General features: G+C 71.6%; 49 protein-coding genes, 1 pseudogene and 1 riboswitch (2 of these 51 only partly in view). Of the genes and pseudogenes, 9 read left to right on the top strand and 41 right to left on the bottom strand.

Going from position 1 to position 57454, the window contains the following annotated elements:
* The 7 genes in view from hisG to ribD are tightly spaced (at most 55 nt apart) and all read right to left on the bottom strand, a layout consistent with a single transcriptional unit that may run on beyond the window.
* A protein-coding gene (gene hisG, locus IE272_RS16700; protein ID WP_007453185.1) for an ATP phosphoribosyltransferase crosses the window boundary here: on the bottom strand, nucleotides 1-786 show its 5' portion. The gene continues 63 nt to the left of window position 1, outside the view; 786 of the gene's 849 nt are visible here — the first part of the coding sequence; the start codon lies at nucleotides 784-786; its stop codon lies beyond the left edge, outside the window.
* A gap of 55 nt (nucleotides 787-841) precedes the next feature.
* Entirely contained in the window at nucleotides 842-1114 is a 273-nt protein-coding gene (locus tag IE272_RS16705) for a phosphoribosyl-ATP diphosphatase (RefSeq protein ID WP_015607321.1), read from the bottom strand.
* Nucleotides 1115-1149: 35 nt separating this feature from the next.
* Nucleotides 1150-1635, bottom strand: coding sequence for a 6,7-dimethyl-8-ribityllumazine synthase (gene ribH / locus IE272_RS16710; protein ID WP_007453188.1), 486 nt, complete (start codon nucleotides 1633-1635; stop codon nucleotides 1150-1152).
* Nucleotides 1636-1669: 34 nt separating this feature from the next.
* Nucleotides 1670-2968, bottom strand: coding sequence for a bifunctional 3,4-dihydroxy-2-butanone-4-phosphate synthase/GTP cyclohydrolase II (locus IE272_RS16715; protein WP_056703314.1), 1299 nt, complete (start codon nucleotides 2966-2968; stop codon nucleotides 1670-1672).
* Nucleotides 2965-3609 carry a nicotinamide mononucleotide transporter family protein gene (locus IE272_RS16720; protein ID WP_050359349.1) on the bottom strand — a complete coding sequence of 215 codons (645 nt, stop codon included), beginning with the start codon at nucleotides 3607-3609 and terminating at the stop codon, nucleotides 2965-2967. The genes IE272_RS16715 and IE272_RS16720 overlap by 4 nt, the downstream gene beginning before the upstream one ends.
* Complete coding sequence (locus IE272_RS16725; RefSeq protein WP_057661619.1) at nucleotides 3606-4214, bottom strand: riboflavin synthase; 609 nt, start codon at nucleotides 4212-4214, stop codon at nucleotides 3606-3608. The genes IE272_RS16720 and IE272_RS16725 overlap by 4 nt, the downstream gene beginning before the upstream one ends.
* A complete protein-coding gene (gene ribD / locus IE272_RS16730; RefSeq protein WP_057661621.1) occupies nucleotides 4215-5315 on the bottom strand; it encodes a bifunctional diaminohydroxyphosphoribosylaminopyrimidine deaminase/5-amino-6-(5-phosphoribosylamino)uracil reductase RibD in 1101 nt (366 codons plus the stop codon). It lies immediately after the preceding gene.
* A gap of 173 nt (nucleotides 5316-5488) precedes the next feature.
* Nucleotides 5489-5619: riboswitch (FMN riboswitch) on the bottom strand.
* A 312-nt stretch (nucleotides 5620-5931) separates the two neighbouring features.
* On the opposite strand from ribD, the gene IE272_RS16735 reads away from it, so the two are divergent.
* Together IE272_RS16735 and IE272_RS16740 are read left to right on the top strand one after the other, a co-directional pair.
* Nucleotides 5932-8292 (top strand): chitinase C-terminal domain-containing protein, encoded by a 2361-nt coding sequence (locus IE272_RS16735; RefSeq protein WP_050359351.1) that lies wholly within the window; start codon nucleotides 5932-5934, stop codon nucleotides 8290-8292.
* 178 nt (nucleotides 8293-8470) lie between these two features.
* Nucleotides 8471-9217: an SDR family oxidoreductase gene (locus tag IE272_RS16740; RefSeq protein WP_057661623.1), complete on the top strand. Its 747-nt coding sequence runs from the start codon at nucleotides 8471-8473 to the stop codon at nucleotides 9215-9217.
* 45 nt (nucleotides 9218-9262) lie between these two features.
* Here IE272_RS16740 and IE272_RS16745 read toward each other — a convergent pair whose 3' ends face one another.
* Nucleotides 9263-10453, bottom strand: a complete 1191-nt coding sequence (locus IE272_RS16745) for an ROK family transcriptional regulator (protein WP_050359352.1) — start codon at nucleotides 10451-10453, stop codon at nucleotides 9263-9265.
* A gap of 158 nt (nucleotides 10454-10611) precedes the next feature.
* Between IE272_RS16745 and IE272_RS16750 the strand changes: the two genes are divergently transcribed.
* The 3 genes from IE272_RS16750 to IE272_RS16760 all read left to right on the top strand — a co-directional run bounded on the left by IE272_RS16750 (nucleotide 10612) and on the right by IE272_RS16760 (nucleotide 14300).
* A complete protein-coding gene (locus IE272_RS16750) occupies nucleotides 10612-11841 on the top strand; it encodes an MFS transporter (protein ID WP_190007194.1) in 1230 nt (409 codons plus the stop codon).
* Nucleotides 11842-12029: 188 nt separating this feature from the next.
* Nucleotides 12030-13466: a uracil-xanthine permease family protein gene (locus IE272_RS16755; protein WP_190007195.1), complete on the top strand. Its 1437-nt coding sequence runs from the start codon at nucleotides 12030-12032 to the stop codon at nucleotides 13464-13466.
* A 126-nt stretch (nucleotides 13467-13592) separates the two neighbouring features.
* The gene (locus IE272_RS16760) at nucleotides 13593-14300 is read left to right on the top strand and encodes a DUF5995 family protein (RefSeq protein ID WP_190007196.1); all 708 of its coding nucleotides are present in this window, start codon (nucleotides 13593-13595) and stop codon (nucleotides 14298-14300) included.
* A gap of 25 nt (nucleotides 14301-14325) precedes the next feature.
* On the opposite strand, the gene IE272_RS16765 is transcribed toward IE272_RS16760, so the two are convergent.
* The 3 genes and pseudogenes from IE272_RS16765 to IE272_RS39320 all read right to left on the bottom strand — a co-directional run.
* Nucleotides 14326-16020, bottom strand: coding sequence for a flavin monoamine oxidase family protein (locus IE272_RS16765; protein WP_057661627.1), 1695 nt, complete (start codon nucleotides 16018-16020; stop codon nucleotides 14326-14328).
* A 55-nt stretch (nucleotides 16021-16075) separates the two neighbouring features.
* Nucleotides 16076-16873 (bottom strand): carbon-nitrogen hydrolase family protein, encoded by a 798-nt coding sequence (locus IE272_RS16770; protein ID WP_056703298.1) that lies wholly within the window; start codon nucleotides 16871-16873, stop codon nucleotides 16076-16078.
* Between the two features lie 371 nt (nucleotides 16874-17244).
* Nucleotides 17245-17358, bottom strand: a pseudogene (locus IE272_RS39320) (peptidoglycan-binding domain-containing protein); the annotation flags it as partial.
* A gap of 399 nt (nucleotides 17359-17757) precedes the next feature.
* On the opposite strand from IE272_RS39320, the gene IE272_RS16780 reads away from it, so the two are divergent.
* Entirely contained in the window at nucleotides 17758-20370 is a 2613-nt protein-coding gene (locus tag IE272_RS16780) for a tetratricopeptide repeat protein (RefSeq protein WP_190007197.1), read from the top strand.
* A 16-nt stretch (nucleotides 20371-20386) separates the two neighbouring features.
* Here IE272_RS16780 and IE272_RS16785 read toward each other — a convergent pair whose 3' ends face one another.
* The 3 genes from IE272_RS16785 to IE272_RS16795 form a co-directional block, all read right to left on the bottom strand.
* Nucleotides 20387-20845 (bottom strand): Lrp/AsnC family transcriptional regulator, encoded by a 459-nt coding sequence (locus tag IE272_RS16785; protein ID WP_030589514.1) that lies wholly within the window; start codon nucleotides 20843-20845, stop codon nucleotides 20387-20389.
* A 138-nt stretch (nucleotides 20846-20983) separates the two neighbouring features.
* Nucleotides 20984-22441, bottom strand: a complete 1458-nt coding sequence (locus IE272_RS16790; RefSeq protein WP_050359358.1) for an aldehyde dehydrogenase family protein — start codon at nucleotides 22439-22441, stop codon at nucleotides 20984-20986.
* Nucleotides 22442-22605: 164 nt separating this feature from the next.
* Nucleotides 22606-24072 carry a GuaB1 family IMP dehydrogenase-related protein gene (locus IE272_RS16795; RefSeq protein WP_050359359.1) on the bottom strand — a complete coding sequence of 489 codons (1467 nt, stop codon included), beginning with the start codon at nucleotides 24070-24072 and terminating at the stop codon, nucleotides 22606-22608.
* A 297-nt stretch (nucleotides 24073-24369) separates the two neighbouring features.
* Here IE272_RS16795 and IE272_RS16800 point away from each other — a divergent pair, with 297 nt between their 5' ends.
* Nucleotides 24370-25446, top strand: coding sequence for a terpene synthase family protein (locus tag IE272_RS16800; RefSeq protein WP_050359360.1), 1077 nt, complete (start codon nucleotides 24370-24372; stop codon nucleotides 25444-25446).
* A 70-nt stretch (nucleotides 25447-25516) separates the two neighbouring features.
* Here the strand turns inward: IE272_RS16800 and IE272_RS16805 are convergent, their stop codons facing one another.
* The 4 genes from IE272_RS16805 to fmt all read right to left on the bottom strand — a co-directional run bounded on the left by IE272_RS16805 (nucleotide 25517) and on the right by fmt (nucleotide 30006).
* A complete protein-coding gene (locus IE272_RS16805; protein WP_007453211.1) occupies nucleotides 25517-26512 on the bottom strand; it encodes a sugar-binding transcriptional regulator in 996 nt (331 codons plus the stop codon).
* Between the two features lie 133 nt (nucleotides 26513-26645).
* Nucleotides 26646-27329, bottom strand: a complete 684-nt coding sequence (gene rpe / locus IE272_RS16810) for a ribulose-phosphate 3-epimerase (RefSeq protein ID WP_050359361.1) — start codon at nucleotides 27327-27329, stop codon at nucleotides 26646-26648.
* Between the two features lie 174 nt (nucleotides 27330-27503).
* A complete protein-coding gene (locus IE272_RS16815; RefSeq protein WP_050359362.1) occupies nucleotides 27504-28937 on the bottom strand; it encodes an RsmB/NOP family class I SAM-dependent RNA methyltransferase in 1434 nt (477 codons plus the stop codon).
* Between the two features lie 136 nt (nucleotides 28938-29073).
* On the bottom strand, nucleotides 29074-30006 hold the full coding sequence (gene fmt / locus IE272_RS16820; RefSeq protein WP_050359363.1) for a methionyl-tRNA formyltransferase: 933 nt from the start codon (nucleotides 30004-30006) through the stop codon (nucleotides 29074-29076).
* Nucleotides 30007-30438: 432 nt separating this feature from the next.
* On the opposite strand from fmt, the gene IE272_RS16825 reads away from it, so the two are divergent.
* A complete protein-coding gene (locus IE272_RS16825) occupies nucleotides 30439-30999 on the top strand; it encodes a hypothetical protein (RefSeq protein ID WP_057661630.1) in 561 nt (186 codons plus the stop codon).
* Nucleotides 31000-31103: 104 nt separating this feature from the next.
* Here IE272_RS16825 and IE272_RS16830 read toward each other — a convergent pair whose 3' ends face one another.
* The 14 genes from IE272_RS16830 to pyrR form a co-directional block, all read right to left on the bottom strand.
* Complete coding sequence (locus IE272_RS16830) at nucleotides 31104-33248, bottom strand: primosomal protein N' (protein ID WP_190007198.1); 2145 nt, start codon at nucleotides 33246-33248, stop codon at nucleotides 31104-31106.
* Between the two features lie 132 nt (nucleotides 33249-33380).
* Nucleotides 33381-34589: a methionine adenosyltransferase gene (metK, locus tag IE272_RS16835; RefSeq protein WP_007453217.1), complete on the bottom strand. Its 1209-nt coding sequence runs from the start codon at nucleotides 34587-34589 to the stop codon at nucleotides 33381-33383.
* Nucleotides 34590-34821: 232 nt separating this feature from the next.
* On the bottom strand, nucleotides 34822-36033 hold the full coding sequence (gene coaBC / locus IE272_RS16840) for a bifunctional phosphopantothenoylcysteine decarboxylase/phosphopantothenate--cysteine ligase CoaBC (RefSeq protein WP_050359366.1): 1212 nt from the start codon (nucleotides 36031-36033) through the stop codon (nucleotides 34822-34824).
* A 163-nt stretch (nucleotides 36034-36196) separates the two neighbouring features.
* Nucleotides 36197-36469, bottom strand: coding sequence for a DNA-directed RNA polymerase subunit omega (gene rpoZ, locus IE272_RS16845; protein ID WP_003970369.1), 273 nt, complete (start codon nucleotides 36467-36469; stop codon nucleotides 36197-36199).
* Between the two features lie 61 nt (nucleotides 36470-36530).
* Nucleotides 36531-37124 (bottom strand): guanylate kinase, encoded by a 594-nt coding sequence (gene gmk / locus IE272_RS16850; protein ID WP_056703285.1) that lies wholly within the window; start codon nucleotides 37122-37124, stop codon nucleotides 36531-36533.
* 38 nt (nucleotides 37125-37162) lie between these two features.
* Nucleotides 37163-37486 carry an integration host factor gene (locus IE272_RS16855; RefSeq protein ID WP_003970367.1) on the bottom strand — a complete coding sequence of 108 codons (324 nt, stop codon included), beginning with the start codon at nucleotides 37484-37486 and terminating at the stop codon, nucleotides 37163-37165.
* 244 nt (nucleotides 37487-37730) lie between these two features.
* Nucleotides 37731-38570, bottom strand: coding sequence for an orotidine-5'-phosphate decarboxylase (gene pyrF / locus IE272_RS16860; protein WP_190007199.1), 840 nt, complete (start codon nucleotides 38568-38570; stop codon nucleotides 37731-37733).
* Nucleotides 38567-39679 carry a quinone-dependent dihydroorotate dehydrogenase gene (locus IE272_RS16865; RefSeq protein ID WP_190007200.1) on the bottom strand — a complete coding sequence of 371 codons (1113 nt, stop codon included), beginning with the start codon at nucleotides 39677-39679 and terminating at the stop codon, nucleotides 38567-38569. The genes pyrF and IE272_RS16865 overlap by 4 nt, the downstream gene beginning before the upstream one ends.
* A gap of 84 nt (nucleotides 39680-39763) precedes the next feature.
* Nucleotides 39764-43072 carry a carbamoyl-phosphate synthase large subunit gene (carB, locus tag IE272_RS16870; RefSeq protein WP_050359370.1) on the bottom strand — a complete coding sequence of 1103 codons (3309 nt, stop codon included), beginning with the start codon at nucleotides 43070-43072 and terminating at the stop codon, nucleotides 39764-39766.
* On the bottom strand, nucleotides 43065-44204 hold the full coding sequence (carA, locus tag IE272_RS16875) for a glutamine-hydrolyzing carbamoyl-phosphate synthase small subunit (protein WP_007453226.1): 1140 nt from the start codon (nucleotides 44202-44204) through the stop codon (nucleotides 43065-43067). Before carA ends, carB begins: the two co-directional genes overlap by 8 nt.
* Nucleotides 44201-44809, bottom strand: coding sequence for a PH-like domain-containing protein (locus tag IE272_RS16880; protein WP_050359371.1), 609 nt, complete (start codon nucleotides 44807-44809; stop codon nucleotides 44201-44203). The genes carA and IE272_RS16880 overlap by 4 nt, the downstream gene beginning before the upstream one ends.
* Nucleotides 44806-46092, bottom strand: coding sequence for a dihydroorotase (locus IE272_RS16885; RefSeq protein WP_050359372.1), 1287 nt, complete (start codon nucleotides 46090-46092; stop codon nucleotides 44806-44808). Before IE272_RS16885 ends, IE272_RS16880 begins: the two co-directional genes overlap by 4 nt.
* Nucleotides 46093-46094: 2 nt before the next feature.
* Nucleotides 46095-47081 carry an aspartate carbamoyltransferase catalytic subunit gene (locus IE272_RS16890; protein ID WP_190007201.1) on the bottom strand — a complete coding sequence of 329 codons (987 nt, stop codon included), beginning with the start codon at nucleotides 47079-47081 and terminating at the stop codon, nucleotides 46095-46097.
* A 94-nt stretch (nucleotides 47082-47175) separates the two neighbouring features.
* Nucleotides 47176-47760 carry a bifunctional pyr operon transcriptional regulator/uracil phosphoribosyltransferase PyrR gene (gene pyrR, locus IE272_RS16895; RefSeq protein WP_007453231.1) on the bottom strand — a complete coding sequence of 195 codons (585 nt, stop codon included), beginning with the start codon at nucleotides 47758-47760 and terminating at the stop codon, nucleotides 47176-47178.
* A 222-nt stretch (nucleotides 47761-47982) separates the two neighbouring features.
* On the opposite strand from pyrR, the gene bldD reads away from it, so the two are divergent.
* Nucleotides 47983-48483: a transcriptional regulator BldD gene (gene bldD, locus IE272_RS16900; protein WP_003970358.1), complete on the top strand. Its 501-nt coding sequence runs from the start codon at nucleotides 47983-47985 to the stop codon at nucleotides 48481-48483.
* A gap of 206 nt (nucleotides 48484-48689) precedes the next feature.
* Here the strand turns inward: bldD and nusB are convergent, their stop codons facing one another.
* The 9 genes from nusB to mltG all read right to left on the bottom strand — a co-directional run.
* A complete protein-coding gene (gene nusB, locus IE272_RS16905; protein ID WP_050359374.1) occupies nucleotides 48690-49121 on the bottom strand; it encodes a transcription antitermination factor NusB in 432 nt (143 codons plus the stop codon).
* 2 nt (nucleotides 49122-49123) lie between these two features.
* Nucleotides 49124-49690 (bottom strand): elongation factor P, encoded by a 567-nt coding sequence (gene efp / locus IE272_RS16910; protein ID WP_007453234.1) that lies wholly within the window; start codon nucleotides 49688-49690, stop codon nucleotides 49124-49126.
* A gap of 50 nt (nucleotides 49691-49740) precedes the next feature.
* A complete protein-coding gene (locus tag IE272_RS16915; RefSeq protein ID WP_050359375.1) occupies nucleotides 49741-50847 on the bottom strand; it encodes a M24 family metallopeptidase in 1107 nt (368 codons plus the stop codon).
* 133 nt (nucleotides 50848-50980) lie between these two features.
* Nucleotides 50981-51886: a Pro-rich N-terminal domain-containing protein gene (locus IE272_RS16920; protein WP_050359376.1), complete on the bottom strand. Its 906-nt coding sequence runs from the start codon at nucleotides 51884-51886 to the stop codon at nucleotides 50981-50983.
* A gap of 141 nt (nucleotides 51887-52027) precedes the next feature.
* A complete protein-coding gene (locus tag IE272_RS16925; RefSeq protein WP_047175698.1) occupies nucleotides 52028-52468 on the bottom strand; it encodes a type II 3-dehydroquinate dehydratase in 441 nt (146 codons plus the stop codon).
* Nucleotides 52465-54102 carry a 3-dehydroquinate synthase gene (gene aroB, locus IE272_RS16930; protein ID WP_078961275.1) on the bottom strand — a complete coding sequence of 546 codons (1638 nt, stop codon included), beginning with the start codon at nucleotides 54100-54102 and terminating at the stop codon, nucleotides 52465-52467. Before aroB ends, IE272_RS16925 begins: the two co-directional genes overlap by 4 nt.
* The gene (gene aroC / locus IE272_RS16935) at nucleotides 54099-55283 is read right to left on the bottom strand and encodes a chorismate synthase (RefSeq protein WP_050359377.1); all 1185 of its coding nucleotides are present in this window, start codon (nucleotides 55281-55283) and stop codon (nucleotides 54099-54101) included. The genes aroB and aroC overlap by 4 nt, the downstream gene beginning before the upstream one ends.
* A 145-nt stretch (nucleotides 55284-55428) precedes the next feature.
* Complete coding sequence (locus tag IE272_RS16940; RefSeq protein WP_190007202.1) at nucleotides 55429-56259, bottom strand: shikimate dehydrogenase; 831 nt, start codon at nucleotides 56257-56259, stop codon at nucleotides 55429-55431.
* Nucleotides 56252-57454: the 3' portion of an endolytic transglycosylase MltG gene (mltG, locus tag IE272_RS16945; protein ID WP_190007203.1), read on the bottom strand. 624 nt of this gene lie beyond the right edge of the window; 1203 of the gene's 1827 nt are visible here — the last part of the coding sequence; its start codon lies beyond the right edge, outside the window — the gene reads right to left on this strand; it ends in the stop codon at nucleotides 56252-56254. Before mltG ends, IE272_RS16940 begins: the two co-directional genes overlap by 8 nt.

Genomic DNA, 57454 nt, shown 5'->3' on the forward strand with positions numbered 1-57454 from the left:
GTCCATGATCCGCTGGGCCTCCTTGGCGGCGACCATGGAGCGGACGGCGACCCAGCCCTCGTGGTGCAGCGGGGAGATGGTCGGCGACTCCAGGCCCGGGGTGAGGGCGACGGCGCGCTCCAGGTGCTCGACGCGGCAGTCGTAGTCCATCATCACGTAGGACCGGGCGACCAGGACGCCCTGGAGGCGGCGGAGGAACTGCTGCACCTTGGGGTCGTCGGCGGGGGCGCCCGTGCGGCGGATCACCACGGCCTCCGACTTCATGATCGGCTCGCCGATGACTTCGAGGCCCGCGTTGCGCATGCTGGTGCCGGTCTCGACGACGTCGGCGATGATCTGCGCGACGCCGAGCTCGATGGCGGTCTCGACGGCGCCGTCGAGGTGCACGACGGAGGCGTTGACGCCCTCGTCGGCCAGGTGCTTCGCCACGATGCCCTCGTAGGAGGTGGCGATCGTCATGCCGTCGAAGTCCTGGGGGCCGGTGGCCGTGCCGGGCTTCGTGGCGTAGCGGAAGGTGGAACGCGCGAATCCGAGCTGGAGGATCTCCTCGGCATCGGCCCCGGAGTCCAGCAGCAGGTCGCGGCCGGTGATGCCGATGTCGAGCTTGCCGGAGCTGACGTAGATCGCGATGTCGCGCGGCCGCAGGTAGAAGAACTCGACCTCGTTCGTCGGGTCGACGAGGACCAGTTCCTTGGACTCCTTGCGCTGCCGGTAGCCCGCCTCATGGAGCATCGCCATCGCAGGCCCGGAGATTGCACCCTTGTTGGGGACGGCGATGCGCAGCATGAGGTCAGGTTTCCTTTGTGCGAAGGGGTTGCGGGACGGACGGGCGGGGGTGTGCTCAGAGATGGGCGTAGACGTCGTCGAGCGAGATCCCGCGCGCGACCATCATCACCTGGACGTGGTACAGCAGCTGGGAGATCTCCTCGGCGGCGGCTTCCTTGCCCTCGTACTCGGCCGCCATCCAGACCTCGGCGGCCTCCTCGACGACCTTCTTGCCGATGGCATGCACGCCCTTGCCCACCAGTTCGGCGGTGCGGGAGGTTGCGGGGTCGCCTTCGGCGGCCTTGAGCTGGAGCTCGGTGAAGAGCTCTTCGAAGGTTTTGTTCGCCATGATGGTCCTCAGAATACGGGGTCGCCGAAGGGCACTCAGCGCCAGGGTTCGCTGACGGTGCGCAGTGTGGCCGCGGTGGCCACGGCGGCGGTGACCGCTTCGTGCCCCTTGTCCTCGTTGGACCCTTCGAGGCCGGCCCGGTCGAGCGCCTGCTCCTCGGTGTCGCAGGTCAGTACGCCGAAGCCGACGGGAACACCGGTGTCGACGGTGACCTGGGTGAGGCCGAGGGTGACGCCCTGGGACACGTACTCGAAGTGGGGGGTGCCGCCCCGGATGACCACGCCGAGGGCGACGATCGCGTCGTAGCCGCGTCCGGCGAGCACCTTGGCGACGACGGGCAGTTCGAAGCTTCCCGGGACGCGGAGCAGGGTCGGCTCGTCGATGCCCAGCTCGCGCAGGGCGCGCAGGGCGCCGTCGACGAGTCCGTCCATGACCTTCTCGTGCCACTGGGCCGCGATCACGGCCACGCGCAGGTCGCCGCAGTTGCGTACGGACAGTTCGGGTGCACCCTTGCCGCTCATGTCTCTCCTGATACCGGTGATGTGGGGATGGTCGTTACTGGTTGGCGCAGGTCGACGCGGGGGCGCCGTCCAGCCAGGGCAGGTCGTGGCCCATGCGGTCGCGCTTGGTGCGCAGGTAGCGCAGGTTGTGCTCGCCGGCCTGGACGGGCATGGGTTCCCGGCCGGTGACGGCGAGTCCGTGGCGGACGACGGCCGCGGTCTTGTCGGGGTTGTTGGTCATCAGCCGCAGGCTGCGCACGCCGAGGTCCGCGAGGATCTGGGCGCCCGCCGCGTAGTCGCGGGCGTCGGCGGGCAGGCCGAGCTCCAGGTTGGCGTCGAGGGTGTCCACGCCGCGCTCCTGGAGTTCGTACGCGCGCAGCTTGGAGAGCAGGCCGATGCCGCGTCCCTCGTGGCCGCGCAGGTAGACGACGACGCCCCGGCCCTGCTCGGTGATGCGCCGCATGGAGGCGTGCAGCTGGGGACCGCAGTCGCAGCGCTGGGACTGGAAGATGTCGCCGGTCAGGCACTCGGAGTGGATCCGGACGAGGACGTCCTCGCCGTCGCCGATGTCGCCGTGGACCAGGGCGACGTGTTCGACGCCGTCGACGCTGGAGCGGTAGCCGTACGCGGTGAAGTCGCCGAACGCGGTGGGCAGCCGGGTCTCGGCCTCGCGGCGGACGGTCGGCTCGTTGCTGCGGCGGTAGGCGATCAGGTCCTCGATGGAGATGATCGTCAGGCCGTGCTTGCGGGCGAAGGGGATCAGCTCGGGCAGCCGGAGCATGACGCCGTCCTCGCCCGCGATCTCGACGATGGCCCCGGCGGGGCGGAGTCCGGCGAGCCGGGCGAGGTCGACGGCGGCCTCGGTGTGGCCGTTGCGGGCCAGGACGCCGCCGGAGCGGGCGCGCAGCGGGAAGATGTGGCCGGGCCGGACGAAGTCGCCGGGGCCGGCGACGCCGCCCGCGAGCATCCGCAGGGTGGTGGCGCGGTCGGCGGCGGAGATGCCGGTGGTGACGCCGTGCTCGGCGGAGGCGTCGACGGAGACGGTGAACGCGGTCCGCATCGATTCGGTGTTGTGCTCGACCATCTGCGGAAGGTCGAGGCGTTCCAGCTCGTCGCTCTCCATGGGAGCGCAGATGAGGCCCCGGCACTCGCTCATCATGAAGGCGACGATCTCCGGGGTGGCCTTCTCGGCGGCGATGACGAGGTCGCCCTCGTTCTCGCGGTCCTCGTCGTCCACGACGACGACGGGCCGGCCCGCGGCGATGTCGCGGACCGCCTGCTCGACCGGGTCCAGGGAGAGGTTCTCGGGGAGCGGTTCGTGGTCGGGGTGCAGCCAGGTGGGCTGGGCAGTCATGCCGTGGCTCCTTCCAGAGCGGGTGTCCGCGTACGCAGCCACCAGTCGCGCATCCCCCACAGGACGAGGGCGCCGTAAAGGACGTAGACGAAGCCGGAGAAGGCGAACCCGTTGGCGAAGTTCAGCGGGACGCCGACCAGGTCGACGAGCAGCCAGGCGAACCAGAACTCGACCATGCCGCGGGCCTGGGCGTACATCGCGACGACGGTGCCGACGAAGATGTACGCGTCCGGCCACGGGTCCCAGGACAGCGACGGGAAGGCGGTGAACAGGCCGCCGACGGCGAGGGTGCCGAGAGCGGCGGCGCCGATCAGCACGCCGCGCTCGCGCCAGGTGGCGAAGCGGACGGCTATGGAGCCGTCCTGGGCCTGCTGCTTGCCGCGGTTCCAGGACCACCAGCCCCACAGGGCGACGACGATCACGACCAGTTGCTTGCCCGCGCTGCCGGAGAGGTGCGCGGAGGCGAAGGCGACGAGCAGGATCACGCCGGAGAGGAGCTGGGCGGGCCAGGTCCAGATCGAGCGGCGCCAGCCGAGGGCCAGGGCGATCAGGCCGACGAGGTTGCCGATCATGTCCGACCACTTGATGTGCTGGCCGAACACGGTGAAGGCCTCGGAGTTGAGCCAGTTCGCCGCGTTCATCGCGGGTCCTGTCCGGCCCGGTCGCCGAGCAGCCGCTCGACGTACTTGGCGAGGACGTCCACCTCCAGGTTGACCGGGTCGCCGGGCTGCTTGCGGCCGAGCGTGGTCAGGGCGAGGGTGGTGGGGATGAGGCTGATGGTGAAGTGGTCGGCCGCCGCGTCCACGACGGTCAGGCTGACGCCGTCGACGGTGATGGAGCCCTTCTCCACGACGTACCGGGTGAGCTCGGGCGGCAGGGAGACCTTGACGATCTCCCAGTGCTCGGAGGGGGTGCGCTCCACGATGGTGCCGGTGCCGTCCACATGGCCCTGGACGATGTGTCCGCCGAGCCGGCCGCCGAGCGCCATCGGGCGCTCCAGGTTGACCCGGGAGCCGGTGGTGAGCGCGCCGAGGCTGGAGCGCTTCAGTGTCTCGGCCATCACGTCGGCGGTGAATTCGCCGTCCGCGGTGTCCACGACGGTGAGGCAGACGCCGTTCACCGCGATGGAGTCGCCGTGCTTGGCGCCCTCGGTGACGGCGGGGCCGCGCAGCCGGAAGCGGGAGGCGTCCGCCAGCTGCTCGACGGCGGTGACCTCACCCAGTTCTTCGACAATTCCGGTGAACACTCAGTTTCCCTTCCGAGCAGGGGCGGGGACGGCGGTGATGCGCAGATCGGGGCCGATTCGGACGGTCTCGGTCACATCGAGGCGCAACGCCCGGGAGATCGTGGAGATTCCGGCGTCGGCGAGGGCGGCGGGGCCCGCGCCGAGCAGTACCGGGGCGAGATAGCCGACGACCTTGTCGACCGTCCCGGCGGCGACGAACGCGCCGGCGAGGGTGGGCCCGCCTTCGAGGAGCACGGAGCGTACGCCCCGGGTGTGCAGGGCCCCGAGGAGGGCCGTGATGTCCAGGCCGGGGCCGGCCCCGGCGCGCGGCAGGCGCAGTACGGCGGCCTCGGGGAGGTGTCCGGCCGGGGCGTCGTCGGCGACGGCGACCAGGGTGGGCGCGGTGTCGTCCAGGACCCGGGCGCCGGGCTTCACGGCGGTGGCGTTCGTGTCGACGACGACCCGCAGCGGCTGGGTGACGCCGTCGATGCCGCGTACCGCCAGCTGGGGGTCGTCGGTGCGGGCGGTGCCGGAGCCGACGAGCACGGCGTCGGCCTCGGCGCGCAGCCGGTGGACGTCGGCGCGGGCCTCGGGCGAGGTGATCCAGCGGCTGGTGGCGTCGGCTGCGGCGATCCGGCCGTCGAGGGTGGCGGCGTACTTCCACAGGACGTACGGCCGCCCCCGGCGCACCGAGGCCAGCCAGGCGGCGTTGCCCGCCTCGGCCTCGTCCGCGAGGAGTCCCTGCTCGGCCCGGACCCCGGCGTGGCGCAGGGTGTCGCCACCGCCGGCGGCCCCCGGGGTCGGGTCGGCGACCGCGTACACGACGCGGCTGATCCCGGCGGCCAGGAGTGCCTGGGAGCAGGGGCCGGTGCGGCCGGTGTGGTCGCAGGGTTCGAGGGTGACGTAGGCGGTGGAGCCGCGGGCCCGCTCGCCGGCCGCGCGCAGGGCGTGGACCTCGGCGTGCGGCCCTCCGGCGCGCTGGTGGAAGCCTTCGCCGACGACGGCTCCGGCGGCGTCGGTGATCACACATCCGACGACCGGGTTGGGGCTGGTGGAGCCGAGACCGCGCGCCGCGAGCGTGATCGCTCGGCGCATGGCGGTGATGTCGGCTGCGGTGTCCACCGGGTCCTCCTGCCTCTTCGGGCACGGACTCCGGGGCCTGTCGATGACGACAGATAGAGCGGCTCACCAGCGGAAACGCCGAAATCCCGAGAACGGGAACGCCAGGAACGCACGGCGTCACGGGAGACTCCCGGCCATGCGTCCGCCGACGGCGGCGTACCGATGACGACCCGCCGCGCACTGCCTCCCATCCGGACTTTCACCGTCGGTCCAGGAATCTCACCTGGTCAACCGGCCGCTGGCTGCGGACGGGTCGCGGACTATAACCGCCGGTTCGGAATTGCACCGACCCCGGAGTGCGCTGCTACTGGTACGGAACCAGTCTGCCACGGACGCCTCACGGCCATGCGGGTGAGCGCTGTGGGCTGGGTCACAGGAAACCTGGCGCATTTCCGTCGGCGAGAACGCGACAACGTAGTCATCGGGACGTCACGGGGAAGCCGTCGGGAAAGTTGACGCTTAAAGGTCCAGACCTATTGACGCACTGGTCTAGTCCTCTTAATCTCTGCGTCACCTCCGAGGTTCGGTCCGGCGGTGTGCGCACACCAGGACCCCGACACGACCCACCCCCTTTTGCCAGTTGTGTTCTGCCGACCTCCCCAGGAGGAACGACCACATGCTGTCCCCCACCCGAGCGAGAGCCACCCTGCTCGCCGCCGGCGCCGCCGTCGCCGGACTGCTGATGAGCTCACTCGCCGCAGGTCCGTCGGCCGCCGCCGACCAGACCTCCTGTCGCCCCGACGGGCTCTACCAGACCCCCGGCGTCGACGTCCCCTACTGCTCCGTCTACGACGCCGACGGACGCGAGAAGATGGGCGCCGACCACAAACGGCGCGTCATCGGCTACTTCACCAACTGGCGTACCGGCAAGGACGGCAAGGACGCCTACCTGGTCCCCGACATCCCGTGGGACAAGGTCACGCACCTCAACTACGCCTTCGCGCACGTCGACGGCTCCAACAAGCTCTCGGTCGGACCCGACAGCGCCGACAACGCCTCCACCGGCATGACCTGGCCCGGTGTCGCAGGCGCGGAGATGGACCCGACGCTCCCCTACAAGGGGCACTTCAACCTGCTGACGAAGTACAAGAAGCAGCACCCGAACGTGAAGACGCTGGTCTCCGTGGGCGGTTGGGCCGAGACGGGCGGCTACTTCGGCCCCGACGGCAAGCGCGTCGACTCGGGCGGCTTCTACTCGATGGCGACCAACGCCGACGGGTCGGTCAACCAGGCGGGCATCAACACCTTCGCCGACTCGGCCGTCGACTTCATCAAGAAGTACGGCTTCAACGGCGTCGACATCGACTACGAGTACGCGACCACCATGAAGGACGCGGGCAACCCGCTGGACCACACGCTGTCCAACGGCCGCCGCGCCGGGCTGGTCAAGGGCTACGACGCCCTGATGAAGACGCTGCGCGAGAAGCTCGACCGCGCGGGCGCCGCCGACGGCAAGCACTACCTGCTGACCGTCGCCGCCCCCTCCTCCGGCTACCTGCTGCGGGGCATGGAGACGTACCAGATGCAGAAGTACCTGGACTACGTCAACATCATGTCCTACGACCTGCACGGCGCCTGGAACGAGTACGTCGGCCCGAACGCCTCCCTGTTCGACGACGGCAAGGACGCCGAACTGGCGCAGGCGAGCGTGTACTCCACCTCGCAGTACGGCGGCACCGGCTACCTCAACACCGACTGGGCCTACCACTACTTCCGCGGCTCGATGCCGGCCGGCCGGATCAACATCGGTCTGCCGTACTACACCCGCGGCTTCAAGAACGTGCAGGGCGGCACCGACGGACTGTGGGGCAAGGCGGCCACGACCGACTGCCCGGCGGGCGCGGGTCTGACCAAGTGCGGTGACGGCGCGGTCGGGATCGACAACCTCTGGCACGACAAGGACACCAACGGCAAGGAATCGCCTGCCGGTTCCAACCCGATGTGGCACGCGAAGAACCTGGAGAAGGGCATCGTCGGCGACTACGTCACCGACTACGGCTTCCCCGCGAACACCCAGCTGACCGGCACGTACGTCCGTAAGTACGACTCCACTCTGGTCGCCCCGTGGCTGTGGAACGCCCAGAAGAAGGTCTTCCTCTCCACCGAGGACGAGCAGTCGGTGAAGGCCAAGGCCGACTACGTCGTGGACAAGGGCATCGGCGGCACGATGATCTGGGAGCTGGCGGGCGACTACCAGTGGAACGCGGCCAAGGGCCAGTACGAGACCGGCTCCACGCTGACCACCGCGATGTACGACGCGTTCAAGTCGGCCACCCCGTACGGCGCGAAGCGCTCCACGATCGACCTGCCCACCCAGGCCGTGAACATCGACGTCTCCTTCGGACAGTTCCCGCTGGGCGACTCCAACTACCCGATCAGCCCCAAGCTGAAGATCACCAACCGGACCCAGGCCACGCTGCCCGGCGGTACGGAGTTCCAGTTCGACTACTCCACCTCCGCGCCGGCCAACGCCAAGGACCAGTCCGGCTTCGGCACGACGATCATCCGCAGCGACCACACGGCGGCCAACAACATCGGCGGCCTCAAGGGCGACTACAACCGCGTCTCGCTGAAGCTCCCGGCCTGGCAGACGCTCGCCCCCGGCGCCTCGGTGGAGCTGGACTTCGTCTACTACCTGCCGACCTCCACACCGTCGAACTGGACCGTGACCTTCGGCGGGAAGTCCTACTCCCTCGCCGGTGACCTGGCGCGCGGCACCACCGTCGTCGAGCCCGGCACCGGGACCGGCCCGACGCCGACCCCGACGCCGGACCCGACCGGCCCGACGCCGACGCCGACCCCGACGCAGCCGGGCGGCAGTTGCCCGGCCCCGGCCTGGAACGCGGCCACCGAGTACGGCGGCGGCACCACCGTCAGCCACAACGGCCACCAGTGGAAGGCCTCGTGGTGGACGAAGGGCGAGACGCCCGGATCCGCCGGCCAGTGGGGCGCCTGGAAGGACCTCGGCGCCTGCTGACCCCTCCCCCGACCGCCCGGCGGTGAACGGCTCTACCCCCTGTTCACCACCGGGCGACCGGCCCCGGCAACACCCCGGCCCCGGCGTCCACCGCCGGGGCCGGTGGCGTTGCCGGGGCCGCCGACGGACCACGAGCGCTTCTCCGGCGGGCCCGACCCCGCTCTGGCAGGCTGGCACCATGACGACGATTCTGGTCACCGGCGCCACCGGAACCCTCGGCCGGCAGGTCTCGGAACGGCTGCGCACCGCAGGGGCCGACGTCCGCGGTCTCAGCCGCCGCTCCCCCTCGTACGCCGTCGATCTGCGCGACGGCAAGGGCCTGGACGCGGCGGTCGAGGGGGCGGACGCGATCGTGCACTGCGCCTCGACCCCGCGCGGCGGCGACGACCGGGCGGCGGGGTTCCTCATCGACGCGGCGAAGCGGGCCGGGACACCCCATCTGCTCTACATCTCGATCGTGGGCGTGGACCGGCTGCCGCTGGGCTACTACACGGTCAAGCGCCGGGTCGAGCGGATGATCGAGGACTCCGGGCTCGGCTCGACGATCCTGCGGACCACGCAGTTCCACGACCTGGTCCTGCGCATCCTCTCCGGCGCGGCGAAGCTGCCCGTGCTGCCGGTGCCGTCCGGTGTCCGGGTCCAGCCGGTCGACAGCGGCGAGGTCGCCGACCGGCTGGCGGCCCTGGCGCTGGGCGAACCGGCGGGCCGGGTGCCCGACCTGGGCGGCCCCGAGGTCCGCGCGTTCACGGACCTGGCCGGGGCGTTCCTGCGGGCCGGCGGACGCAAGCGGCGCGTGGTGCCGGTCCGGCTGGCCGGCCAGGCGTACGCGGGCTACCGCCGCGGCGACCACCTGGCCCCGGGGCACGCCGTGGGAACCGTGACGTTCGAGGAGTTCCTCGACCGGCGCCACCGCCACCCGGCCTGAGCCGGACCGGTCCGCAGGCCGCCTGCGGACCTCCGGGCCGGCCGGTCAGCCCTCCGGGGCGAACAGCGCGTCCTGCGCCGCGTCCCGGGCGGTGATCAGCGCGCCGCGCAGCACGGCCCCGTCGCCCAGCGAACCGGCCCGGACCTCGGTCCGCAGGGGCGACATCGCGGCCAGCCGCTCCTCGACCCGGGCGGCGAGCGCGGCGCCGCCCGCGTGGCCGACGGCCCCCGCGAGCAGGACGCAGCCGGGGTCCAGCACCGAGACGACGGCGGCGGCGCCGAGGGCGAGGCGGTCCGCCAGCTCCTTCAGGAAGGGCTCGCCCGCCTCCCCCGCCCCCAGGGCGGTCCGCACCGCGTCCACGGCGGCCGCCTCCTCCCGGCCGTCGGCCACCGCGCCGAGGTCCAGGAGGCCGTGCGCGGCGGCGAGTTCGCACAGCGCGGCGGAGCCGGCCAGCGAGTGGAAGCCGCCGTCGCAGTTGACCGCCGAGGGTAGCCCGCTCACTCCGGGGACGGGGAGGAAACCGATCTCCCCCGCACCGCCGGACGCGCCCTGACGCAGCTTGCCGTCCAGCATGACGGCGGCCCCGATCCCCTGGCCGAGCCAGAGCAGGACGAAGGTCTCCCGGTCGCGGGCGGCGCCCGCCCGGTGTTCCGCGACGGCCGCGAGGTTGGTCTCGTTCTCCACCAGGACGGTGGCGGGCAGCCGCCGCTGGAGCTCCCGGACCAGGCCCCGGTGCCAGGCGGGCAGTCCGGTGCTGTCGCGCAGTTCGCCGGTGACGGGGTCGATCAGCCCCGGCGCTCCGACCCCGACGCTGTGCAGCGGGACGGACCCGGCCGCGCGGGCGGTGCGCTCCAGAAGGGCGGCGGCCCGCTCGACGGCCGGTTCGGTGCCGGTGTCGCTGCCGATCGGCAGGGAGCCCTCGGCGAGCGTGGCCCCCAGCAGGTCGGTGACGACCACGCTGACGCTTCCGAGCCGCACGTCGAGCGCCGCGAGATGGGCCCGGTCGGCGACGATCCCGTACAGCTTGGCGTTGGGCCCGCGGCGGACGGCCCCGGATTCGCCCACGACCTGGATCAGCCCGGCCCCCTGGAGCCGTTCGACGAGGTCGGCGACGGTCGGACGGGAGAGTCCGGTCAGCGTCTTGAGCTGGGTGGCCGTCAGCGGGCCGTCCTGCTGGAGCAGCCGCAGCGCGAGCCGGTCGTTGATGGCCCGAGCCGTGCTCGGTGATGCGGGCATAGCGGGATCCTTCCAGATCGCCGCCCCACCGTTTTCCGGGGCCGCGAAGTGACGGCTATTTATCAGGCAGGGTTCCTGATAGTTTACGCCCCGCATCGTCGCACGGGAGCGCCGGGACCGCCGGCATCCGAGATTTCCCAGGGGAGGGACACGACGGCATGAGAGACGACCCGACCGTCACGGTCTACAGCACGGAGCAGGTGAAGCGGGCGCGGATCGCCATCGCCGCGGTCTTCACCGTCCACGGGGCGGTGACCGGCAGTTTCGCGACCCGGGTGCCGTGGATCCAGGATCACGCCGGAGTGAGCGCGGGCCAGCTCGGCCTGGCGCTGGCCTTCCCGGCGATCGGCGCGTCGATCGCGATGCCGCTCGCCGGCCGGATCAGCCACCGGTTCGGTGCGCGGACCGCCCTGCGCGGGCTGCTGGCGCTGTGGACGCTGGCACTGATCCTGCCCGCGCTCGCGCCGAGCCTGGTCGCGCTGTGCGCGGCGCTCTTCGTCTACGGGGCGACGGCCGGGATGTCCGACGTCGCGATGAACGCCCTGGGCATCGAGGTGGAGAACCGTCTCGACAAGTCGATCATGTCGGGCCTGCACGGCATGTGGAGCGTGGGCGCGCTGATCGGTTCGGCGGCGGGCACCGTCGCCGCGCACACCGCGACCGATGCCCGACTGCACCACGCCATCGCCGCCCTGCTGCTCACGACCGCCGGGCTGATCGCCTGCCGGGGCGTCCTCGATCTCCAGAGCCGCCCGGACGAGGAGCCGCCGCCGCGTTTCACGCTGCCGCCGAAGTCGGCGCTGATCATCGGGGCGATCGGGTTCTGCGCGGTGTTCGCGGAAGGCGCCAGCCTGGACTGGTCGGCGGTCTACCTGCGGGACGTCCTGGACAGTTCGGACGGCCTCGCCGCGGCGTCCACCACGGCGTTCACCCTGACGATGGCCCTGGCCCGGATCGCCGGGGACCGGATCGTCGACCGGTTCGGCGCGGTCCGCACGGTGCGGACCGGCGGGCTGATGGCCACCGCGGGCGGGCTGCTGGTCGTGTTCTCGCCCTCCCCCGCGGCCGCGATGTGCGGCTTCGCGCTGCTGGGCCTCGGTGTGGCGGTCGTGGTCCCGCTGGCCTTCGCGGCGGCGGGGCGCAGCGGGCCGAACCCGAGTCAGGCCATCGCGGGCGTCGCCACCATCACGTACACCTCCAGCCTGATCGCCCCCTCCGCGATCGGCTCGCTGGCCGAGGCCACCTCCCTGGTGGTGTCGTTCGGCGTGGTGACGGCGCTGGCCTTCGGCCTGGTGCTGGGCGCCGGGGTGCTGCGGTCGGCAGACCGCAAGGTCACCGGTTCGGCGGCCGAAAGCGGTACGACGACGAAGAGCGCGACCGGGAGCTGACGGGGCGGGGCGGCGGCGCGCACGGGGCGCCGCCGCCCGGGACGCGGTACGGCGGCGCGCGGCGGGTGACCTCCGCGCGGCCGCCGCTCACCGCACCACTACCATGGCGCTGATCTTTTCCGCAGGTGAACACCGAACACCGGGTCGCAGACCGGCCGGCACACCGAGCAGACCTTCAGGGAGCAACCATGAGCCTCGGCGTGCGCTGGACCTTGCACGGCGACGGGAAGACACCGGCGCCCGGGGCGGTGGTGCGGCCCGACGAGCGGCTCTCCTGGCCCCGTACGTTCGGACTCGGCGCACAGCACGTGGTCGCGATGTTCGGGGCGTCGTTCGTCGCTCCGGTCCTGATGGGCCTGGACCCCAACCTCGCGATCATGATGTCCGGCGTCGCGACCGCGATCTTCCTGCTGGCGACCAAGGGCCGGGTGCCCAGCTATCTGGGCTGCTCGCTCTCCTTCGTCGGCGTCGCGGCCACGATCCGGGCGAGCGGCAGCGATGCCGCCACCATCACGGGCGCGGTGTTCGTGGTCGCGGTGGCCCTCTTCCTCGTGGGTCTCGCCGTCCAGCGGTTCGGCGCGCGGATCATCCACGCGGCGATGCCGCCGGTGGTGACGGGCGCGGTGGTGATGCTGATCGGCTTCAACCTCGCGCCGGTGACCGCCTCCACGTACTGGCCGCAGGACCAGTGGACGGCGCTCGCGGTGATGCTGTTCACCGGACTCGCCGTGGTCTGCCTGCGCGGCTTCCTCTCCCGCATCGCGATCTTCCTCGGGCTCGTCTTCGGATACGCGCTGTCCTGGGTCCTCGACCTGGTGTTCGGCAAGATCCACTCCCCGCTGGGCGGTGGCACCGCCACCGACCACTGGCGCCTGAACCTGTCCGCCGTCGGCGAGGCCGACTGGATCGGGCTGCCGTCCTTCCACGCGCCGAGCTTCGAGTGGTCCGCGATCCTGGTGGCACTGCCCGTGGTGATCGCGCTGGTCGCGGAGAACGCCGGCCATGTGAAGGCCGTGGGCGAGATGACCGGGGACTCCCTGGACGACAAGCTCGGCACCGCCATCGCGGCGGACGGCGCGGCGTCGATGCTCTCCACCGCCGTGGGCGGGCCGCCCAACACCACGTACTCCGAGAACATCGGCGTGATGGCCGCGACCCGCGTCTATTCCACCGCGGCGTACTGGGCGGCGGCCTGCTTCGCGCTGCTCTTCGGCCTGTGCCCCAAGTTCGGTGCGGTCGTCGCCGCGATCCCGGGCGGGGTGCTCGGCGGGATCACCGTGATCCTGTACGGGATGATCGGCCTGCTCGGTGCGCAGATCTGGCTCAACGGCCGGGTGGACCTGCGCAATCCGCTCAACCTCGTCCCGGCCGCCGCGGGCATCATCATCGGCGTGGGCGGGGTCACCCTGAAGATCACCGACAACTTCGAACTGGGCGGCATCGCGCTCGGCACGATCGTCGTGATCACCGGCTACCACGTGCTGCGGGCCTTCGCCCCGGCGCACCTCAAGACGCAGGAACCGCTGCTGGACTCCGGCACCTCCGCGTACGACGAGCGCTCGGACGAAGCGGGCGCTCACGGCGGGTCCTCCGGCGACACGGGCGCGGGGCCCGGAAAGGCCTGATCCGGCGGGCACGCTGCTCCCGGACCACGGGCGCCGAGTCCCTTTTCCGGCACCGCCGTTCGTCCGTTCCGTTGAAACTCCGGCCGGTCGGCTCCGTGGCGGGCCCCGGGCTGGGACGCTCCGCGCATGACGCAGATCGAGCAGTCCGCAGTCCCGGCCGACGCCGGCGCCCTGCCGACGGGCGAGTCCCCGGTGATCGAACGCATGCGGGGACTGCGTTCCCGGTGGCCGTCCGGGAGCGGGGTCGCGGTCTTCAACGAGGCATATCTGGGCGTCGTGGAGGGGGCAGGCCCGGACTTCGGCGGGCGCGGCCCCGACGACCGTGACGCCGCCCCGCTGGGCGTGCGCTGCGCCGAGCGCTATCTGTCGGCCGTGGAGACGGCGACGGCGGGCGGCCGGCCGCCGGAGTGCTGGCGCCCGCTGCTCCCGTACCGTCGCCATCCCGGCGTACGCCCGCTGCAGTTCGCGCTGAGCGGCCTGCAGGCGCACATCGGGCACGACCTGGTCCTGGCGGTGGTGGACCGCTGCCATGCGCTCGGCTGCGCTCCGCCGGACCTCGACGGGGAGTTCGAGCGCATGGGCGATCTCCTCGTGTCGCTGGAGGAGCGGATCCACGAGGATCTGATGCCGGGGCCCGAGCTGCTGGGGATCGCGGACCCGCTGACCCACCTGGTGAGTTCCTGGAGCCTGGAGCGGGCCCGCGAGGCGGCCTGGTCGGCGGCCCGGATCCTCTGGCGGCTGCGCGGATTTCCCTCGCTGGCCGAGGAGTTCAGGCAGCGGACCGACGCGGGCGCGGGCCTGGTGGGGCGCTTTCTGCTCACCCCCTGCCACTGACGCCCGCGCCGCTCCCGGCCCCCGCTCAGTCCTCGGGGAGTTCCACCGGGGCGATCTCGTCGAAGACGTCGCCGGGCCCGGGGTTGGTCGCGTCGGTCGCCCCGCCGAACTGGTGCATGACGCCCCACACGGCGTTCAGCGCGGTCTGCACGGCGCCCTCGGCCCAGCCGGCCGTCCAGGAGATGTCGTCCCCGGCGAGGAAGAGGCCCCGCTTGTCCTCGGGCAGCCGGTCCTGCATGAAGTGGGTGAACAGCCGCCGCTGGTAGCGGTAGTGGCCGGGCAGGTTCGCCTTGAACGCGCCCATGAACCAGGGCTCGTTCTCCCAGGAGACGGTGACCGGGTTGCCGATGATGTGGCTCCGGACGTCGACGTTCGGGTAGATCTCGCCGAGCGACTTGAGCATGACCTCCATACGCTCCTTCGGGGAGAGCGGCAGCCACTTCAGGCTGTCGTCGCACCACGTGTAGGAGAGGCAGATGACGGCGGGCCTGTCCGGGCCGTCGTCCAGGAGGTACGTGCCCCGGGTCATCCGGTCGGTGAGCGTCATCGACATGGTGTCGCGGCCGGTGGTCGCGTCCTTGTCCAGCCAGAACGGCCGGTCGACCGGGACGAACAGCTTGGACGACTCCATGTAGTGGGTGCGCTCCATCGCCGTCCAGTGGTCGATCGGGAAGAGCGCGTCGTCGCAGTCGATCTTGGAGAGCAGCAGCCAGGACTGGCCGGTGAAGACCGCGGCCCGGAAGGTGCGGATGTCGCCGGTGGCGTCGGTGACCGTGATGCGGTTGCCCGCGGTACGGGTCATCCGGGTCACGGCGCCTCGCGGCTCGCCGTCGTGCAGGGAGGACAGCGAGGTGCCGAGCGGCCAGTGGACGATCTTCTGCGGCTCGCGGTCCCACAGGCGCAGCGGGAGCTGCTGGCTGCCGCCGACGATGCCGCGGTGGTGGTCGTCGGCCTCGGTGTAGACGACGCGCAGGATCTCCAGGATGGAGTTGGGGAAGTCGGTGTCCCAGCCGCCGGTGCCGAAGCCGACCTGGCCGAAGATCTCACGGTGCCGGAAGGACTTGAAGGCGTCGGAGTCGCAGAGGAAGCCGTAGAAGGTCTGGTTGTCGAGCCGTTCGACGAGCTGCGACCAGATCTCCCGGATGCGCGGGACGTCGCGCTCGCGCAGCGCCCGGTTCATGTCGGAGAAGTCGGCGCCCTCCTCCAGACAGGCGTTCCAGGCCTCGGCCACGTCTCGGTAGACCTGCGGCAGGTCGTCGATGGTCTCGGCGTAGTGCGACTCGCCCTTGAGGTCCACGACGGTCGAGGGCGTGGCCGGGGAGAGCGGGTTGGGGAAGGGCCGGGTCTCCAGGCCCACCAGGTCGATGTAGTGCTGGAGCGCCGTGGAGGAGGGCGGGAAGCGCATCGCGCCCATCTCGGCGGTGAGCGAGGGGTCGCAGCCGTCGAAGCCGACGGTACGCAGCCGGCCGCCGATCTGATCGGCCTCGTAGACGACGGGCTTGAGGCCCATCTTCATCAGCTCGTACGCGGCGATGATCCCGGAGAGCCCGCCGCCGATGACGGCGACCTCCTGGCCGTGCTCGGTCGCGGGTATCTGCCCGAGGCCCGCCGGATGGGCGAGGAAGTCGTCGTACGCGTACGGGAAGTCCGGCCCGAACATGGTGATCGGCGGGGCGGCCGCGTCGGTGTGCTGGACGGCGTTGGGCACCGTGGACGTCATGGGGTACGGACTCCTTGCGCGATGACTCTGGGGTGGGGCAGCCGAGGGGGCGGGCTCAGGCGAGGGAGCCGTAGAGGCCGGGGCGGCGGTCTTCGAGGTACGGGTTGGCGGCGCGCGAGGCGGTCAGGAACTCCGGGTCCACCTCGCCGACGACGAGTTCCTCGCCGCGTCCGGCGCGGGTGCGCACGGTGCCGTCGGGGCCGGCCAGGCAGCTGAGCCCGACGAACTCGAACTCGCCTTCCGGGCCGGTGCGGTTGACGTACGCCACGTACATCTGGCTCTCGAAGGCCCGTACGGGGACGACGGATTCGGCGACGAACTGGAAGGGGTGCATCTGCGCGGTGGGCACCAGCAGCAGATCGGTACCGGCCAGGGCGTGCGCCCGGACGTTCTCCGGGAACTCGACGTCGTAGCAGATCAGCAGGCCGATGCGGATGCCGTCGAGCTCGGCCTGGACGACCGCCCGGTCGCCGGGGGTGAACCACTCCCGCTCGAAGCAGCCGAACAGGTGGGTCTTGCGGTAGTTCGCGAGCCGGGCCCCGTCGGGGCCGATGAGCTGGGCCGCGTTGAAGATCCGCTCCCCGTCGCGCTCCGGGTAGCCGTAGAGGACCGCGAGGCCGTGGCGTACGGCGATCTCGGCGACGGCCTCGGCGCCGGGGCCGTCGGCGGGCTCGGCCAGCTCGGGGACGGCGTCGCCGATGGCGTATCCGGTGAGGAACAGTTCGGAGGTGACCAGCAGCCGGGCCCCCGCGCCGGCGGCCCGTGCGGCGGCCTCCTCCAGCGTCTTCAGGTTCTCGGTGACGACACCCGGGCGTCCGGAGCTCTGGAGCAGGGCGGTGCGCAACGACGGCATGGCTGACCTCGGGCGGTGCGGGCGGGGTGGGGAGACGTATCGAAGGTACGTGGCCCGGATCGGCCCGGACAAGGCGCGAGTGTTGCGCGTCGACCGTTGATTCGTTGCGCCGGGAGGGCTTGGCGCGACGAATCGTTGCGTGGGGCGTCGTCGCAGGTCAGCGGGGTGATGTGCGCCACTGTGCGCGGGACACTTCCGCTCCGGGTGGAAACATGCATGGGGCAGCAGTGCTGGACGCTCATCGGTGAACGCGGCCGCGTTCGTCGAGACGGCAGAGCGTGGTCGGACAGGCATCGCCGCGCAGACGCAGCGGACGTCGAACGTGGCGACGGTCGTGGTTCCGGTCCCCCTCCAGTCGCTCTTCCGCGCGCTCAGTCCGGCAGTTCCATGAGCCGACGCCACGTTCTGTTGCCGACCATGCCGTCCGCCGCCAGGCCGTTGCTCGCCTGGAACCACCGTGCGGCCTCGGCGCTGCGAGGTCCGAAGTTCCCGTCGACGACTCAGGACCAGAATGGGATCCACGCATCGTGGCCGACGGGCATCCGCAGAACGGCTCGCGCGGCGCCACACGGTGCAATTTCCGATTTCGCAGCCCGTGTCCAGCAGGCCCGATCCGAAGAGGTCTGCCCGCGGATACCGAAAGCTTTCCCTGGGACAGCATGGTTGCCTCGTCAATTGTCCGGTTCGAGAAGCCATATGAGGCCCGGACGGTCAGCCGCGTCGGCCGCTGTCCCGCACGCGCACCACTTGTCCCGTCGGCTTGCCGGGTGGCGAAAACGTAGAAGACTTGGCTATGAAGGCGAACACGATGAGAGGCAGTCATGTTCTCTCGTTCCGAACACCAATCTCCTGCCGATGGGTCTTCGCTACGAGCGCCGCATGTGATGCGTTCGGCGGCATTGGCACTCGTCGTCTTCGTCGCCCTGTTCGCCGTGATCCGCGCTGTCGGCGGCCAGGGAGACAAGTGGCAGGCGACGGGCTGGATGAACGCCGTCGCGGTACCTGCCGAGTGGTTCATGCAGTTCGTCGAGGGTGCCTCCCGCCTGGTGAAGGGAGGCAGCGAGGGCGCTTCGCTCAGCGCCCGGCTCGGTTGTCTGCTGCTTCTCATCCTGCTGTTCGTGGCGCTCCGGCGCTGGATGCTGATGTATTACGCCCACAAACCCGGTGCCGTGGACGTGAAGAAGCTCGTTTCCTCCGCTCCGGGCATGGAGCATCAACTGGAGGGACTTTCGGCGCAGTTGCGCAAGCAGCTGTCGGAAACGAACCTCTACCCTCCGACGGCCCTGCCCGCGGAAGCGCCGGCTGACAACTTTCTCGATCTGCTCGGTGACGTCGACCTCGAACCCAAGAAGCTGGGCACGAGCCTGCTCCGCCTCTTCAGCCGCCTGCGGCCGAAGATCGCCTACACGGTTCGAGGAGTCCTCCGGCAACGCGAACAGGAGCCTGGTTTCGGTGTCACCGTCACGGTCACCTCCTACGCGATCCGGGGCAGTCGCACGGAATCCATCTGGAGCGCGGCATGGGAGGACGCGATACAGGAGGCGGGATACTGGGTGATGGCAACGCTGGTGCCCGTCACCCGGGCCGGCCGGCGCCCTCCCTGGCAGGGATGGCGCGGCAGAGACCTGCCGCCCGAGCTGTTCGCCGCCTACCAGCAGGCTCGGGAACTCAGCCAGGAGCGGAAGTTCGACGACGCGCTGGACCGCTACTACGAGGCGTTGCGGCTCGACCCGACCAACCTCTACCTCCGCACGCAGATCGCCGGGATACAGGAGCAGCTCTGGCTTCACCTGGATGCTTTGGAGACCTACTACGGAGCCGTCCTTCTGGACGGACAGAACAGCGCGCAGCGCGACGCACGGTCGGCAAGGCGCTCCTGGGATCCGCGCCGGACCCTCCGGCATCGCTACGGATGGTGGCGAAGCGGCCTCCTGGAGGCGCGATACCGCTACGCCGTCGTCCTCGGGGTGGCGGAAAGGACCGCCGACCAGTGGTGCAAGGTCGACGATCCACCGTGCCCGCGGCGGGCGCACGCCCGGAAGGAGATCCGGCAGGCTCTGGCCCCCGCTCTCGCCGCACGGCACTGGCGTGTCCTCACCGGTCTCACGCCACCTGGCCGCGACAGGCCGTTCGGGCCGGACCAGGAAGGAATCGCCAGGCAGTGGCTCGAGACGGAACTCGGCGAGGAGCGGCGTCGGTATCCGATCGTCCGTGAGATCTTCCAGCTGGCCTGCAGGGAGGAGATGCGCCAACTCGCCGCGGACTATCCCCGCATGATCCGCCTCCGGCACCCCTTCGTCCGGGCTCACGGAACACTCACCCGGACCTCCCTGCGGCTCAACCGGGATGTCTGGGCACCCCTGCGACTGGCCTGGGCCCACGAGGACGCGGAACGTGACGGCATGGAGCACCTGGAGAACCCGCTGTCCTGGCCCTCGTCCGCGGAGACGCTCGTGCGCGGGACGAAGAGGGCCAGAGGCGCCTTCCACGAAGTGCGCCGATGCCTGTCCGGCGGCTGGCGTCTGTGGCAGGACAACTACAACGCCGCGTGTGTGTACGCGGTGGCGATGAACGGAGCCAAGGGGCAGTCGGGGAGTCAGAGACGCAGAGCCCTTGCCGACCTGGCCGTGGACGAACTGGAGGGCGCGGCGCACGCCGATGTGAGCGGCTTTCATCCGGTGACGCGGTCGTGGCTGCTCATCGAGGACCCGGATCTGGAGAAGCTGCGCCAGGAGAGCCGGTTCATCCGTTTCGAGCGGGAGACGTATCCCCATGCCGCGCCGGACCGTCATCGGCCCGAGCGACCTCTGCGGCCGGAGATGAAGGCCTACGACAGGCAGTTGCTGAACGGATGCGCCGCGGTCATGGAGCACACGTGGCGTCTCAGGCGCGGGCAGCTGCCCGTCGAGGCGTACGTCCTCGGCGAGTGGTTCGCCGGCGAGGGCGAGCTCTGGCGGTGCGTGGACCGCATTGCCGCGAACCAGGGGCGCAACTGGCGTGACCGCGAGAGACTCCTGCAGCGTGTCAGGGAGGTCGCCGACAGCAGGCTGCTGGTCAAGTGCGGGCTGCCGTCGAGGCTGCCCGAGATGGACGACCTGCTGGACGACGCGGCCTGGGACACACTCGACGGCGTGCAGGAGAGCATCAAGAGCTTCGAGGAGACGTTCGAGAAGCGCCTCTCGGAGTTGGACTCTGCCGTGGCGGTGCGGCCCAACGGTTCGGCCAACCACCGGTCCCCGATCCTGCTCAGTGCTCAGTGGCTGGCCGCCGTGCGGCAGAACGGCGCATCGCCGGCCTTCGTCAAGAAGGCCGCTGCCCATCAGGCGTGCTCGGACTACGAGACCGCGTGGCGGGCCGTACGCGATCTCCTCGACCCCGATGCGAGCGCCACGGCGCTCTCGGACGCGCTGGAGCGCTTCCACGCGCCCCACGGCACATGGCAGGTGCTTGCTGTGATCAGAACGAGCGGGCCCCACGGCCTCCGGCGAGCCGGCTGACCGGCCGCAACACGTTTCAGACGGGCGGCGCCTCCGCCGAGTACCTGCGCAGCAGCGGTGAGAGCACCAGGACCGACTTGGTGCGCTCGACGTACGGCTCCCCCGCGATCCGCTCCAGGACCTGTTCGAAGTGGCGCATGTCGGCGGCGAAGACCTGCACCACCGCGTCCGCCTCCCCGGTCACCGTCGAGGCCGAGGCGATCTCCGGGTAGCGGGCGAGGCCCTGCTTGATGGCGTCCGGGGAGGTGTTGCGGCTGCAGTAGATCTCGATGAAGCCCTCGGTCTCCCAGCCGAGCGCCGCCGGGTCGACCCGCACGGTGAAGCCGGTGATCGCCCCCTCGGCCCGCAGCCGGTCGACGCGGCGTTTCACTGCGGGGGCGGAGAGGCCGACGATCGCGCCGATGTCGGCGTAGGAGCGCCGGGCGTCTTCGGCGAGGGCGTGGACGATGCGTTCGTCGAGGTCGTTCAGGCGCACGTCGGGCGGTTCACTTCTCTGCGGTGGGTCGGCTTGCGGGAGGCGGAGCGTGCCGCCTCCCGCAGTAGACCATGCCCCGCCGCCGCGGGCGCGCCCGGCGCGATGGCCCCCGCCCGGCCGGGACCGGGCGGGAGGCGATCAGAAGGGGAACTGCGAGCGGCCGTGCTGGATGGAGATCCACTTCTGGGTGGTGAAGGCCTCGACCATCGAGTCGCCGTTCAGCCGGCCGAGGCCGGAGCTCTTCTCGCCGCCGAAGGGGACGATCGGCTCGTCGTGGACGGTGCCGTCGTTGATGTGGATCATGCCGGTGTGGATGCGCTGCCCGACCCGCACCCCGCGCTCGATGTTGCCGGTGTGGACGGCGCCGCTGAGGCCGTACGGGGTGTCGTTGGCGATGCGGACGGCCTCGTCCTCACCGTCGAAGGGCACCAGCAGGGCGACGGGGCCGAAGATCTCCTGGTGCAGGACGGGCGAGTCGGCGGCGAGGCCGGTCAGCACGGAGGGGCTGACCAGGTTGCCGTCGGCGCGGCCGTGCAGGAGGGCCGTCGCCCCGGCGGCCACGGTCTGGTCGACGAGCTTGGAGATGGACTCGGCCTGCGAGGAGTTGATCAGCGGGCCGATCTGGGTGGCCGGGTCGGCCGGGTCGCCGACGGTGAGCGAGGCGACCTTGGCGACGAACTTCTCGGTGAACTCCGCCTCCACGGCGCGGTCGACCAGGATGCGGTTGGCGGCCATGCAGACCTGGCCCTGGTGGACGTACCGGCTGAAGACCGCCGCGTCGACGGCGTAGTCCACATCCGCGTCGTCGAGCACGATCAGGGCGCTGTTGCCGCCGAGTTCGAGGACGGCGCGCTTGAGGTTCCGGGCGCAGACGGTGGCGACGTGGCGGCCGACCTTGTCCGAGCCGGTGAAGGAGATGACCTGCGGCACGGGGTGCTCCAGCAGGGTGTCGCCGATCTCCGCGATGTCGGTGATCACGACGTTCAGCAGCCCGGCGGGCAGGCCCGCGTCCTCGAAGATCCGGGCCAGCAGGGTGCCGCCGCAGATCGGGGTGTTCTGGTGCGGCTTGAGGACGACGGCGTTGCCGAGGGCCAGCGCGGGGGCGACGGACTTGAGCGAGAGCAGGAAGGGGAAGTTGAACGGGCTGATCACACCGACGACCCCGACGGGCACACGGTAGACGCGGTTCTCCTTGCCCTCGGTCGGCGAGGGGAGGATCTGTCCGGCGGGGCGCAGCGCCAGCTGGATCGCCTCGCGGAGGAACTCCTTGGCCAGGTGCAGTTCGAAGGCGGCCTTCAGCCGGGTGCCGCCGAGTTCCGCGACAATCGCGTCGCTGATCTCCGGCTCGCGCTCCTCGACGAGGTGCAGCGCCTTCTCCAGGACGGTCCGCCTGGTGTACGGGTTGGTGTCCGCCCACGCCTGCTGGGCGCGCTCGGCGGCACGGTAGGCCTGGTCGACCTCTTCGGCGGTGGCGACCGGGATCGAGGCGAGCTTCTCCCCGTCGAACGGGTTGAAGTCGATGATGTCCCAGGACCCCTTCCCCGGCCTCCACTCGCCGTCGATGTACTGGTGGGCCAGGTCAGTGAAGAAGGACATGAGATCCCTTACCGCAGAGAGGCAGCAGCTGAGTGCGCTTCATATTACTTACTATTCAACAGAGTTGAAGCGCATACCCGACGGCCTCCCGGAGCCCGGAAACAACGCCGCCCTCGCCGGCACGAAGTACCGGCGAGGGCAGCGTTGTTGCGGCGAATCCGGGATCAACTCCAGCTGGCGTGCAGCGGCTTGCCCTCGGCGTAGCCGGCGGCGCTCTGAACGCCGACGACCGCCTTCTCGGCGAATTCCGCCAGGGAGCCGGCGCCGGCGTAGGTGCAGGAGGAGCGGACGCCCGCGATGATCGAGTCGATGAGGTCCTCGACTCCCGGGCGCGTCGGGTCGAGGAACATCCGCGAGGTGGAGATGCCCTCCTCGAAGAGCGCCTTGCGGGCGCGGTCGTACGCGGACTCGTCCGAGGTGCGGTTCTTCACGGCACGGGCCGAGGCCATCCCGAAGGACTCCTTGTAGAAGCGGCCGTCGGCGGACTGCTGGAGGTCGCCGGGCGACTCGTACGTGCCCGCGAACCAGGAGCCGATCATCACGTTGGACGCGCCGGCGGCGAGCGCCATCGCGACGTCGCGCGGGTGCCGGACGCCGCCGTCCGCCCAGACGTGCTTGCCGTGCTTCTTCGCCTCGGCGGCGCACTCCAGGACGGCGGAGAACTGCGGGCGGCCGACGCCGGTCATCATCCGGGTGGTGCACATGGCGCCGGGGCCGACGCCGACCTTGATGATGTCCGCGCCCGCCTCGATCAGGTCGCGCACGCCCTCGGCGGCGACGATGTTGCCCGCGACGATCGGCACCTGCGGGTCGAGGGCCCGTACGGCCTTCACCGCGCTGATCATGGATTCCTGGTGGCCGTGGGCCGTGTCCACGACGAGGACGTCGGCGCCCGCGTCCAGGAGCTGCTTGGCCTTGCCGGCCACGTCGCCGTTGATGCCGACGGCGGCCGCGATGCGCAGCTTGCCCTCGGCGTCGGTGGCGGGGGTGTAGAGCGTGGCACGCAGGGCGGCCTTGCGGGTGAGTATGCCGACGAGGCGTCCCTGGGCGTCGACCGCGGGGGCGAGCTTGCGGTTGGCGCCGTCGAGCTTGTTGAAGGCGTCGCGCGGGTCGATGTCCGCGTCGAGCAGGACGAGGTCCTTGGACATGACCTCGGAGAGCTGGGTGAAGCGGTCGACGCCGCTGAGGTCGTGCTCGGTGACGACACCGACGGGACGGCGGTCGGCGTCGACGACGACGCCCGCGCCGTGGGCCCGCTTGGGCAGCAGGGACAGCGCGTCGGCGACGGTCTGGCCGGGGGCCAGCTCGATCGGGGTGTCGAGGACGAGGTGGCGCGTCTTGACCCAGGAGATGACGTCGGTGACGACCTCGATCGGGATGTCCTGGGGGATGACGACGAGGCCGCCCCGGCGGGCGATGGTTTCGGCCATCCGCCGGCCCGCGATGGCGGTCATGTTGGCGACCACGAGCGGAATGGTGGTGCCGGTTCCGTCGGGCGACGAGAGGTCCACGCCCTGCCGGGAGCCGACCGCGGAGCGGCCCGGGACCATGAAGACATCGTCGTACGTGAGGTCGTACGGGACCGCGGGGGACTCTGTGTAGCGACCGGTGCCCGGCTCAAGAAAACGCATAACACTCATTTTTTCATACGAAACGGTGCAGGTCGTTTCCCCGAAGACACAACAAAAGACCCCCGCGTTCGTCTTTTCCTCCGAAGAGGCGGTCGGGGGCTCCGGGCAAGTGGAACCTGCCTTGCCCACGGACCCTACCCGAACAGGATTCAATCATTCGTGATCACCATCCCTGGACCGGGTGACAAGGGGTCAGGTAGCTTCAAACCCGCAGGTCTCGGGGGTGTCCGAAGCGTCGATCGGGCTCGTCGGCACCCCTGGGCACACCGTTTGACCGGAGAGGATCCCGATCCGCCTGTGGACAGCGAACTGCCGGACATCTACTGCCCGTTCCCGCAGCGGACCAACCCGCACGTGGCGCACACCCGGGTCCATCTGGACACCTGGACCAGACGGACGGGTCTGGTCCACCGCGAGTCCGCGAGGAAGCGGTTCGAGCAAGCCGATTTCGGGTCGTTCGTCGGCATGGTCTACCCGACCGCCGACGAGGAGCACCTCGATCTGGTGGCCGACTGGTTCGTCTGGCTCTTCCTGGTCGACGACCAGCTCGACGACGGCCACCTCGGACGTTCACCCGACCGGGTGAGAAACGTCGTCGACCGGATGCGCGCGGTGGTCGACGGCTCCGCCCCCGAGCCGCTGCCGGGCGAGGACGTCCCGGCCGCCGTGACCGCCCTGGCCGACCTGTGGAAACGTACGATGCCGAACGCCGCCCCGCACTGGCGGACCCGGTTCGCCTGGCACCTGGTCACCTACCTCACGACCGCCACGACCTGGGAGGCGGGCAACCGCGCCGAGGACGTGGTGCCCTCCGAGGACACGTACATCGCCAAGCGGCGGCACACGGGGGCCATCCACGTCTGCATGGACCTCATAGAGATCGTGGCGGGCATCGACGCCCCGGAGTCGATCCACAACGACCCCCGCTTCATCACCGCCCTGGAAGCCGCGTGCAACCACGTGTGCTGGGCCAACGACGTGTACTCCTTCGAGAAGGAGCAGGTGCTCGGCGAGATCCACAACCTCGTCCACCTGGTCCGCCACCACCGGGGCTTCGGGGAGCAGCAGGCGCTGGACCACGTCGCGGAGCGCCTCGCGATGGAGACCGAGCGGTTCCTGACCGCCGAGGACGAGCTGCTGGAGCTGTATCCGGAGCTGTCCGGGATGCTGGTGCCCTACCTCGACGGGATGCGGAGCTGGATGCGCGGCAACCTGGACTGGTCGCGCCGGACGCCGCGCTACAACCCCGCCGACGTGGGCCAGTACGAGGAGCCCGAGGAGTATCTGGAGGAGACGGTGCTGGGCGTGCCGCCCGCGCGCACCGAGGCCGCCGCCCCCGCCCCGTGCGCGGCCGAGGCGCCGCCGGCCGGCTGACGCGGGTCAGGACGGACCGAGGGCCGTGCACCGGATCCGGTGCACGGCCCTCGGTGTGTTCCTGCCGATGTCACTCCCCGTCGGGGTCGGCCCGCTCCAGCGCCGGGCGGACGCCCGCGGGGGACTCGGTGAGCAGATAGTCGGCCGCGGCGGTGTCCGTCACCAGGCTGGTGACGAGGCCGGAGCGCAGCACCGCGCCGATCGCCGCCGCCTTGCGCTGACCACCGGCGATCGCGACCACCTCGGGGATCCGGCGCAGCCGGTCCGCCTCCACGGTGATGCAACGCTCGCCCAGGTCACGGCCGACCCGGCGGCCGTCGGAGTCGAAGAGGTGCGCGGACATCTCGGCGGCGACGCCGAGCGAGGCGTAATGGGCGCGCTCGGCGTCCGAGAGCATGTCGTGGACCGTGGAGATGCCCGGCTCCCAGGAGCCGATGGAGACGGCGGCGACCGTCACCTTGTCGAAGTACTCGAAGGCCCGGGCGATGCCGGTCTGCTCGCGCAGCGCGGCGGCCGTCGCGGGGTCGGGCAGCAGCATCGGGGCGTAGATGGGGTGGGCCTCGCCGCCGGAGACCTGAGCCGCCCGGCGGACCGCCTCGACCGAGCCGCGCTCGGCGGTGCCCGCGTCGTACACGCCGGTCAGCTGGACGACCGTGCACGGCGGGAGCCGGTCGAGGGCGGCCGCCATGTGGATGGTGGAGCGGCCCCAGGCCAGGCCGAGCACATCGCCCTCGGCGACCAGCTCGCCGAGGAGGTCGGCCGCGACCTCGCCCAGGTTCTCCGGGTCGGGGGCGTCCTCCTGCTCCTCGGCCGGGGACTCGACGACCACCGCGTGCCGCAGGCCGTAACGGGCCCGCAGGGCGTCGGAGCGTTCGGCGTCCAACTCGGCCGGTACCCGGATCTCGATGCGTACGAGATCGCGTTCGAGGGCTGTCTCCAGGACCCGGGCCACCTTGAAGCGGCTCACGCCGAACTCCTCGGCGATCTGGATCTTGGACTTGCCCTCCAGGTAGAACCGGCGGGCCATGGCCGCCGCCTGCACCAGCTCCGCGGGTCCCATCCGCATGGCTGACCGACCCGCCGAGATGCCAGACACCGCGATCTCCTCACTGCTGTTCACACGCCCGATACGCCGTTCATCCTGTCAGATCCGGCGATCCTTGATCGGCCCTGTCGGACCACGTTCATCTGCCCTTGGTTCAGTGTCCGCACGCCCAGGGGGCGACGGCCGTGGCCGCGTCCGCCTGCGCCCGCAGCTCCCGCACCGCCGCCGCCGGGTCCTGCGCGCCGTAGACCGCGGAGCCCGCCACGAAGACGTCCGCGCCGGCCTCGGCGCAGCGCTCGATGGTGGCGGCCGAGACCCCGCCGTCGACCTGGAGCCACAGTTCGAGACCGTGCTTGCTGATCAGCTCCCGGGTGCGGCGGATCTTCGGCAGCATGATGTCCAGGAAGGACTGGCCGCCGAAGCCCGGCTCGACCGTCATGATCAGCAGCATGTCCAGCTCGGGGAGCAGGTCCTCGTACGGCTCGATGGGCGTCGCGGGCTTGAGCGCCATCGAGGCGCGCGCCCCCTTGGCCCGGATCTCCCGCGCCAGGCGCACCGGAGCCGCCGCGGCCTCCGCGTGGAAGGTGACGGATCCGGCCCCCGCCTCCACGTACTGGGGGGCCCAGCGGTCCGCGTCCTCGATCATGAGGTGGCAGTCCAGCGGGGTGTCCGTGGCCTTGCTGAGGGCCTCGACGATCGGCACGCCGAGGGTCAGGTTGGGCACGAAGTGGTTGTCCATGACATCGACGTGGAGCCAGTCCGCGCCTTCGACGGCCTTCGCCTCCTCGGCGAGACGCGCGAAATCGGCGGACAGGATGCTGGGGTTGATCTGCGCCATGACCCAAGCCTGCCACGTCTCACGCCGGTTCCCCGCCTCGATGGGCCCCGAAGCCCCACACGGCCATCACAGTTCGCACATTCTGCGCATTTTGCCAGCGCTTTACTTTTCTTTTGCTGTTCACAGAGTGAGACGGCCGGCCCGGCCCCCCTCCGCGCAGGGCCGGCCGGACGCTCAGCCGGTCCGGCGCAGCAGCGCCAGGTACATCGCGTCGGTGCCGTGCAGATGCGGCCACAGCTGGACGTCGGGGCCCTCCCCCAGGGCGGGCACCCCGGGCATCAGCGGGCGGGCGTCGATCCACTCGGCCTCCACCGGCTCCCCGCCCCGGCCCTTGAGGACGTCCTCGACCACCACGCGGGTCTCCGCGAGATGCGGCGAGCAGGTCGCGTAGCCGACCACGCCGCCGACCCGTACGGCCTTCAACGCCTCGCGCAGCAGGCCGCGTTGGAGCGGGGCGAAGGCCTCCAGGTCCTCGGCGCGACGCCGCCAGCGGGACTCCGGGCGACGCCGCAGCGCGCCCAGGCCGGAGCAGGGCACGTCCATCAGGATCCGGTCGAACGTGCCGGGCAGCCACGGCGGGCGGGTGCCGTCCGCGGTGATCACCTGGTACGGGCCGGGGTTGCCGGCGAGCGCCCGCTCGACCAGCCGGGCGCGGTGCGGCTGCTTCTCGGCGGCGAGCAGGGCGGCGCCCCGGCCGGCGGCGAGGGCGGCGAGCAGGGCGGCCTTGCCGCCGGGGCCCGCGCAGCCGTCCAGCCAGCGGGTGTCGCGGCCCTCGACGGGGGCGGCGGCCAGGGCGGCGGCGACGAGCTGGCTGCCCTCGTCCTGGACGCCCGCCCGGCCCTCCTGGACGGCCTCCAGCGCTCCGGGCTCGCCGCCCTCGGCCATCCGGACCGCGTACGGGGACCAGCGCCCCGGCAGGGAGTTGTCCTCGCCCAGGGCCTTCGCCAGCTCGTCGGTGGTGGAGCGGCCGGGGCGGGCCGCCAACGTCACCTCGGGCCGCTCGTTGTCGGCTTCGAGAAGGTCCTCGATGCCCGCCCGGCCGCCGCCCAGCGCGTCCCAGAGGGCGGAGACGATCCAGCGGGGGTGGGAGTGCACGACGGACAGGTGGTCCTCGGCGTCCTCGTCGTACGACGGGGCGACCTTCTCCACCCAGCCGTCGAGGTCGTGCGCGGTGACCTTGCGCAGCACCGCGTTGACGAACTTCGCGCGCCCCTCCCCCAGCACCACCCGGGCCAGCTCCACACTGGCGGAGACGGCCGCGTGGGTGGGGATGCGGGTGCCGAGCAGCTGGTGGACGCCCATGTTCAGGACGTCGAGGACCGGCGGGTCGACCTCGCGCAGCGGCCGGTCGATGCAGGCCGCCACGATCGCGTCGTAGGTGCCCTGCCGGCGCAGCGTCCCGTAGACCAGCTCGGTCGCCAGCGCCGCGTCCCGGCTGTCGAAGTCGCCCTTGGCGCGGGCCTTCTTCAGCAGCGGGGGCAGCACGAGGTTGGCGTACGCGTCACGCTCGTCGACGGCCCGGAGCGCCTCGAAGGCGAGGAAACGGACCGGGTCCTTCTGCGGACGGCGATGGGGCTTGTGGGGGCGGCGACGCGGCTGGTCGTTCACGTGAAAGGTGCTCCGCTGATGGTGAGAGGTGCGAACCCTCCCAGCGTACGTCGCCGCCCCAGGGCGCCCGAACGGCAGCCCGGGGCCCTGGAACGCCGCCCGGGTCCGGACCGCCCCCGCCGCTCGGGGCGACTCGCTACAGGCCGAGCAGCTCGCCGTGGACGATGCGGACGCCGCGCGCCCAGTCGGCGCCCTTCATCGGCTTCTTGCCCTGCGGCTGGACCCAGAGCAGCTCGATCGCGTGCGACCCGGTGCCCACGTACACGTTGTTCTTGGCTGCCGACAGCTCGCCGGGGGCCAGGTCGGTGCGGTCCAGGACGGGCGTGGCCTGGATCAGCTTGAGCCGCTCGCCGCGGAACAGGGTCCAGGCGCCGGGGGCCGGGGTGCAGCCGCGCACCACCCGGTCGACCCGCAGGGCGGGCGCGGACCACTGGACCTGGGCGTCCTCGACGGTGATCTTCGGGGCCAGGGTGACGCCGTCATGGGGCTGGGGCACGGCGTGCAGCGTGCCGTCCTCGATGCCGTCCATGGTGGCGGCGAGCAGCCCGGCGCCGGCGAAGGCGAGCCGGGTCAGCAGGTCGCCGCTGGTGTCGGTGGGGCGGACCTCCTCGGTGAGGACGCCGTAGACCGGGCCGGAGTCCAGGCCCTCCTCGATCAGGAAGGTCGACGCGCCGGTCACCTCGTCCCCGGCCATCACCGCGTGCTGGACCGGCGCCGCGCCCCGCCAGGCGGGCAGCAGCGAGAAGTGCAGGTTGACCCAGCCCCGGGCGGGCACGTCGAGGGCGACCTTGGGCAGCAGGGCGCCGTAGGCGACGACCGGGCAGCAGTCCGGGGCGATCTCGCGCAGCCGGGCGAGGAACTCCTCGTCCCGGGGCCTGGCGGGCTTGAGCACCTCGATCCCGGCCTCCTCGGCCCGCTCGGCCACCGGGCTCGCGACGAGCCGGCGGCCCCGCCCGGCGGGGGCGTCCGGACGGGTCACGACGGCGGCCACCTCATGGCGGCCGGAGGCGATCAGGGCGTCCAGTGCGGGGACGGCGACTTCGGGGGTGCCGGCGAAGACGAGCTTCATGGGTGGCTGACTGCCTCTCGGGCCAAGACGTACGGTGACGAGCAGCACACCAGTCTAGGGGCTCTCGTTTGGATCAGGCCGGACAGGGAGCGGGGTCCGGTGCGTGCGGCTGCAAGGCGGAGGAGGGAGTGTCACTGCGGAGCATGGGCGACTGACGACAACGCGGCAGATGTGCGCACCGGGGCCCGCGAGCCCGGCCTGATCCAAACGAGAGCCCCTAGGGGCTCCGTCCGGGCGTGGCCCGGCCCGGCCGCTGCGGGCGAGCGCCGCCCGGGGGGCGTACGCGCGCCGCGCACGCCCCGTGCATATGCACATACGCCCCGATAGCGTGACCACATACCCGGCTCGGGCGTTGGTCAAAGGAGATTGACCGAAGCGGGCCGCCCCGATTGCGGCCCGATCCCTTTCAACGCCGGTTCGAGAGGCTTCTTCATGGCCGACCACGCAACCCACGACGCCCAAGCGCGGGCCAGTCTGCATCTTCTGGTGCGGGACATCGAGCGGGTCCGGCGGCAGGTGGACGCGCTGCGCACCCTCACCGCCCAGCTGGGCAACGTCTACCGTCCGCGCCGCTCCGGCCCCTCCGCGGGCTTCGTCGTCTACGGCAGGGCCCCGGCCCCCACCGTCCGCCTCGCGCAGGAACTGCGGGACAGCGTCGAGACCCTGGTCACGGCCGCGGTGGACTTCGACCGCTCGCTGGGCTTCTCCTGGGACGCGGTGGGCTCCGCCCTCGGCGTCACCAAGCAGGCCGTGCACCGCCGTTACGGAACGCGCCGGGCCACGCCGCAGCCCGCGGCCGAGACGGGCGGCGAGACCACGGCCGTGCCGCGCCCGGTCTCCGTCGGGCCGGGGCTGGCCGGATCCTCCGCCGGGGGGCCCGGCTCCCCGGTGCCCTCGGTCCCGGCGGCCCGCTCGATGCCGCCGCAGCCGTCGGCCCAGCCGGTCCGCGAGGAGCTGCGTCCCGGCGCCTTCCCGGGTCCCCGCAACGGCTGACCGCACGCCGCCCCTCTGCCCCACCGTGCCGGTCGCACGGCGGGGCAGTCCCCTGCCCGGACCCCGAAAGGCCCCCGGACCCCGAAGGGCCTCCCCCCGGAGCCTCAGCCGATGTCGGGCGGGTCGATCCTGATGCGCACCGGGTCGGTCGCCCCCTTGGCCATGCGGGCCGCGAGCGCCGTCTTCAGGGCGCGGGCGAGCGCCGCCCCCCTCCCCGGGACCACCCGGATCAGGGCCCGCTCCCAGGTCTCGCCCGGCGGGGCGTCCCCCGGTCGGCGGGGCCTGCCGGGCCCGGCCGACGGGACCGGCACCGGACCCAGGATCTCGGCCCCCGGCGGCAGCCCGGCGGTCCGGAGGAACGCGGCCAGGGCATCGGCGGGGCCGGTCGCCGAGGCCATCCGGGAGACCGGCGGGAAGCCCAGCTCCGCCCGCTCCGCCAGCTCCCGCCGGGCGAATCCCGCCGGGTCCCAGCGGACCAGCGCCTGCACCGCGCGCTCCGTCGGCTCGGCCACGATCACCACCGTGCCGCCCTCGTCCTGGCCCCGGACCAGCGCGCCCGCCGCCGTCCACCGGCGCAGCGCCTCCTCCCCCGCCCGCAGATCGGGCCGGCCGAGCATGGCCCAGCCGTCCAGGAGCAGGGCCGCCGCGTATCCGCCGTCGGCGACGGGCTCCGCGCCGGGGGTGGAGACGACCAGGGCGGGGGCGTCGGGCACCGCGTCCAGGATGTGGTCGCGCCCCGAGGTGCGGACGGGCACGGCGGGGAAGGCCCGGCCCAGCTCCTCCGCGGTGCGGCGGGCGCCGACGATCTGGGCGCGCAGCCGGGTCGAGCCGCACTCCGCGCAGTGCCAGGCCCGCTCGGCCCGCCCGCACCAGGCGCAGTTCAGGTCCTGCTGGTCCGGGGCCTGGAGGGGGCCCGCGCAGTGCCGGCAGCGGGCGGGGGTGCGGCAGCGTTCGCAGGCGAGGCGGGGTGCGTAACCCCGGCGGGGCACCTGGACCAGCACCGGACCGCTGCGCAGGCCGTCGCGCACGGTCTGCCAGGCGAGGCTGGGCAGCCGGGCGGACCGGGCGGCGCCGTCCCGGGCCAGCTCGCCGTCCCCGACCGTACGGACGAGGGGCGCGGCCCGGCGCAGCCGCTCCCGGTCGGCGAGGAGCGGCAGCGCCCAGCCGCTCTCCACGAGCTGGGCGGCCTCGACGGTGCAGCCGGTCCCGCCGAGGAGGAAGCCGCAGCGGCCCTGGGCCGCCCGCAGCTCCAGGACCTCGCGGACATGCGGGAAGGGCGCGTTGTCGTCGCTGTGGCTGGAGTCCCCGTCGTCCCAGATGACGACCAGGCCGAGGTCCTGGACGGGGGCGAACATGGCGGCCCTGGTCCCCACGACCGCCCGCACCGAGCCCCGCCGCACCGCGAGCCACTGCCGGTAGCGCTTCTCGGGGCCGGAGTCGGCGGTCAGCAGGGCGTGCCGGCCGTTGCCGAGCGCCTCGGTCAGGGCCGCGTCGACCCGTCCGGCGGCCCGTCCGTCCGGGACGACGACGAGCGCGCCGCGCCCGGAGGAGAGCGTCGCCGCGACGGCCCCGGCGATCTCGGCGGGCCAGTGCGGGCCGGGCAGGGCGGTCCACACCGCGCGCGGCGCACCGCCGTCGGCCAGTGCGCGCAGGAAGGCCGGGCCCTGGCCGTACCGCTCCCAGGTGCCCGGCTCGGGGGCCCGGGGAGGGGGCAGCGGGTCCGGGGAGGGCCTGGACTCGGCACGGCCGTTGCGGGGCGGGACGGCGAGCTGGAGGACGTCGGCGAGGCTGCCCGCGTACCGGTCGGCGACGGCGCGGCAGAGGGCGAGCAGGTCGGGCCCGAGGACCGGCTCCGGGGAGACCACGGAGGCGAGGGCGGCCAGTGCGCCCTGATAGTCGGATTCGGCGAGGCGCTCGACGATGAAGCCGTCGATCAGGCCGCCGCCCTCACGCCGTCCGCCCTGGACGTTGCGCCCGCCCGCGCCGAAGCGCACCCTGACCCGGACGCCCGGCTGTGCGTCGGCGTCCAGCTCCTCGGGGACGGCGTAGTCGAAGTACTGGTCGAGGTGGAGGACGCCCTTGTTGACCAGGACGCGGGCGACGGGCAGCTCCTCGGCGAGCGCGGCGCCCCGCCAGGTCCGAGGCTTGGCACGCGGCACCTTCGCCCGGCGCACGGTCTCCCGGATCAGCGCAAGCTGCTCCGGCGCCCCGGCACCGGGTTCGGCGGACTGCTCGTTCTCGCTGCTCACAGCTGAATTCCTACCAGAGAGCACTGACAGCGGCGGGGGCACGGCAGCGGGGCCCGGCCACCGCGTTCGGTGTCCGGGCCCCGCTGTCGTACTCGATGACACCCGCCCCGCTGTCGTACGCGGGCGGTTTCGCTACAGACCGGCGGCGGCGCGCAGGGCGTCCACGCGGTCGGTGCGCTCCCAGGTGAAGTCGGGCAGCTCACGGCCGAAGTGGCCGTAGGCGGCGGTCTGGGCGTAGATCGGACGGAGCAGGTCGAGGTCCCGGATGATCGCGGCCGGGCGGAGGTCGAAGACCTCGCCGATCGCGTTCTCGATCTTCTCGGTGTCGACCGCGGCGGTGCCGAAGGTCTCCACGAACAGTCCGACGGGCTCGGCCTTGCCGATCGCGTACGCGACCTGGACCTCGCAGCGCGCGGCGAGACCGGCGGCCACCACGTTCTTGGCGACCCAGCGCATCGCGTACGCGGCGGAGCGGTCGACCTTGGACGGGTCCTTGCCCGAGAAGGCGCCGCCGCCGTGCCGGGCCATACCGCCGTAGGTGTCGATGATGATCTTGCGGCCGGTGAGGCCGGCGTCGCCCATCGGGCCGCCGATCTCGAAGCGGCCGGTCGGGTTCACCAGGAGGCGGTAGCCCTCGGTGTCCAGCTTGATGCCGTCCTCGACGAGCTGCGCGAGCACGTGCTCGACGACGAACTCGCGGATGTCGGGTGCGAGCAGCGAGTCCAGGTCGATGTCCGACGCGTGCTGCGAGGAGACGACCACCGTGTCCAGCCGGACCGCCTTGTCACCGTCGTACTCGATGGTGACCTGGGTCTTGCCGTCGGGGCGCAGGTAGGGGATGGTCCCGTTCTTGCGCACCTCGGACAGTCGCCGGGAGAGGCGGTGCGCGACGTGGATCGGGAGCGGCATCAGCTCCGGCGTCTCGTCGCAGGCGTAGCCGAACATCAGGCCCTGGTCGCCCGCGCCCTGCTTGTCGAGCTCGTCCTCGTCGCCCTCGACCCGCTTCTCGTACGCGGTGTCGACGCCCTGTGCGATGTCCGGCGACTGCGCGCCGATCGACACCGAGACGCCACAGGAAGCACCGTCGAAGCCCTTTTTGGAGGAGTCGTAACCGATCTCCAGAACCTTGTTGCGCACGAGGTTGGGGATGTCGGCGTAGGCCTTGGTGGTGACCTCGCCCGCGACATGCACCAGACCGGTGGTGATCAAGGTCTCGACGGCGACGCGCGAGGCGGGGTCCTCGCGCAGGAGCGCGTCGAGAATCGTGTCGCTGATCTGGTCAGCGATCTTGTCGGGGTGACCCTCGGTGACAGATTCCGAGGTGAAGAGACGGCGGGACACATCGCTCCCTGGGGTTGCAGCGGCTGCTGGCTGATCATGGGTGGTACGACCGAGAGCTGCGCTCGGCGCGTACCGTCGGCCAGTTTATCGGTCGCATCCGGCGACCGGGGCAGGTGTCTCGCCCTTTGGGAGGTTCGTGACGTGCGCCACGCGGGGCTCCAGTAGGACAATCCACCCTTCCCGGCCTTCGTTTTAGGCCTTATGGGACGATTTCGCTCGCCCGGAGGGTTGATTATGAAATCGGCTGGAACCTTCCCGAGACGAGATCCCAGACCGTGTCGGCGAGCGCTTCCTTGGGGCCGTACGGCACCGGCGTCTCCGTGCCGTCGGCGGCGAGGACGACCGCTTCGTTCTCCTCCGAGCCGAAGGTCTTGCGCTCCCCCACCTCGTTGACCACGAGAAGGTCGCAGCCCTTGCGCCGGAGCTTCGCACGGCCGTTGACCAGCACGTCGTCGGTCTCGGCGGCGAATCCGACGACGATCTGGTCCGGACGGGCCCGCTCGCCGGAGACCTCGGCGAGGATGTCGGGGTTACGGACCAGGGGGACGGCGGGCGCCTCCTCGCCGTCCTTCTTCTTGATCTTGCCGGAGGCGTACGCGGCGGGGCGGAAGTCGGCCACCGCGGCCGCCATCACCACGACGTCCGCGTCGGGAGCGGCCTTCAGCACGGCCTCGCGCAGCTGGACGGCCGTGCCGACCCGGAGGACGTCGGCCCCGGCCGGGTCGGGCAGCCCGGTGTTGGCCTCGATCAGGGTGACCCGGGCCCCCCGGGCCACGGCGGTGCGCGCCAGCGCGTACCCCTGCTTGCCGGAGGAGCGGTTGCCCAGGAAGCGCACCGGGTCGAGCGGCTCGCGCGTGCCCCCGGCGCTGATGACCACATGGCGGCCGGCGAGGTCGGGCTCGGTGACCCCGCGCGCCAGCACCCGGCGGCAGACCTCGTAGATCTCGCCGGGGTCGGGGAGCCGGCCCTTGCCGGTGTCGACGCCGGTGAGCCGCCCGACGGCGGGCTCGATGACGACGGCTCCCCGGCGGCGCAGGGTGGCGACGTTCTCCTGGGTGGCCGGGTGCTCCCACATCTCGGTGTGCATCGCGGGGGCGAAGACCACCGGACAGCGAGCGGTCAGAAGCGTGTTGGTGAGCAGGTCGTCGGCGAGCCCGTGGGCCGCCTTGGCCAGCATGTCCGCGGTGGCCGGGGCGACCACCACGAGGTCGGCGCCCTGCCCGATCCGCACGTGCGGGACCTCGTGGACGTCCTCCCAGACCTCGTCGGAGACGGGGTGGCCGGAGAGCGCCGACCAGGTGGCGGCCCCCACGAAGTGCAGCGACGCGGCGGTCGGGACGACCCGTACGTCGTGGCCGGACTCGGTCAGCCGGCGCAACAGCTCGCACGCCTTGTAGGCGGCGATGCCCCCGCTGACCCCCAGGACGACCTTCGGCTTGTCCACTGCGTCTCCCCGCACTCGGCAACGTAAGGCAACGTATGCGTCCCATACGTATGCGTCCCATGCTGCCTCACCGCGCAGATCGGGTTCATCCGGCCCCGGACACACCTCAGGCCCGGCGGACGGGCCGCCGGGCCTGGGGTGAAGGTGCCGTGGTGCTCCTGCGTTACTGCGCGGGGCCCTCGATGGCCTCGGAGGTCAGCAGGCCCGCGTTGATCTCGCGGAGTGCGATCGAGAGCGGCTTCTCGTGCACGTGGGTGTCGACGAGCGGACCGACGTACTCGAGGAGGCCTTCACCGAGCTGCGAGTAGTACGCGTTGATCTGGCGGGCACGCTTGGCCGCGTAGATCACCAGGCTGTACTTCGAGTCGGTGGCTTCGAGGAGCTCATCAATCGGCGGGTTGATGATGCCCTCGGGCGTGGTGATGGAAGAGGACACTCTCTGCCTTCCGAAGGGGATGTAGATCAAAGATCAAAGAGATTTGAGCGATCGCAGAGATCTAGGCCTGAAGCATCAACGTTAGCAGCTCACGCGCCACGTCCTCGACGGAGGTGTTGACGAGCGTCGTATCGAACTCGGCCTCGGCGGCCAGTTCGACCTTCGCGGCGGCGAGCCGGCGCTCGATGACCTCGGGGGCCTCGGTGCCCCGGCCGGTGAGCCGGCGCACCAGCTCGTCCCAGCTCGGCGGAGCCAGGAAGACCAGACGCGCGTCGGACATCGACTGGCGGACCAGCCGGGCGCCCTGGAGGTCGATCTCCAGCAGGACCGGCTCACCGGCCTCCAGGCGGTCCAGCACGGCGCGCCGGGGCGTGCCGTAGCGGTTGCCCGCGAACTCGGCCCACTCCAGCAGTTCGCCGTTGGCGACGAGCTTGTCGAACTCCTCGTCGTCCACGAAGAAGTAGTGCACGCCGTTGCGTTCCCCGGGGCGCGGCTTGCGTGTCGTCGCCGACACGGAGAGCCAGACCTCGGGGTGCACGGTGCGCATATGAGCGACGACCGTGCTCTTGCCGACCCCTGAGGGGCCGGAGAGCACGGTCAGCCGCGGACGTACGTCCGGGGGTACGGGGGACGTCCCCCGGGATGTTGCAGCCATGGGGCGATTATCCCCGCTCTCAGGAGTGCCTGAGAACGTCAGGCGGGGCTGCCGCCGAACTCACGCTCCAAGGATGCGATCTGATTGGAGCCAAGACCCCTGACCCGGCGGCTCTCGGAGATGCCGAGACGCTCCATGATCTGCTTGGCGCGGACCTTGCCGACGCCCGGCAGGGATTCCAGCAGTGCGGAGACCTTCATCTTCCCGATGACGTCGTTCTCCTGGCCCTGCTTGATGACCTCGTGGAGGGAGGCGCCGGAGTGCTTGAGTCGATTCTTGACCTCGGCCCGCTCCCGGCGAGCCGCGGCGGCCTTTTCGAGCGCGGCTGCGCGCTGTTCAGGGGTAAGGGGCGGAAGAGCCACGCCTACGTCACCTCGGATGTCGATCTGTCGGATACGGACCGGCGGGGAAGCTGGACGCCACCCACCAGGTGAGCGGAGAACACACTGTGCTCGGCCGCTCTCGACGGAGACTAGCGGCAAGGGCCGCTGTAGTCAGCGAGAACAGACGAAAAGTCCTGGTCAGCTGTGGCCGACCAGGATTTTCCCGACATATCGACCAGGTTTCTCGTCAGTATTTCGTCAACGCGCTGTCAACGTGTCAGGGTCAGCTGCCGGATACGGCGCTGCGGACCCCGTCCGCGAACCGCTCGGCGGCTTCGCGCAGCCCGGACGCGTCCGGGCCGTGGCGCAGCACGCCGCGGCTCACGCTGGGGACCACGTTGCCCACCGCGTCGCCGAACACCGCCGGAAGATCAGCCGGGGTCGCCCCCTGGGCGCCGATGCCGGGCGCGAGGAGCGGTCCGTTGATCGCCAGGTCCACCCCCGCGTCGCCGAGCGTCGCGCCGACCACCGCGCCGACCGAGCCGAGCGGGGCGGCCCCGGCGTTCTCGGCGGCCATGTGGTCGAGCATCAGCTGGGCGAGCGAGCGGCCGTCGGCCGCCGTGGCCCGCTGGACCTCGGCGCCCTCCGGGTTGGAGGTGAGGGCGAGGACGAAGACGCCCGCGCCGGAGGCGGCGGCGGCGTCGAGCGCCGGACGCAGCGAGCCGAAGCCCAGGTACGGGGAGAGCGTCACCGCGTCCGAGAAGAGCGGCGAGTCCTTGTCCAGGTAGGCCGCCGCGTAGGCCCCCATCGTGGAGCCGATGTCGCCGCGCTTGGCGTCCATCAGGACGAGCGCGCCGGCCGCCCGTGCCTCCTCGACGGCCTTCTCCAGGACGGCGACGCCGCGCGAGCCGAAGCGCTCGAAGAACGCGGACTGCGGCTTGAGGACGGCGACCCGGTCGGCCAGCGCCTCCACGACGGTCCGGGTGAAGCGCTCCAGGCCGGCGATGTCGTCGTTCAGGCCCCAGGAGGTGAGCAGGGCGGCGTGCGGGTCGATGCCGACGCAGAGCGGCCCGCGGGTGTCCATGGCGTGGCGCAGACGGGCGCCGAAGGGTTCGAGCGTCACAGGGCGGCCTTCTTCCGGGTCTCGGCGCCGACGGCCTCGGCGAGGGTGGCGTACGGGGAGGTGGCGAGCCGGGCGGCGAGGCCCTTGTGGATCGCGCGGGCGTAGAAGGGACCTTCGTAGATGAAGGCGCTGTAGCCCTGGACGAGGGTGGCTCCGGCGAGGATGCGCTGCCAAGCGTCCTCGGCGTTCTCGACGCCCCCGACGCCCACCAGCGTGATCCGGTCCCCCACACGGGCGTACAGGCGGCTCAGGACCTCCAGCGAGCGCTCCTTGAGGGGCGCGCCGGACAGCCCGCCGGTCTCCCCCACCAGGTCGGGGGCCGACTTCAGGGCCAGGCTCTCCCGCGCGATGGTGGTGTTGGTGGCGATGATGCCGTCCAGGCCCAGCTCCACGGCGAGGTCGGCGACGGCGTCGACGTCCTCGTCCGCGAGGTCCGGGGCGATCTTGACGAGCAGGGGGACGCGCCGGGTGGTGACGGTGCGGTCGGCGGCCTCGCGCACGGCGGTGAGCAGCGGGCGCAGCGACTCGGTGGCCTGGAGGTTGCGCAGGCCGGGGGTGTTGGGCGAGGAGACGTTGACGACGAGGTAGTCGGCGTGGCCGGCGAGGGCCTCGGTGGACTTCACGTAGTCGGCTGCGGCCTCGGCCTCCGGGACTACCTTGGTCTTGCCGATGTTGACGCCGACCGTGGTGCGGAAGACGGGGTTGCGGGCGGCCAGGCGGGCGGCGACGGCGGCGGAGCCCTCGTTGTTGAAGCCCATGCGGTTGATCAGCGCGCGGTCCGCGACCAGCCGGAAGAGGCGCTTCTTGGGGTTGCCGGGCTGCGGTTCGCCGGTGACGGTGCCGATCTCGATGTGGTCGAAGCCGAGCATCGCCATGCCGTCGATCGCGACGGCGTTCTTGTCGAAGCCGGCGGCGAGGCCGAAGGGGCCGTGCATCCGCAGGCCGAGGGCCTCGGTGCGCAGCTCCTTGAAGCGCGGGGCGAGGGCGGCGGCGACGAAGGTGCGCAGGACGGGGATGCGGGCGGCGAGGCGGATCCACCGGAAGGCGGCGTAGTGGGCCCGCTCGGGGTCCATCCGCTTGAAGACCAGCCGGAAGAAGAGCTTGTACATGAAGAGGTGTCCTTGGTGCTCGGTGTGCTCGACGTGGCTCGCAAAGAGGGGGACACCGTTTCCGGTGTCCCCCTCTCCGGGCTGCTAGTCGCGGGCCGCGATCAAGTGTTCCGCGTGTTCCTGGAGGGAACGGACCCCGACTCCGCCGTGGTTGAGGGCGTCGATGCCCTGGACGGCGGCGGCGAGCGCCTGGACCGTGGTCAGGCACGGTACGGAGCGGGCGACGGCCGCGGTGCGGATGTCGTAGCCGTCGAGCCGGCCGCCGGTGCCGTACGGCGTGTTGACGATGAGGTCGACCTCGCCGTCGTGGATGTGCTGGACGATCGTCTTCTCGCCGTTGGGCCCGGGGCCCTCGGACTGCTTGCGCACGACGGTGGCGTTGATGCCGTTGCGCTTGAGGACCTCGGCGGTGCCGGAGGTGGCCATCAGCTCGAAGCCGTGGGCGACCAGCTCACGGGCCGGGAAGATCATCGAGCGCTTGTCCCGGTTGGCGACCGAGATGAACGCGCGGCCCTTGGTGGGCAGCGGGCCGTAGGCGCCGGCCTGCGACTTGGCGTACGCCGTGCCGAAGACCGAGTCGATGCCCATGACCTCGCCGGTGGAGCGCATCTCCGGGCCGAGGACCGTGTCGACGCCCCGGCCGTGGATGTCGCGGAAGCGCGACCACGGCATCACGGCCTCCTTGACGGAGATCGGCGCGTCCAGCGGCAGGGTGCCGCCGTCGCCGGTCTTCGGCAGCAGGCCCTCCGCGCGCAGCTCGGCGATGGTCGCGCCCAGCGAGATGCGGGCGGCGGCCTTGGCGAGCGGCACGGCGGTCGCCTTCGAGGTGAAGGGGACCGTGCGGGAGGCGCGCGGGTTGGCCTCCAGGACGTAGAGGATGTCGCCGGAGAGCGCGAACTGGATGTTGATCAGTCCGAGTACGCCGACGCCCTTGGCGATGCCCTCGGTGGAGGCGCGCAGCCGCTTGATGTCGAAGCCGCCGAGCGTGATCGGGGGCAGGGCGCAGGCCGAGTCGCCGGAGTGGATGCCGGCTTCCTCGATGTGCTCCATGACACCGCCGAGGTACAGCTCGGTGCCGTCGTAGAGGGCGTCCACGTCGATCTCGATGGCGTCGTCGAGGAAGCGGTCGACCAGGACCGGCCGGGTGGGGCTGATCTCGGTGGACTCGGAGATGTACGAGGCGAGGCGCGTCTCGTCGTACACGATCTCCATGCCGCGCCCGCCGAGCACGTAGCTCGGGCGGACCAGGACCGGGTAGCCGATCTCGTCGGCGATGGCCTTGGCCTCGCCGAAGGTGGTGGCGGTGCCGTGCTTGGGCGCGGGCAGTCCGGCCTCGGCCAGGACCCGGCCGAAGGCGCCGCGGTCCTCGGCGGCGTGGATGGCCTCCGGGGAGGTGCCGACGACGGGCACGCCGTTGTCCTTGAGCGCCTGCGCGAGGCCGAGCGGGGTCTGGCCGCCGAGCTGCACGATGACACCGGCGATCGGGCCCGCCAGCGACTCGGCGTGCACGATCTCCAGGACGTCCTCCAGGGTGAGCGGCTCGAAGTAGAGCCGGTCGGAGGTGTCGTAGTCGGTGGAGACGGTCTCCGGGTTGCAGTTGACCATGACGGTCTCGTAGCCCGCGTCGCTCAGGGCGAAGGAGGCGTGCACACAGGAGTAGTCGAACTCGATGCCCTGGCCGATGCGGTTGGGGCCCGAGCCGAGGATGATCACGGCCGGCTTGGTGCGGCTCGCGACCTCGCTCTCCTCGTCGTAGGAGGAGTAGAAGTACGGCGTGTTCGCGGCGAACTCGGCGGCGCAGGTGTCGACCGTCTTGTAGACCGGGCGGATGCCGAGCGCGTGCCGGACCTCACGGACGACGTCCTCGCGCAGCCCGCGGATCTCGCCGATCTGGGCGTCGGAGAAGCCGTGCCGCTTGGCCTCGGCGATCAGGTCGGCGTCCAGGCGCTCGGCGGAGGCCAGCTCGTCGGCGATCTCCTTGATCAGGAAGAGCTGGTCGACGAACCAGGGGTCGATCTTCGTGGAGTCGAAGACCTCCTCCTGGGTGGCTCCGGCCCGGATCGCCTGCATGACGGTGTTGATGCGGCCGTCGGTGGGGCGGACCGCCTCGGCCAGCAGCTCGGCCTTGTCGCCGACCGGGCCGGTGAAGGCGAACTGGGAACCCTTCTTCTCCAGCGAGCGCAGGGCCTTCTGGAGGGCCTCGGTGAAGTTCCGGCCGATCGCCATGGCCTCGCCCACCGACTTCATGGTGGTGGTGAGGGTGGAGTCGGCGGAGGGGAACTTCTCGAAGGCGAAGCGCGGGGCCTTGACGACGACGTAGTCGAGGGTCGGCTCGAAGGAGGCCGGCGTCTTCTCGGTGATGTCGTTGGGGATCTCGTCCAGGGTGTAGCCGACGGCCAGCTTGGCGGCGATCTTGGCGATCGGGAAGCCGGTGGCCTTGGAGGCGAGCGCCGAGGAGCGGGAGACGCGCGGGTTCATCTCGATGACGATGACCCGGCCGTCGGTGGGGTCGATGGCGAACTGGATGTTGCAGCCGCCGGTGTCGACGCCGACCTCGCGGATGATCGCGATGCCGACGTCGCGAAGCCGCTGGTACTCGCGGTCGGTGAGCGTCATCGCCGGGGCGACGGTGATGGAGTCGCCGGTGTGGACGCCCATCGGGTCGAAGTTCTCGATGGAGCAGACGACCACGACGTTGTCGTTCTTGTCGCGCATCAGCTCCAGCTCGTACTCCTTCCAGCCGAGGATGGACTCCTCCAGGAGCACCTCGGTGGTCGGGGAGAGCGTGAGGCCCTGTCCGGCGATGCGGCGCAGCTCCTCCTCGTCGTGGGCGAAGCCGGAGCCGGCGCCGCCCATGGTGAAGGAGGGGCGGACGACGACGGGGTAGCCGCCGAGGGTGTCGACGCCGGCGATGACGTCGTCCATGGTGTGGCAGATGACGGAGCGGGCGGACTCGCCGTAGCCGATCTTCTCCTTGACGGCCTCGACGACGCCCTTGAAGAGGTCGCGGTCCTCGCCCTTGTTGATCGCCTCGACGTTGGCGCCGATGAGCTCGACGCCGTACTTCTCCAGGACGCCGTTCTCGTGCATGGAGATCGCGGTGTTCAGCGCGGTCTGGCCGCCGAGGGTGGGCAGGAGCGCGTCGGGGCGCTCCTTGGCGATGATCTTCTCGACGAACTCGGGGGTGATCGGCTCGACGTAGGTGGCGTCGGCGATCTCCGGGTCGGTCATGATCGTCGCCGGGTTGGAGTTCACCAGGATGACGCGCAGGCCCTCGGCCTTGAGGACGCGGCAGGCCTGGGTGCCGGAGTAGTCGAACTCGGCGGCCTGGCCGATGACGATCGGACCGGAGCCGATGACCAGGACGGACTGGATATCGGAGCGCTTAGGCACGCTGGCCCTCCATCAGGGTGGTGAAACGGTCGAAGAGATACGCGGCGTCGTGCGGGCCGGCGGCCGCCTCGGGGTGGTACTGGACGCTGAAGGCCGGCCGGTCCAGGAGCTGGAGGCCCTCGACCACCTGGTCGTTCAGGCAGACGTGGGAGACCTCGGCGCGGCCGAACTCCGTGTCGGAGACCTTGTCCAGCGGGGCGTCCACGGCGAAGCCGTGGTTGTGCGCGGTGACCTCGACCTTGCCGGTGGTGCGGTCCTGCACCGGCTGGTTGATGCCTCGGTGGCCGTACTTCAGCTTGTAGGTGCCGAAGCCGAGCGCGCGGCCGAGGATCTGGTTGCCGAAGCAGATGCCGAAGAGCGGCGTGGACCGCTCCAGGACTCCCCGCATGAGGGCGACCGGGTGGTCGGCGGTGGACGGGTCGCCGGGGCCGTTGGAGAAGAAGACGCCGTCCGGGTTCACGGCGTACACCTCCTCCAGGGTGGCGGTGGCGGGCAGCACGTGCACCTCGACGCCGCGTTCGGCCATCCGGTGCGGGGTCATGCCCTTGATGCCGAGGTCGATCGCGGCGACGGTGAACTTCTTCGTGCCGATCGCGGGGACGACGTAGGCCTCCTTGGTGGCGACCTCGGCGGAGAGGTCGGCGCCGGTCATCTCGGGGGCCTGGCGGACCCGGGCGAGCAGCGTGCCCTCGTCGGGGATGGCGTTGCCGGAGAAGATCCCGACGCGCATCGCGCCGCGCTCGCGCAGGTGGCGGGTGAGGGCGCGGGTGTCGATGCCGCTGATGCCGACGACGCCCTGCTTCGTCAGCTCCTCGTCCAGCGAGCGCTGCGAGCGCCAGTTGGAGGGCTTGCGTGCGGGGTCGCGGACGACGTAGCCGGAGACCCAGATGCGGCCGGACTCGGGGTCCTCGTCGTTCACGCCGGTGTTGCCGACGTGCGGGGCCGTCATGACGACGACCTGGCGGTGGTACGAGGGGTCGGTCAGCGTTTCCTGGTAGCCGGTCATGCCGGTGGAGAACACCGCTTCGCCGAAGGTCTCCCCCACGGCCCCGTAGGCGCGGCCGCGGAAGGCGCGACCGTCCTCCAGGACGAGTACGGCGGGGGTCTGGGCCCCCCGGGTGGAGATCGTCATCGTGCGGTGCCTTCCGTAGTGGTGCTGGTGAGTTCGGTGGTGGCGGGTGCGCCGGTGAGCCGGCTGACGGCGTCGACCCAGGCCTGGTGCTCGGCGGCGTGGTCGGAGCGGAAGCCGGAGTCGATCAGCGTCTCGCCGTGCGCCCAGGTGATGATCAGCAGGCCGCCCTCGGGGAGGACCTTGCCCGCGAGCGCCTTGTCGAGGCGGGCCTCGCGCAGGGCGTCGGCCGGGATGAAGAAGTCGGCCGCCCCGGGGCGTTCGACGTGCAGGCCGCGGGCGGTGAGCGTGAGCTCGGTACGGCTGCGGGTGCCGAGGCCGTGGGCGACGATCCGGTCGAGCCACTGACCGGCGGTGGTGGAGGCGTGGTAGCGCCCCTCCAGCGTCAGCAGCGTCTCGTCGTCGGCGAAGCCCTCGGGGGTCTCCGGGAGCTCGGGCAGGCCGGACTGGAGGCTGGCGCGCCACTTCCAGCCCTGGCGCATCAGCCAGTAGACGAGGGCGATGAAGACGAACAGGCCGATCACCCAGGCGATGCGGGCGGCCCAGTCCGTCACTTCCGCCGACTTCTGCTCGGCGGCCAGGTGGTACAGGGGGGTCAGAGTTGTCACGCGAGCTTCCCGTCGACGACCGTGGCACGGCCCCGCAGGAAGGTGTGGGTGACGCGGCCCGGCAGCTCACGGCCCTGGTAGGGGGTGTTTCGGCTGCGGGACGCGAAGCCCGCGGGGTCCACGGCTCCACGGTATGCCGGATCGACCAGGGTGAGGTTGGCGGGCTCACCCGCCGAGACGGGGCGGCCGTGTCCTTCGAGGCGGCCGATGGCCGCGGGGCGGAACGACATGCGGTCGGCGACGCCCGCCCAGTCGATCAGGCCGGTGTCCACCATCGTCTGCTGGACGACCGAGAGCGCGGTCTCCAGGCCCACCATTCCCATGGCGGCCGCGGCCCACTCGCAGTCCTTGTCCTCGTGCGGGTGCGGGGCGTGGTCGGTGGCGACGCAGTCGATCGTGCCGTCGGCGAGCGCCTCGCGCAGGGCCAGGACGTCGGCCTCGGTGCGCAGCGGCGGGTTCACCTTGTAGACCGGGTTGTAGGTGCGGACCAGCTCGTCGGTGAGGAGGAGGTGGTGCGGGGTGACCTCGGCGGTGACGTTCCAGCCCTTGGACTTGGCCCAGCGGACGATCTCCACGGAGCCGGCGGTGGAGAGGTGGCAGATGTGGACGCGGGAGTCGACGTGGGCGGCGAGGAGGACGTCGCGGGCGATGATCGACTCCTCGGCGACGGCCGGCCACCCGCCGAGCCCGAGTTCGGCGGAGACGATGCCCTCGTTCATCTGGGCGCCCTCGGTGAGGCGGGGCTCCTGGGCGTGCTGGGCGACGACGCCGTCGAAGGCCTTCACGTACTCCAGGGCGCGGCGCATGATCACCGCGTCGTCGACGCACTTGCCGTCGTCGGAGAAGACCTTCACCCCGGCGGCGGAGTCGTGCATCGCGCCGAGCTCGGCGAGCTGCTTGCCCTCCAGGCCGACGGTGACGGCGCCCACGGGCTGCACGTCGCAGTAGCCGGACTCCTTGCCGAGCCGCCAGACCTGCTCGACGACGCCGGCGGTGTCGGCGACGGGGAAGGTGTTGGCCATGGCGTGCACGGCGGTGAAGCCGCCGACGGCCGCGGCCCTGGTGCCGGTGAGGACGGTCTCGGAGTCCTCGCGGCCGGGCTCGCGCAGATGGGTGTGCAGGTCGACCAGGCCGGGCAGCAGGATCTGCCCCTCGGCCTCGATCACGGTGGCGCCGGCGGCGTCGAGGCCGGTACCGACCTCGGCGACGGTCTCGCCGTCGATCAGGACGTCCCTAGGCTCGCCGCCGAGGATCCGCGCACCGCGGATAAGGATCTTGCTCATGGTTACTTGTTCTCCTCGGTACGGGCGGGGGCGGCGGACAGCGCGGTGTCGGAGCCGCCGAGCAGCAGGTAGAGCACGGCCATGCGGATGGAGACGCCGTTGGCGACCTGCTCGACGACCGTGCAGCGGTCGGAGTCGGCGACCTCGGCGGTGATCTCCATGCCGCGGACCATCGGGCCGGGGTGCATGACGATGGCGTGTTCGGGCATCTTCGCCATCCGCTCGCCGTCCAGGCCGTAGCGGCGGGAGTACTCGCGCTCGGTCGGGAAGTACGCGGCGTTCATCCGTTCACGCTGCACACGCAGCATCATCACCGCATCGGACTTCGCCAGCACGTTGTCGAGGCTGTAGCTGACGTTGCAGGGCCACTTCTCGACGCCCACGGGGACCAGGGTGGGCGGGGCCACCAGGGTGACGTGCGCGCCGAGTGTGGTGAGCAGGTGGACGTTGGAGCGGGCGACGCGGCTGTGCAGGATGTCGCCGACGATCGTGATGCGGCGGCCTTCCAGGTCGCGGCCGAGCCCGGAGTCGGCGCCGACGAGCCGGCGGCGCATCGTGAAGGCGTCCAGCAGTGCCTGGGTGGGGTGCTCGTGGGTGCCGTCCCCGGCGTTGACCACGGCTCCGTCGATCCAGCCGGAGGTGGCGAGCCGGTAGGGGGCGCCGGAGGCTCCGTGCCGGATGACGACGGCGTCGGCGCCCATCGCCTCCAGGGTCAGCGCGGTGTCCTTCAGGGACTCGCCCTTGGAGACGGAGGATCCCTTGGCGGAGAAGTTGATGACGTCGGCGGACAGCCGCTTGGCGGCCGCCTCGAAGGAGATACGGGTCCGGGTCGAGTCCTCGAAGAAGAGGTTGACGACGGTACGGCCGCGCAGGGTGGGGAGCTTCTTGATCGGCCGGTCCGCGACCCGGGCCATCTCCTCGGCGGTGTCGAGGATCAGGACGGCGTCGTCGCGGGTGAGGTCGGCGGCCGAGATGAGGTGACGCTTCATCTGGGGTTCTCCGGGTTGCTGGAGGGGGTTTCAGGCATGCGGGCGCGCGGAAAGCAGCCGTACGTCCCCGAAAGGCCGTACGGGAGGGCTCGGGCTACCGCGCGTCCGTGGGGGTGGCCTGCTTGACGCCCAGCAGCACGGCGTCGCGGCCGTCCTCCTCGGCGAGCTGGACCTTGACCGTCTCCCGCAGCGACGTGGGGAGGTTCTTGCCGACGTAGTCCGCGCGGATCGGGAGTTCCCGGTGGCCGCGGTCGACGAGGACCGCGAGCTGCACCGCGCGCGGGCGGCCGATGTCGCCGAGCGCGTCGAGGGCGGCGCGGATCGTGCGGCCGGAGAAGAGCACGTCGTCGACCAGGACGACCAGGCTGCCCTCGATCCCCTCACCGGGGATGTCGGTACGGGCCAGGGCGCGCGCCGGGCGCATCCGCAGGTCGTCGCGGTACATGGTGATGTCGAGCGATCCGACCGGCGTCTTCCGGCCGGTGATCTCCTGGAGTTTCTCGGCGAGCCGACGGGCGAGGAAGACGCCCCGGGTCGGGATGCCGAGCAGCACCACGTCGTCGGCGCCCTTGGCGCGTTCGACGATCTCGTGGGCGATACGGGTCAGAACACGGGCGATGTCGGGGGCCTCGAGAACGGGGCGCGCCGCGTTGCCTGTGTGGTCGTGCTGTGCGTCCATAAGAAACGGACCTCCTTCTCCGCCTCACGGGACGGATCGTTAAAGGACGTCGAAATTGCGTCATCCACGCTACCAGGGCTTGCGCTCGGCCCTGGCCCCGCCCCCGGGAGGTGCCGGTCCGGACCATTCGGCTTGACGCATCCAAGTAACGCTGCGTAACCTCACAGTGAGTTACCAGCCACGCGGCGGAGCCGCACACTGTTCCAGCGTCCGGGGAGCCATATGTCCAGCGAATACGCAAAACAGCTCGGGGCCAAACTCCGTGCCATCCGCACCCAGCAGGGCCTTTCCCTCCACGGCGTGGAGGAGAAGTCCCAGGGTCGCTGGAAGGCCGTCGTGGTCGGTTCGTACGAGCGCGGCGACCGTGCCGTGACCGTGCAGCGCCTCGCCGAGCTGGCGGATTTCTACGGGGTCCCCGTGCAGGAGCTGCTGCCCGGTACGACGCCGGGCGGGGCCGCCGAGCCGCCGCCGAAGCTCGTCCTGGACCTGGAGCGCCTCGCCCACGTCCCGCCGGAGAAGGCCGGTCCGCTGCAGCGCTACGCGGCGACCATCCAGAGCCAGCGCGGTGACTACAACGGCAAGGTGCTCTCGATCCGCCAGGACGACCTGCGCACGCTCGCCGTGATCTACGACCAGTCGCCGTCCGTGCTCACGGAGCAACTCATCAGCTGGGGCGTGCTGGACGCGGACGCGCGTCGCGCGGTCTCCCACGACGAGGGCTGAGCGAGCGGGGCGGGACCCCACAGCAGAAACGTGCCGCCGGGCGGGCGGGGACCTCCGGGTCCCCGCCCGCCCGGCGTTGCTGTGCCCGCGCTCGCGCGCCCCGGGTCCCTTCGGATCCGGCCGGCTCCCGGGTACGACGAAGGGCCCGCGGTCGTCCGACCGCGGGCCCTTCGTGGTGTGTGCGACCGAACCGTCGCGGCCGGGGGCTACTGCTCCCGGCGGAGGTTCGGCTTCAGGTCCTTGAAACGGGCCAGCATGCCGTTCACGAAGGACGGGGAGTCATCGGTGGAGAACTCCTTGGCGAGCTGGACGGCCTCGTCGATCACCACGGCGTCCGGGGTCTCGTCCATCCAGATCAGCTCGTACGCACCGAGCCGCAGGATGCTCCGGTCGACGACCGGCATGCGGTCGATCTCCCAGTCCACGGCGTAGGTGACGATGAGGTCGTCGATCCGGTCCGCGTACTGCGCGTACCCCTCGACGAGCTCCATCGTGAACTCACCGACCGGCGGCTGACGGTCGTCGGTCCGCGAGAGCCGAACCCAGTCCGCGAGCACGCTCTGCACGGACTCACCGCGCTGGTCGGCCTCGAAGAGGATCTGGAAGGCGCGCTTGCGGGCCTTGTTCCGGGCAGCCACGGTTAGCTGTTCACCCGGCCGAGGTAGTCGCCCGAACGGGTGTCGACCTTGATCTTCTCGCCGGTGCTGATGAAGAGCGGCACGCCGATCTCGTAACCGGTCTCCAGCGTGGCGGGCTTGGTGCCGCCGGTGGAGCGGTCGCCCTGGACGCCCGGGTCGGTGTGCTGGATCGTCAGCTCGACCGCGGCGGGCAGCTCGACGTAGAGCACCTCGCCCTCGTGCTGGGCGACGGAGGCGGTGAAGCCCTCGATCAGGAAGTTGGCGGCGTCGCCGACGGCCTTGCGGTCGACCATGAGCTGGTCGTAGGTGTCCATGTCCATGAAGACGAAGTACTCGCCGTCCATGTACGAGAACTGCATGTCGCGGCGGTCAATGGTGGCCGTCTCGACCTTCACGCCGGCGTTGAACGTCTTGTCGACGACCTTGCCGGAGAGCACGTTCTTGAGCTTGGTGCGCACGAAGGCGGGGCCCTTGCCGGGCTTGACGTGCTGGAACTCGACGACGGACCAGAGCTGGCCTCCGTCGAGCTTGAGCACCAGGCCGTTCTTGAGGTCGTTCGTGGAAGCCACGGTTGCGGAATCTCCTGGACTGAAGCTGGTGGAACGACCGAGGATGCGCGCTAGAGCGCGAGCAGCTCCTTGGTCGTCATGGTGAGTAGCTCGGGTCCGCCGTCCGCCTCGGGGCGCACGACGAGCGTGTCATCGATCCGGACACCGCCCCGGCCCGGGAGGTGGACCCCCGGTTCGACGGTGACCGGCACACAAGCGTCCAGTTTACCCATGGCTGTCGGTGCCAGTTGCGGGTCCTCCTCGATTTCGAGGCCCACACCGTGCCCGGTCCTCGGCTGAAGACCCTCTCCATGCCCCGCCGACTCCAGCGGATGACGGGCCGCACGGTCCACGTCCCGATAGGCGGCCCCCGGCGCCAGGGCTTCCCGGCCGGCCCGCTGAGCGGCGAAAACGAGGTCGTAGAGCTCGATCTGCCACTCGGCGGGGGCGGTGCCGATGACGAAGGTCCGGCCGATCTCGCAGCGGTAGCCGTGATAGCTCGCCCCGAGGCGGACGGAGAGGAAATCCCCCTCCTCCACCCTGCGGTCCGAGGGCCGGTGCCGCCCCTGACCGGAGTTGGGGCCGGTGCCCACGGAGGTGGCGAAGGCGGGGCCGTCCGCCCCGTGGTCGACCAGGCGGCGCTCCAGTTCGAGCGCGAGATGCCGCTCGGTGCGGCCGACCAGGATCGATTCGAGGAGTTCGCCGAGGGCCTGGTCGGTGATCTCGGCGGCGATCCGGAGGCAGCCGATCTCCTCCTCGTCCTTGACGATCCGCTGCTGCTCCACCGTGAAGCCCAGATCGGCCAGCCGGAGGCGCGGGGCGGCCTTCCCCATGGCACGGTGCCGGGCCACGGTCAGATCGTGCTCCTCGACGGCGAGCGAATCCGCGCCCGCCGAGGCCGCGAGGCCCGCGGCGGCGACCACCGGGTCCCCGTCCGGGACGGGCAGGAGGTCGATCCGGAGCGCCTCGTCGGGCCGCCCGTGGGCGGGTTCACCGGTCGGGGCGCGGGGGCAGAGCAGAACGTCCTCGCCGGGGCCGAGCAGCAGCACGGCGCCGGGCGGCGCTCCGCCCGCGAGATAGCGGACGTTGGCGGGGCGGGAGACCAGGGCGGCCGCGGAGCCCGCGGCGGCGCACCGGTCGCGGAGCAGCCCGCGTCGGACGGCGTGCACCTCTGACATGGTTCGAGCGTACGAGCGGGGGCGGCGGCCCGCCCGGCCAGCGCACCCGACCGGGGGGCCGGGCGCCGGTGCGCCGGGGCGCCGCGCGGCCGGCCGCCGTCGGGGTCTCCCGGCCTTGCGGGCCTTCCGGCGGCTACCAGGCGGGCGGGCTCGCGATGGAGCGGGCCAGTACGTCGTCCAGGACGCGGGCGGTGGTCTCGACGTCGTACGTGGAGTTGTCGATGATCGGGAGGCCGGAGCCGTACCAGCCGGCCATCCGGCCGTGGATGCGGGCGACCTCCTCGTCGGAGAGCCTGCGGTTGCCGCTGCGGGCGGCGTTGCGCTCCAGGACGATCTCCAGGCCGGGCAGCAGGACCACGGGCAGCAGGCCGGGGCCCACGTGGCGCTTCCAGCCGCCGAGGCCGACGACCGGGCGGTCGGGGAAGACGGCGTCGTCGAGGATGCAGGAGATGCCGTTGGCGAGGAAGTTGCGGGCGGCGAAGCCGCAGGTGCGGCGGGCCAGGCGGTACTGGGCCTCGGAGTGGTCGTTCCAGCCGGCCTGCGGATCGGCGAAGCCGGAGCGGACCCATTCGCGGACGTCGTCGAGGGAGACGTGGGCGGTGGGCACCCGGCGGCGGGCCGCCCAGAGCTTGGCGACGGTGGTCTTGCCCGCCCCGGCCGGGCCGATGAGCAGCACGGCGAGCGTGGCGCCGCCGGTGCCGGAGCCCGCGGGGGGTGCGGGCAGCGGAACGGGGCCGCCCGGGGGCAGCTGGACGTGCCCGGTGTGCCCGGTGACCTGCCCGGCGGGCGGCGGCGTGGGTCCTGTGCCGCTCCAGCCCTGCTGCGGGGCCTGCCCGGGGGCGGGAGGCTGCTGGGGCCGGCCCTGGGCCGGAGGGGGCGGGGCCTGACCGGGAGCCGGGGGCGGCGGGGCCTGTCCGGGCGGCGGGGATATCGGGGGCGGGCCGGGGTGGCCGGCGTGCTGGGCCTGGTACGGCCGGCCGACGTGCCCGATACCGGGTCCGTGGGGCGGCGGCAGCGGGGCCCCCACTGCGTGCTGCATCCGGTGCCACTCCGTCTCGTAACTGCAACTGACGCTGATGGGACGGCCACCGTACCCTCCCGGGCCGTCTCGGGGTGAACGGCCCGGGAGGGTGCGACGTGCCCGTCGGCCGCGTGGAGGACGGACGGGAATCGCGTGGTGTCAGTCCGTCAGTTCGTCGGCCAGGGCGCGCAGGGCGAGCCGGTAGGAACCGATGCCGAACCCCGCCACCGTGCCCGTGGCCACCGCGGCGACCACGGACGTGTGCCGGAACTCCTCGCGGGTGTACGGGTTGGAGATGTGCACCTCGATCAGCGGGGCGGTGCGCTGGGCGGCCGCGTCCCGCATGCCGTAGGAGTAGTGCGTGAAGGCGCCCGGGTTGAGAATGACCGGAATCGATCCGTCCGCCGCCTCGTGGAGCCAGCGGATCAGCTGGCCCTCGTCGTTGGTCTCCCGCACCTCGACGTCGAAGCCGAGCTCCTTGCCGAGGGTCGTGCAGGCGTCGACGAGTCCGGCGTAGGAGGTGGCCCCGTAGACGTCGGGCTCGCGCGAGCCGAGCCGTCCGAGGTTGGGGCCGTTCAGGACGAAGACCCTCCGGGTCACGCGGAGACCTCCCCGTAGGCGGCGAGCAGCACGGCCGGGTCGGGGCCCTCCAGGACGGTGGGCTTGCCGATGCCGTCCAGGACGATGAAGCGCAGCAGGTCGCCCCGCGACTTCTTGTCGACCTTCATGTTCTCCAGCAGCTTGGGCCACTGGTCGCCGCGGTAGGCGAGCGGCAGGCCCACCGACGCGAGGACGCTGCGGTGCCGGTCGGCGGTGGCGTCGTCGAGGCGTCCGGCGAGCCGGCCCAGCTCGGCGGCGAAGACCATGCCGATGGAGACGGCCGCGCCGTGGCGCCACTTGTAGCGCTCGTTCTTCTCGATGGCGTGGGCCAGGGTGTGACCGTAGTTGAGGATCTCGCGGAGTCCGGACTCCTTGAGGTCGCTGGAGACGACCTCGGCCTTGACCCGGATGGAGCGCTCGATCAGCTCGGCGGTGTGCGGCCCGGCCGGGGTGCGCGCACCCTCGGGGTCGGCCTCGACCAGGTCGAGGATGACCGGGTCGGCGATGAACCCGGCCTTGATGATCTCGGCCATGCCGGAGACGTAGTCGTTGACCGGCAGCGAGTCCAGCGCGGCGAGGTCGCAGAGGACCCCGGCGGGCGGGTGGAAGGCGCCGACGAGGTTCTTGCCCTCGGCCGTGTTGATGCCGGTCTTGCCGCCGACGGCGGCGTCCACCATGCCGAGCACGGTGGTCGGGACCGCGATCCAGCGCACCCCGCGCAGCCAGGTGGCCGCGACGAACCCGGCGACGTCCGTGGTGGCGCCGCCCCCGATGCCGACGATGACGTCGGTGCGGGTGAAGCCGGTCTGGCCGAGCGCCTTCCAGCAGTAGGCGGCGACCTCGACGGTCTTGGCCTCCTCCGCGTTCGGCAGCTGGATCGCGATGGCCTCGTACCCCTGGTCGGCGAGGTCCTGCCGGACCGCCTCACCGGTCTCGGCGAGCGCCTCCGGGTGCAGTACGGCGACGCGCCGGGCGCGGTCGCCGATCAGCTGGGGCAGCTCGCCCAGGAGCTGGTGGCCGACGAGGACCTCGTACGGGTCGGAGCCCGCGGAGCCTGCGACCTGGATGCGGGTGGGTCCCTGCTGCGTCATGCCGGTGTTCTCCACGCCGGGGGCGGCTGGGCCCTCCGGCAGTTCCAGTGCGTCGATGATCGCCTGGGCGACCTCTTCGGGGGTGTGCTCGTCGGTGGCGACGACGGTGCGGGCGACCTCTTCGTAGAGGTGACGGCGGGCGTCCATCAGCTCGCGCCACTGCCGGCGCGGGTTGACCGCGAGCAGCGGGCGGGCGGCGCCGAGACCGACGCGGCGGACGGCCTCGTCCACGTCCATGGAGAGGTAGGCGACCGGACGGCCCGCCAGCAGCTCCCTGGTCGCCGCGTCCAGGACGGCCCCGCCGCCGAGGGAGAGGACGCCCGTGTGCCCGGCGACGGCCGCCTCGACGGCCCGGCGCTCCAGGGCACGGAAGTGCTCCTCGCCCTCGTCGTAGAAGATCTCCGCGATCGGCTTGCCCGCAGCGGCGACGACGTCCGCGTCGGTGTCCCGGTAGGTGGTGCCGAGCCGGGCGGCGAGCAGCTCGCCGACGGTGGACTTGCCGACGCCCATGGGGCCGACGAGGACGACCAGGGGGCCGCTCATCGGATCTGGAGGTGGTCGAGGTACGACTGGACGTTGCGGTGGGTCTCGGGGACGCTGTCGCCGCCGAACTTCTCCGCGACCGCGTCGGCCAGGACGAGGGCGACCATGGCCTCCGCGACGATGCCCGCGGCCGGGACGGCGCAGACGTCGGAGCGCTGGTGGTGGGCCTTGGTGGCTTCGCCGGTGACGACGTCCACGGTGGCCAGGGCGCGCGGCACGGTCGCGATGGGCTTCATCGCGGCGCGGACGCGCAGCAGCTCACCGGTGGTGAGCCCGCCCTCGGTGCCGCCGGAACGCCCGGAGGTGCGCTTGATGCCGTCCTCGGTGGCGACGATCTCGTCGTGCGCCTTCGAACCGGGGACCCGGGCCAACTCGAAGCCGTCGCCGACCTCGACGCCCTTGATGGCCTGGATGCCCATGAGCGCGGCGGCGAGCCGGGCGTCCAGGCGCCGGTCCCAGTGCACGTGCGAGCCGAGCCCGACGGGCACGCCGTACGCCAGCACCTCGACGACCCCGCCGAGGGTGTCGCCGTCCTTGTGGGCCTGGTCGATCTCGGCCACCATCGCCTTGGACGCGTCGGCGTCCAGGCAGCGGACCGGGTCGGCGTCCAGCTTCTCCACGTCGGCGGGGACCGGGTAGATCCCGTACGGCGCCTTGGCGGCGGCCAGCTCGACGACATGGCTGACGATCTCGATGCCCGCGGTCTCCTTGAGGTAGGAGCGGGCGACGGCCCCGAGGGCGACGCGCGCGGCGGTCTCCCGGGCGCTGGCGCGCTCCAGGACCGGCCGGGCCTCGTCGAAGCCGTACTTCTGCATCCCCGCGAGGTCGGCGTGGCCGGGCCGGGGGCGGGTCAGCGGCGCGTTGCGGGCGAGCTGGGACAGCTCCTCGGGGTCGACCGGGTCGGCCGACATGACCTGCTCCCACTTGGGCCACTCGGTGTTGCCGACCATGACGGCGACCGGGGAGCCCATGGTGAGGCCGTGGCGTACGCCGCCGAGGAAGGTGACCTCGTCCTTCTCGAACTTCATCCGCGCGCCGCGGCCGTAACCGAGCCGTCGCCGGGCCAGCGCCTCCGCCACCATCTCCGTGGTGATCGGGACGCCGGCGGGAAGGCCCTCCAGCGTCGCCACCAGTGCGGGGCCGTGCGACTCCCCCGCGGTCAGCCAGCGCAACCTGCTCAACGGTGCTCCTCATGCTCGCGCCTGAAATCCAACGGCGCCACCGGGTGCGCGGCCCTGGCCCGCCGCCTTTGATCCTCCCACGACCGGGGGGACGATCCGGCCGCCGGTCCAGCAGACGGACGGGCGGCGCCGGCCGGCGGCCCCGTCAGCGGGCCGCGAGCGCGGCTTCCCCGGCCTGCCGCATGGCGGCCAGCGGCGCCGGGACCCGGCCGGTCATCTGCTCGACCTGGAGCAGGGCCTGGTGCACGAGGAGGTCGAGTCCGCCGACGACCGCACCGCCGCGCGCCGACCAGGCTGCGGCGAGCGCGGTGGGCCACGGCTCGTACAGCACGTCGAAGAGGATGCCGGGGGTGCCCGGCACGGAACCGGCCAGGGCGTCGGTGGCGCCCGCCGGGGTGGTGGCGATGACCAGCGGCGCGCCCAGGGCCGCCGCCGCGTCCGCCCAGTCGGCGATCAGGACGTCGACGCCGAGCCGCTCCCCCCAGGCCCGCATCTCGGCCGCGCGCTCGGGGCGGCGCACATAGGCGGTGACCGGGCCCGCGCAGACCGCGGCGAGCGCGGCGAGCGCGGAGGAGGCCGTGGCTCCGGCGCCGAGGACGGCGGCGGAGTCGACCTTGTCGATCCCGCGCTCCCGCAGGGCCGCGATCATGCCGGGGATGTCGGTGTTGTCACCGACCCGTCGGCCGTCCTCGGTGAACACGACCGTGTTGACGGCCTCCACCGATGCGGCCGTCGCGCTGATCTCGTCGAGCAGCGGGATGATCGCCCGCTTGAGCGGCATGGTCAGCGACAGCCCGGCCCAGGAGGCGTCAAGCCCCGCGACGAAGCCCGGCAACGCCGCCTCGTCGACCTCGAACCGGTCGTAGGACCAGTCGTCGAGGCCCAGCTCTGCGTACGCGGCGCGGTGCAGGACTGGGGAGAGGGAGTGGGCGATGGGCGAACCGAGGACGGCGGCCCGGCGGCGAATATCAGCCAAGTCCCTGCTGCTCCTTGAACTTGTCGTTCAGCTTCTCGTGCTCCTCGACGGTCTTCGTGAAGTCGGTCTTCTTGCCGTCGAGCGAGATGAAGAACATCCAGCCGTTCGTGGTCGGGTTGAGCGACGCCTTGATGGCATCCATGCCCGGGTTGCTGATCGGCCCCGGCGGGAGGCCCTCGTGGTAATAGGTGTTGTACGGATCCGGGTTGGTCCGGATCTCCTTGGAGCTGATCTTGATCTTGCTCTGGTTGTTGAGGTAATTGAACGCCGAGTCGAATTCGAGCTTGCGGTTGGTGATGATGTTGTCGGGTTCGAGGCGGTTGTAGACGACTTCAGCCATCTTGCGGAAGTCGTCGTGCGTGAGGCCCTCCGCCTGCACCAGGCTCGCCACCGTGAGCACCTGCCACGGCCCGTCGAGGTTGTACTTCTTGGCCGTGGCCTTGAAGTCGATGTTCTCGTACTCCTTGTTGGCCCGCGCGACCATCCGCTTCAGCGCGTCCTCGGGCTTCGATCCCTTGGAGACCGGATAGGCGGCCGGGTACAGGAAGCCCTCCAGCGGGTCCTTCACATCCGGATTGTCGTCCACCCAGTCGGGCAGCCCGAAGGACTCCGCCTTGGTCTTGGCGATCTTCGCCGTGGTGCCCTTCTCCAGTTCCAGCCGCTCGTCGATCTTCGCGTAGACCGCGACGTTGCGGGTGCCCTCGGGGATCACGAAAGCGTTCTGGCTCTTGGGGTCGAGCATCAGCTCGATCGCGCTGGCGGCGGACATCTCCTCCTTCAGGAGGTAGACGCCGGCCTGGAGCAGCTTGCCCTTGGGGTTGTCGTTCTGCGCGGCGACGAAGGCGTCGGAGGACTTGATGACGCCCTTCTTGCGCAGGATGTTGGCGATGTCGTAGCCGAGCGACCCTTCGGGGATCTCCACCTCGACCTGGCCGGTTCCCTCCCCCGCGTAGTCGGCCGGGGCGCCGAACTGCTTCTTCCAGAAGGTGTAACCGACGTAACTGACGCCGCCGAGGCCGCCGATCAGGACGACGGAGACCACCAGGCAGGCAACTCCGCTGCGGCTCTTCTTCTTGCCCTTGCCGCCCCGGCGGTCGCTGCCGCCCCGGTCGCGGCGCGAGGCACGCGATCCGTCGTCGTCCGGGTCATCGTCGTCGTCGCGAGGCTCGCGGCCGGCCGGTTCGTCCGCACCGGT

The sequence above is a fragment of the Streptomyces anulatus genome (assembly GCF_014650675.1).
Lineage (GTDB): Bacteria > Actinomycetota > Actinomycetes > Streptomycetales > Streptomycetaceae > Streptomyces > Streptomyces anulatus.

Excerpts from the sequence above, each read along its gene's own strand:
- IE272_RS16705 (WP_015607321.1), bottom strand. The coding sequence starts at position 1,114 with ATGGCGAACAAAACCTTCGAAGAGCTCTTCACCGAGCTCCAGCTCAAG.
- ribH (WP_007453188.1), bottom strand. The coding sequence starts at position 1,635 with ATGAGCGGCAAGGGTGCACCCGAACTGTCCGTACGCAACTGCGGCGAC.
- IE272_RS16715 (WP_056703314.1), bottom strand. The coding sequence starts at position 2,968 with ATGACTGCCCAGCCCACCTGGCTGCACCCCGACCACGAACCGCTCCCC.
- IE272_RS16720 (WP_050359349.1), bottom strand. The coding sequence starts at position 3,609 with ATGAACGCGGCGAACTGGCTCAACTCCGAGGCCTTCACCGTGTTCGGC.
- IE272_RS16735 (WP_050359351.1), top strand. The coding sequence starts at position 5,932 with ATGCTGTCCCCCACCCGAGCGAGAGCCACCCTGCTCGCCGCCGGCGCC.
- IE272_RS16740 (WP_057661623.1), top strand. The coding sequence starts at position 8,471 with ATGACGACGATTCTGGTCACCGGCGCCACCGGAACCCTCGGCCGGCAG.
- IE272_RS16745 (WP_050359352.1), bottom strand. The coding sequence starts at position 10,453 with ATGCCCGCATCACCGAGCACGGCTCGGGCCATCAACGACCGGCTCGCG.
- IE272_RS16750 (WP_190007194.1), top strand. The coding sequence starts at position 10,612 with ATGAGAGACGACCCGACCGTCACGGTCTACAGCACGGAGCAGGTGAAG.
- IE272_RS16755 (WP_190007195.1), top strand. The coding sequence starts at position 12,030 with ATGAGCCTCGGCGTGCGCTGGACCTTGCACGGCGACGGGAAGACACCG.
- IE272_RS16760 (WP_190007196.1), top strand. The coding sequence starts at position 13,593 with ATGACGCAGATCGAGCAGTCCGCAGTCCCGGCCGACGCCGGCGCCCTG.
- IE272_RS16765 (WP_057661627.1), bottom strand. The coding sequence starts at position 16,020 with ATGACGTCCACGGTGCCCAACGCCGTCCAGCACACCGACGCGGCCGCC.
- IE272_RS16770 (WP_056703298.1), bottom strand. The coding sequence starts at position 16,873 with ATGCCGTCGTTGCGCACCGCCCTGCTCCAGAGCTCCGGACGCCCGGGT.
- IE272_RS16780 (WP_190007197.1), top strand. The coding sequence starts at position 17,758 with ATGCGTTCGGCGGCATTGGCACTCGTCGTCTTCGTCGCCCTGTTCGCC.
- IE272_RS16790 (WP_050359358.1), bottom strand. The coding sequence starts at position 22,441 with ATGTCCTTCTTCACTGACCTGGCCCACCAGTACATCGACGGCGAGTGG.
- IE272_RS16795 (WP_050359359.1), bottom strand. The coding sequence starts at position 24,072 with ATGCGTTTTCTTGAGCCGGGCACCGGTCGCTACACAGAGTCCCCCGCG.
- IE272_RS16805 (WP_007453211.1), bottom strand. The coding sequence starts at position 26,512 with ATGCGGATGGGACCCGCGGAGCTGGTGCAGGCGGCGGCCATGGCCCGC.
- rpe (WP_050359361.1), bottom strand. The coding sequence starts at position 27,329 with ATGGCGCAGATCAACCCCAGCATCCTGTCCGCCGATTTCGCGCGTCTC.
- fmt (WP_050359363.1), bottom strand. The coding sequence starts at position 30,006 with ATGAAGCTCGTCTTCGCCGGCACCCCCGAAGTCGCCGTCCCCGCACTG.
- IE272_RS16825 (WP_057661630.1), top strand. The coding sequence starts at position 30,439 with ATGGCCGACCACGCAACCCACGACGCCCAAGCGCGGGCCAGTCTGCAT.
- gmk (WP_056703285.1), bottom strand. The coding sequence starts at position 37,124 with ATGGCTGCAACATCCCGGGGGACGTCCCCCGTACCCCCGGACGTACGT.
- IE272_RS16865 (WP_190007200.1), bottom strand. The coding sequence starts at position 39,679 with ATGTACAAGCTCTTCTTCCGGCTGGTCTTCAAGCGGATGGACCCCGAG.
- carA (WP_007453226.1), bottom strand. The coding sequence starts at position 44,204 with ATGACGATCTCCACCCGGGGGGCCCAGACCCCCGCCGTACTCGTCCTG.
- IE272_RS16885 (WP_050359372.1), bottom strand. The coding sequence starts at position 46,092 with ATGAGCAAGATCCTTATCCGCGGTGCGCGGATCCTCGGCGGCGAGCCT.
- IE272_RS16890 (WP_190007201.1), bottom strand. The coding sequence starts at position 47,081 with ATGAAGCGTCACCTCATCTCGGCCGCCGACCTCACCCGCGACGACGCC.
- pyrR (WP_007453231.1), bottom strand. The coding sequence starts at position 47,760 with ATGGACGCACAGCACGACCACACAGGCAACGCGGCGCGCCCCGTTCTC.
- bldD (WP_003970358.1), top strand. The coding sequence starts at position 47,983 with ATGTCCAGCGAATACGCAAAACAGCTCGGGGCCAAACTCCGTGCCATC.
- IE272_RS16915 (WP_050359375.1), bottom strand. The coding sequence starts at position 50,847 with ATGTCAGAGGTGCACGCCGTCCGACGCGGGCTGCTCCGCGACCGGTGC.
- IE272_RS16920 (WP_050359376.1), bottom strand. The coding sequence starts at position 51,886 with ATGCAGCACGCAGTGGGGGCCCCGCTGCCGCCGCCCCACGGACCCGGT.
- aroB (WP_078961275.1), bottom strand. The coding sequence starts at position 54,102 with ATGAGCGGCCCCCTGGTCGTCCTCGTCGGCCCCATGGGCGTCGGCAAG.